This is a genomic window from Rhizobacter sp., assembly GCA_019635355.1.
Taxonomy (GTDB): domain Bacteria; phylum Pseudomonadota; class Gammaproteobacteria; order Burkholderiales; family Burkholderiaceae_C; genus Rhizobacter.
In genome coordinates, this window is record JAHBZQ010000001.1 from 3,025,435 (window position 1) to 3,082,608 (window position 57,174).

The window sequence follows — 57,174 nt, forward strand, 5'->3', positions numbered from 1 at the left end:
GCCTGCCCGAAGCGCGCGCCATCGACCAGGGCCGCGTGGCCGCGGTGATGTTGAAGCCCACCAGCACCTGGGGCCTGGTGCGCCTGATGTGGCGCAGCGCGAGGGGCGAGCTGGCCGAGGTGCAGGAGGTGGAGCACTTCCAGTTCCAGCACATGACGGTGCAGCCCTGGCTGCCCTACGGCTCGCGGCGCGTGAAGGTGGCGACCGACGGTGAGGTGAGCCTGATGCGTGCGCCCCTCGAATTCCGCGTGTCGCCACGGCCGCTGTACCTGCTCAAGCCGGCCGTGCGCCCGGGTGCGGTCGACACCGTCGAACATGCTGCTGCACATCTCTGACCCGCACTTCGGCACCGAGCAGCCGGAGGTGGTAGACGCGCTGCTGCGCCTCACCGACACGCACCGCCCGGAGCTGGTGCTGCTCTCGGGCGACATCACGCAGCGCGCGCGGCGCTCGCAGTTCCGCGCGGCGCGCGAGTTCGTCGACCGGCTCAACACACCACGCACGCTTGTGATCCCCGGCAACCACGACATCCCGCTCTTCAACCTGGCGGCCCGGCTCTTCTGGCCCTATGCCAACTACCTGCGCGAGTTCCCGGCGGTGGCTGGCCTGCACGACTCGAGCCGCCTGCGGGTGATCGCGCTCAACACCACACGCCCCAGCCGGCACAAGAACGGCGTGCTCTCGCCCGAGCAGATCGACCACGTGGTGGAGTGCCTGCGGCAGGCGAAGCCGGGGCAGCTGCGCATCGTGGCGATGCACCAGCCGATCGCGGTGGAGCGGGCGCAAGACGCGCACGACCGCCTGCGCGGCCCGCTGCGCGAGGCGCTGCAGCGCTGGGCCGAGGCCGGCGCCGACCTGGTGCTGGGCGGCCACATCCACCTGCCCTACGTGCTGCCGCTCTTCAGCCCGACCGAGCGGCTCAAGCGCCGCATGTGGGCGGTGCAGGCGGGCACGGCGGTGTCGCGCCGGGTGCGCGAGGGCATTCCGAATTCGGTGAACATCATCCGCTGGGGCGGCGTGCTGCCGCTCGGGCTGTGCCTGGTCGAACGCTGGGACTACCTGGCCGAGGCGAAGGCGTTTGCCCGCGCGCGCGTGTCGGCGCTCGACACTGGCTGGCTGCCGCCCGACCCGCCGCCCATCACCGTGCCGGCGGTCGACCCGGCACATCTCGGGCCGGTCGAGGCTAGACCTTGAGGCCGCGCAGAAAGCGCTGCAGCGACGCGTCGAGCTTCGGCGCCGCCACACCCGCGCCGCCCGCGGCCTGCTGCACGCGGCCATGCACCGAGAAGTGGGCCACGAGCTGCAGCAGGCTGTCGGCCGCGTAGGGCTTCTCGACGAAGGCGTCGTAGTCGGTGAAGGACTCGCGCACCACCTTCTCGTGGGTGCCGCTCATCACGACGATGGGGATGTCTTCCAGCAGCGGGTTGGCGCGCACGGCCTGGCCGAGCTCGCCGCCGGTCACGTGGGGCATCATGAAATCGGTGAGGATGACCGCGGGCTTCTCGCCCGCGAGCAACTCGAGCGCCGCCTTGCCGTTGGCCGCGCAGGCCACACGAAAGCCTTCGGCCTCGAGCAGCAGGCTCAGGATCTCCGCGCTTCCGTACTCGTCTTCGGCCAGCAGGACCAATTTCATGTTGCGCAACCTCGTGGACCTCACACGACCGTCAAGCCCGACACATCGAGCCTCAGGTCGAAGCTGCTGCGCTCGGCATGCGCCGCACGCAGCTTGCCGACGGTGAGCCGCCGGCGGTCCGGCGTGTCGTCGTGGCGGGTGAGGTGGAAAACATTGTCGAACCAGGCCGCGAGACCGTCGCCGTTGGGGTCTCTGCTGCCGGTCGCGGCGGCCATCGCGGCCGGGTCGAGCGTGAACACCGAGGTCACGCCACGCACCTTCAGCTCGCGCAGCAGGCGGCCGACGAAGCGGTAGCCACGCTCCGGGAAGGCCACCGTGTCGCCCAGCACGGCCAGCCCGTCGACCACCACGCGCTGCACGCCGCGCTCGTCGACGAGCCGCAGCAGCTTGTGGCCGATCTCGTCGAGCGCTTCGTCTTCGGAGCCCTGCACATGGATGCCGAGCGTGCCGCGCTTGACGGCCTCGGCCACCGGCAGGCCGCAGGGGGCGCCCGCCCGCACGAGCTCGGGCACGGTCTCGGTGCCGGCGAGCATCAGCGCGGGCTCGCCAGGCGCGGCGAGCAGGAACGACAGGCCGAGCACCGTCTTGCCCGAGCCGCTGCGCCCCACGAGCAGCGTGCTGCTGCCGCGCGCCAGCCCGCCGCCAAGCAGGGCGGCATCGACATCGGGCACGCCCAGGCACACGGTGGCCACACCACGCGTGTCGTCACGCTCGGTCGACGGCATGCCCTCCAGCCGCGGGAAGAAGCGCAGGCCGTGGTCGGTGATGCAGAAGGTGTGCTTGCCACGCTCGACCGCGCTGCCGCGGAACTTGCGCACCTGGATGCGCCGCTCGCTGCGCCACTGGAAGGTGTAGTCCTCGAACGAGATGATGCCGTCGACCATCGTCTGCTCGGCGTCGATCGAGCGGCCGTGGCCACTGGTGAGCAGCAGGCAGGTGCAGCCCATCGCCGAGGCGAGGCTCTGCAGCTCGTGCACGAACTGGCGCACGCCTTCGTCGGGCCGCTCGGGCGAGGTCTCGACGACGAGCCCATCGACGATCAGCAGCTCCGCCTGGTGGCGCGCCAGCTCGCCGCGCAGCAGCTGCACCACCGCCTTCAGGCCATGCTCTTCGAGTTCGCGGTAGCCGCTGAGGTAGAGCACCGAGGCGTTGACGAGCTCGGGCTTGCAGAAGCTCTGGCCCCGCATGTGCTGCAGCATGCGCGAGTGCGATTCGGCCAGCATGGTGACGTAGAGCGCCTTGCCGCCGCGCCCGGCATGGGCGAAGGCGATCTGGTTGGCGAGCGTCGTCTTGCCGGCCCCCGGCGGCCCTTCGAGGATGTAGACCCCACCTTCGAACAGGCCGCCGTGCAGGATCTCGTCGAAACCCGGCACCGCCGTGGGAAACCGCTTCATCGCTGGCATGGGGGCACCCTCTGTGCGCTTCTGTAGGAATGCGCGGATGGTAGCGGCGGGGGGCGCCGCGCCGTGTCAGACAAACACGCGTCTCACCCCCCGTGGCCCACCTCGAAGCGGCCCACCGTCACCATGTCGGCCGGGCCCGACAGGCGCAGCGTCACCCGCTCGTCTTTCTGGTCGGCGCGGCCGAAGCCGGTGCTGAGCACGAGCATCAGCGTGGTCGCGGGCGACACCACCTGCTGGCGGTGGCCGTAGAAGCGCGCCTGCACCAGGTACGGGCCGGGCTTGGCGACCTTGAGCGCAAACTCTTCCGGCCCGTAGCCACCGGTCACGTCGCGCGAGACCCGCGCCCCCTGGTAGCTGAGGCGTTTGCCGTAGTAGGTCTGTTCGCCATCGGGGTCGGTGACCCAGAGGTCGATGTCGGTGTTGTCGGCGTCCCAGCCGAGCACGATGCGCAGGTCGAGCGGCAGGTTGCGCAGCAGGCGTTTGTCGAAGGCCTGCGTCTTCACCGGCCGCCCCAGGCGCTCGGCGCGGGCGATCACCATGTTCATCTCGTTGAGCGCCGTGAGATCGATGTCGGGGAAGCGGCCATCCCACGGGCGCGAGACCACCTGCCAGAGCTGGTCGACCGCCTCCTGCCACTGCCCGGCTTCGGCCTGCGCGAGGCCCAGGTCGCGGAAGGACTGCGGCTCGTGCGGGCTCAGGCGCTGCACCTCGCGCAGCACCGGCACCGCGAGCGCCGGGGCCTGCGCCTGCAAGAGGCGGTAGCCGAGCACGCGCAGGATGTGGCGGTTCTCCAGGTCCATCTCGGCCAGGTTCGAGAGCACGCGCATGGCCAACGCCGGCAGCTTCTTGGCGAAGAGCACATCGGCTGCGTCGAGGAAGAAGGCGGTGCTGTTGGCGTGCTGCGCCCGTTCATCGAGGTAGACGCGGTAGACCGCCTCCGGCGTGGCCGCGCGCAGGCGGCGCGCATAGGGCACATCGGGCTGCCAGGGCTGCAGGCGGATCACCGCGGCGGGTGCGCCCTGCCCTGGCGCACCGGCCTTGGCCTTGCGCGCCGCGCCCTCGGCGGGGGCGGCCTCGCGGCTCTCGGCCAGGCTCGGCGCGGGAGCGGCGGGCGCCATGCGGGGGCGTTCATCGCGGCGCGCGAGGTCCATCTCCTGCACGGCCCCGGCGCGTTGGCGCTGTTCCTGCTCGCGCTTCTGCAGCGCACGCACGCCGGCGCCGTCTTTCGGGAAGTCACGCTCCCACCACGCCACCTGCTCGGCGAAACGGGCCGCCACCTGGTCGAGGTGCTGCGACTGCGCCAGCCGCTGGCGCTGCTGCACCTGCGCCATCGCACGCTCGTAAGCCTCGCGCAGCGACGGCGGCGGCTCGATCTCGAAGCGCACGTAGTCGTCGAGCGCTTCCAGCACGATGAGCGAGGTCTCGCGCGAGACGAGGCCATAGGCGCGGCCGAGGCGACGCACCTCGGCGCGGGTGTCGGCCACCGCGCCTTCGAGTTCGGCGATGCGCAGCGCGGCCCAGCGCTGGGCGACCTGCGTCGACGTGCCGTCGCCGGCCGACACGCTCATGCGGCGGCGCTCGACGCGGCCGTCGGCGCGCTCGAACTCGAGCGTCAGCTCGGCGTCGCGCTGCGTGAGCTGGCCGGCGAGGCGGACGTAGCCGTCGTGCGCAAACGGGTCGTCGACCACCACCTCGCGCGCCTGCAGGCTCGTGGCGCGCAGGAGCCGCGGCTTGCGCGTCTGCAGGGCCTGCAGCGCATCGGCGCGGCGCGTGAGGTCGAGGTATTCGCCGCCGCTCGGCTCGGCGAGCTGGCGCAGCCGTGCGGCGTGGTGGCCGGGCTCGGTGCGGAAGCACAGCGCATAGAGCGGCACCGCGCTGGCCGGCAGCGCCGTCTTCGGGCCCCAGTTGGAGAGGCCGTCGGAGAACAGCAGGGCGAGATCGCAGCCCTCGGTCTTGATCAGCGCGGGCAGGTTGCTCGCGCCGTCATACGGCAGCGCCTCCAGCACCTGCCGCAGCGCAGGCCAGTGGCCGCCGCGCACGCTGAAACGCTGCGCGGGCTCGACCACGTCGCGCCCGACGTGCAGCACCACCTCCACCTGGCCGAGCGCGCGGAAGTAGTCGTCGAGCAGGGCCAGCTCGGCCGCACGGCCGCGGCGCGCGGCCGAGCCCGACGCGTCCCACAGCAGCGCGATGCGGCGTGGCTTGGCGCGCGGAGCCGGCGCCAGCGCGGCGTCGTCCACCGGCAGCTCGGCGTAGAAGTGCTCGCGGCCGGCGTGGCGCTGCGTCATCACCACCGGCGCTTGGCGGCGCGGCAGGGTGACGATGAACGACGGCGCACGCTGCGGCTGCTCGGCCGAGAGCGACAGCTCGGCCCAGCCCTGCTTCATCGGCCGCCGCTCGATGGCCGGCTCGGGCAGGCCCTGCATCGACACGGCGAGCTGGTCCACGGCCACGCCCGCCACCCGCACCCGCAGGTCGAGCCGCGAGAGGCGGTCGCCGAAATGCAGCGGCAGGTCGAGCCGGCCCACGCTGTCGAGCGTCTGCGCGATGTGCAGCACCACGCGGCGCGTGCCCTGCGTGGGCAGCGGGTAGACGCGCAGCTTGTGGTGCGTGCCGTCGGTGGCCTCCAGCAGCGCGGGGTCGACCCGCGCGCGGATCACGTCTTCGAACACCTGCTGGCCCCGGGCCTTGTCGACCACCACCGCGGGGCGCAGCTCGCCGCCGATGTCGAGCTCGAAGCCACTCACCCACTGGCCGTCGCCGAGCGGGAACTGCAGCTCGCCTTCGAGCACGCGCCCGTTCGGGTTGAAGAAGACCAGCTCCACGCGCATCTGCGCCGCATGGCCCACCACCTCGGCGTGCACGCTGGCGCTCATCACCCGCACCGGCTCGGCGGCGTTGTCTTGCAGCCGCATGCGCAGCACCGAGGGCTCGAAGGGGCGCACGGGCGGCGCGAGGGCCAGTGCGCCGGGCGCGGCGCAGGCGCCCACGAGGGCAGAGAGGCAGGACCGGCGGGTGAGCGGCGTAGAGGTCAGTGCGGCAGTGGCCATGTCAGTGGAAGAAAAGGTGGGACACCTTTCCTTCCACGGCCGGGCCGCCCGAACGGGGTGACGCGGGGTGAAATATTTTTGTGTCGGGTCAGCCGCGGCGCGGGCGCGGCTGCGAGACCTTGAGCAGCAGCTCCAGCAGCAGCAGCCGCTCGGCCGGCGAGAGCACGGAGAGGGCTTCGTTTTCCATCGTCGCGGCGATCTTCTCGGCGCGCTGCACCAGCTGCTGGCCGGCCTTGGTGAGCACCACGATCTGCGAGCGGCGGTCTTCGGTGCTGCGCACCCGCTCGACCCAGCCGCGCTCCACCATGCGGTCGAGCGTGACGGCCAGGTTGGGCGGCGAGACGTCGAGCGCCTGGCCGAGCTGCTTCTGGTTCACGTTCTCGTTCGACGCCACCAGCACGAGGATGGAGAACTCCACCGCCTTCAGCTGCAAGGGCCCCAGGTGCTTGGCGAACACCTTCTTGAGCGCCACCGACGCGCGCGTGGCCGCGTAGCCCATCAGGTGCGTGAGGCGCGCCTGGTCGAGCGGGCCTGAGCGGGCGCGCGGTTCCAGGGTCTCGTCGGCGGCAAGCTCGGGGGCGTTCATGCGGAGGGGGCAGAGAGCTGAGGCAGCAGATTTTGCCCTGCGCGGATGCGCGCGAGGCAGAGCCCGGCTTCGGGCAGCAGGTAGTCGAGGTAGTAGTGCGCCGTCTCGCGCTTGGCGGCGTGGAAGGGCGTGGCGTGGGGAGCGGCCACCGCCTCGGCGCGCACCCAGCCCTGCGCCAGCAGCATGAGGCCGGCCAGGCGCAGGTAGTCGTCGGCCACGCGGTAGGGCAGCTCGGCGTCGACTTTCGCCTGCTGCAAGAGTTGCTGCGTGGCCTGCTGCCAGTCGGCGAACCAGGGTTGCACGCGCGTGGCCAGCTCGGTGGCTGGCAGCTCGCGCTGCAGGCGTGCGATGAGGCCGGCGAGCTTCACGCCGCCATCGGTGATCACCTTGCGCACCAGCAGGTCGATCGCCTGGATCTCGTTGGTGCCTTCGTAGATGCGCGAGATGCGGCTGTCGCGCACGCACTGCTCGATGCCGTAGTCGTGGATGTAGCCGTGGCCGCCGTAGACCTGCTGCGCGGCCTGCGCGGCGGCGAAGCCGTTGTCGGTGAGGAAGGCCTTGCAGATCGGCGTGAGCAGCGAGACCTCGTCGTGCGCCACGTGGCGCACGGCCTCGTCGGGGTGGCGCTCGGCGATGTCGAGCAGGTGGGCGGTTTCGTAGGCGAGCAGGCGGCCGCCTTCGAGCAGCGCGCGCTGGCGCAGCAGGTTGTGGCGCACGGCCGGGTGCAGCGCGATCGGGTCGGCTTCGGCGCTCTTTCGCGTGGCATCGCGCACCGGCGCGCGCATCTGCACCCGCTCCAGCGCATAGGCCAGCGCGTTCTGGTACGCACTCTCGGCGTGGCCCACGCCCTGCAGCCCGACGTGCAGGCGCGCCGCGTTCATCATCACGAACATCGCCGCGAGGCCGCGGTGCGCCTCGCCCACCAGCCAGCCGGTCGCGCCCTCGAAGCTCATCACGCAGGTGGCGCTGCCCTTGATGCCCATCTTCTTTTCGAGCCCGTCGCAGCGCAGGGTGTTGCGCGTGCCGTCGGGCATCACCTTGGGCACGAGGAAGAGCGACAGGCCCTTCGTTCCGGCCGGCGCCCCCGCGATGCGGGCCAGCACCATGTGCACGATGTTGTCGGTGAGGTCGTGCTCGCCGCCCGAGATGAAGATCTTGGTGCCGCTCACGCGGTAGCTGCCATCGGGCTGCGGCTCGGCGCGGGTCTTGAGCAGGCCGAGGTCGGAGCCGGCGTGCGCTTCGGTGAGGCACATGGTGGAGAGCCACTCGCCGCTCACGACCTTGGGCAGGTATTGCGCGCGCAACTCGGGCGTGGCGTGCGCGAGCAGGCTCTCGTAGGCGCCGTGCAGCAGGCCCGGGTACATGTTCCAGGCGTGGTTGGCCGAGTTGAGCATCTCGTGCAGCACCGCGTTGAGCGATTGCGGCAGGCCTTGGCCGCCGACCTCAGGTTCACACGCGAGCGCGGGCCAGCCGGCTTGCACGAAGGCCTGGTAGGCCTCGCGAAAACCTGTGGGCGTGGTGACGACGCCGTCTTTCAGCGTGCAGCCTTCGACATCGCCCACCGCGTTGAGCGGCGCGAGAACTTCGGACGCGAACTTGCCCGCTTCTTCAATCACCTGGCGCGCGGTGTCGGCATCGACCTCGGCGAAGGCCGGGATCTGCGCCCACTGCGCGGGCAGGTTCAGCAGCTCTTCGGTGACGAAGCGGATGTCACGCAGCGGGGGTTGGTACTGCCACATGGTGCGCGCCGCCTACGCCTCGGCCTTCTTGCGGGCGGCACCGAGGTACGTGTCGATCACGCGCGGGTCCTTCGCCAGCTCGGCGGCCGGGCCGCTGAGGGCGATCTCGCCCATCTCGAGCACGTAGCCGTGGTCGGCCACCTCGAGCGCGGCGCGGGCGTTCTGCTCGACCAGCAGGATGGTCACGCCGGTGGCGCGCAGGTCGGCGATGGTGCGGAAGACTTCCTTCACGATGAGCGGGGCGAGGCCGAGCGATGGCTCGTCGAGCATCAGCAGCTGCGGCTTGCTCATCAGCGCGCGGCCGACGGCGAGCATCTGCCGCTCGCCGCCCGAAAGCGTGCCGGCGAGTTGCTTGCGGCGCTCCTTCAGGCGCGGGAAGCGGGTGAAGACTTCTTCCATCGTGTCGCGCGCGGCCGATGGGCCCTGGCGCACGTGGCGGTAGGCGCCGAGCAGGAGGTTGTCTTCGACCGGCATGGTCGAGAAGAGCGCGCGCGTTTCGGGGACGAGGGCGATGCCTTGCATCACGCGCTCTTCGAGGCTGCGCTTTTCGATGGGCTTGCCGTCGTAGTGGATCTCGCCTTTCGACGGCATCACGCCCATCAGGGCGTTGAGCAGGGTGCTCTTGCCGGCGCCGTTGGGGCCGATCACGGTGACGACGGTGCCTTTGTGGGCTTCCAGGGTCAGGCCGTGGAGGACTTCGGCTTGGCCGTAGCTTGCTTGGAGGTTGCTGACTTTCAGCAGGGGGTTTGTCATGGGGTGTCCCTGTTTCACTGCGTGGGCCGCTTGCCGGGTCTCGGCCCGGCGGCCGACCTACTTTCTTTGCTTCGCCAAAGAAAGTAGGCAAAGAAAGGCGACCCGACGGTGGCGGTCCGGCCAGAGGCCGGACTGCTCTGCGGTGCTCGGTCTTGAGGGGCCGCGCCGAACTCACTTCGCGCCCGCAGGGCGCTACGTTCAGACAGGCGGCGCGAAGTCAGTGGTTGATGCGCGCTGACGCGCGCGCCCCTCAAGCCCTGCGCTCCTCGACGCCACCCACGGGAAGCGGTGCGACTCGGCTCGCTTCGCATCGCCTCCTTTTTTCCGTTCGCCCTGAGCTTGTCGAAGGGCTGGTGCCATGCGCTGGCTTCGACAGGCTCAGCCCGAACGGTGAAAGGGGTGATCCAGCACGAGGCGAAGCGAGCCGAGAGTACGAGGCCAGCGAAGCTGGCGAGGGTATCCCGGGGCCCTTGAGAGCCGTCGAGCAGCGCAGGGCTTGGGGTGGCGTGCGAAGCACGCTTCGTCATCTGACTTCGGGCGGCTGTTTGAGCGCAGCGGCCAACGGCCGCGTAGCGAGTTCTGCCCGACACCCCAAGTCCGAGCAGCGCAGAGCAGTCGGCCCTAGGCCGACCGAGCGAACGGGGGGCCCTTTCTTTTGCCTTCTTTTCTTTGGGCAAGCAAAGAAAAGAAGGTCGCCCGCCGGGGCGAAATCCCGGCAGCGCACCACGCAGTGCACAACAAGCCACGACCTCAGTGCTCCGTCCCAAGATAAGCCGCCCGCACCGCCGGCGACGCCTGCACCTCAGAAGGCGTGCCCTCCATGAGCTTCGTCCCAAACTCCATCACCACGATCCGATCGGTCACCTGCATCACCAGATCCATGTCGTGCTCGACGAGAAGAATCGACAACCCTTCAGACCGCAGCTGCCGCAGCACCTCCACCAGCGCCTGCTTCTCCTTGTGCCGCAACCCCGCCGCAGGCTCATCGAGCAACAGCAACGCCGGGTCGGCACACAGCGCCCGCGCAATCTCCATCAACCGCTGCGGCCCCATCGCCAGATTCCCCGCCTGCTCATGCAGGTACTGCTCCATCCCGATGCGCTTCAGCTGCCGCTCCGCCTCGCGCAGCAGCGAGCGCTCCTCGGCCCGATCGAGCCGCAACATCGCCGCCGCCACCCCGCGCGAGCCGCGCAGGTGCGCCCCGAGCGCCACGTTCTCGAGCACCGTCATCGTGGGGATCATCTTCACGTGCTGGAAGGTGCGCGACAAACCCCGCTTCGCGATGTCACGCGAGGCCATGCCGTCGATCCGCTGGCCGCGAAAACTAACCGCCCCGCTGGTCGCCGGCAGCACACCGGTCACGAGGTTGAAGGTGGTCGACTTGCCCGCCCCGTTCGGCCCGATCAAGCCCACGATCTCGCCCGCCTTCACCTGGAAGCTCACGTCGTTGACCGCCACCAGCCCGCCGAACTGCTTGCGCACCGCCTGCACGTCGAGCACCAGCTCGCCCTGCGGCGGCTTCGACTGCTCGGCCAGCGGCGCCGCGCCATGCCAGTCGACCTTGCGGCGCACCGGCGGCAACCAGCCTTCGATGAAGGCCCACACGCCGTCGCGGGCGTAGTGCAGCACCAGCACCAGCACGATGCCGAACACGATCACCTCGTAGTTGCCGCTGCTGCCCATCAGGCGCGGCAGCCAGGTCTGCAGCTGCTCTTCGAGGATCTTCACGATGCCGGCGCCGACGATGGCGCCCCACACATGGCCCACGCCGCCGAGCACCGCCATGAAGAGGTACTCGATGCCCTTGCCGAGGCCGAAGGGCGACGGGTTCACCGTGCGCTGGAAGTGCGCGAAGAGCCAGCCCGAGATGGCCGCGAAGATCGCGGCGATCACGAAGGCCATGACCTTGGTGCGGAAGGTGTTCACGCCCATCGCCTCGGCCATCGTCACGCCGCCCTTCACCGCGCGCAGCGCACGGCCCACGCGCGAGTCGAGCAGGTGCAGCGTGGCGAACGAAGCCAGCACCACGATCACCCACAGCAGGTAGTAGAAGCTGCGCCCCGAGCGCAACTCGGTGCCGAAGAAGTTGATCGCCGGCAGGCCGAGCAGGCCGTCGTACTTGCCGAGCGCATCGATGTTGCCGAGCGTGTAGTACAGGCTCAGGCCCCACGCGATGGTGGCCAGCGGCAGGTAGTGGCCCGACATGCGCAGCGTGATCCACGCGAGCACCAGCGCAGCCACGGCGGTGATGACCAGCGCGATCCACACCGTGACCCACGGCGACAGGCCGTGCGCGGTGGTGAGGTAGGCGGTGGTGTAGGCCCCCATGCCGACGAAGGCCGCCTGGCCGAACGAGGTGAGCCCGGCCACGCCGGTGAGCAGCACCAGGCCGAGCGCGACCAGCGCGTACATGCCGATGTAGTTGGCCTGCGTGATCCAGAAGTCGGGCAGCGGCAGCAGCGGGAACGCCACCAGCAGCACGAGGAAGACGATGAGAGAGATGCGACGGATGTTCATGTTGTTGTGCTCCGTCACTCTTCGTCGTCGTGGCCGTGGAGGAACGAGCGCCACAAGAGAACCGGAATGATCACGGTGAAGACAATCACCTCCTTGAAGGCACTGGCCCAGAAGGAACCAAAGCTCTCCAGCACGCCGACGAAGAGCGCGCCCAGCACCGCGGCCGGGTAGCTGGCCAGCCCACCGAAGATCGCCGCCACGAAGCCCTTGAGGCCAATGAGGAAGCCGGAGTCGTAGAAGACCGTGGTCGTCGGCCCGATGAGCAGGCCCGAGAGCGCGCCCATGAAGGCGGCGAGGCCGAAGGTCAGCTTGCCGGCACCCGAGGTCGAGATGCCCATCAGCCGCGCACCGAGTCGATTCACCGCCGTGGCGCGCAAGGCCTTGCCGCGCAGCGTCAGCTCGAAGAAGACGAAGAGCGCCGCCATCAGCGCGATCGAGGCAACGAAGATGATGATGGCCTGGCCCGACACGGTCATCGCGCCGATCTGGAAGCGCTCGTCCCAGAAGCTCGGGTTGCGGAAGCCCTCGGCACCAAAGAACACGAGACCCAGGCCGGTGAGTGCGAAGTGCACGCCGACCGAGACGATGAGCAGCACCAGCACGCTTGCATCGGCCACCGGCTCATAGGCCAGGCGGTACACCAGCGGGCCGAGCGGCGTGACGACGGCGAGCGTGAAGAGGCTTTGCGCCCACAGCGGCCAGCCGCGCGGGCCGGCGAACCAGGCCACGGCGAACACCAGCACCGGCAGTGCGAGCGTCTTGGCCGCGTCCTTCAGCAACTGGTCGGCCCCGAGGCCGCGGCGGCTGCCGCGCACCGAGTCGACCACCACCGCGATCAGCGCGACCACCAGCAGCAGCCACACCGTGCCCGGCAGGTCGCCATGCCGCTCCCAGAAGCTGCCGACGGGGTTGCCGTTCTGCAGCATCGCCAGCGTGATCGCGCCATAGGCGACGAACTCACCCTGCGCAATGAAGATGACGCGCGTGATGGCAAACACCAGCACGGTGGCCAGGGCCAGCAGCGCGTAGATGGCGCCGTTGGTGACGCCGTCTAGCGTGAGGATGCTGGCAATTGAGAAGTCCATGGAATCAGGGGATGAACACACACTCCGCCGCCGTCTCCGTTCGCCCTGAGCCTGTCGAAGGGCCAGGTGTGCACGGCGCTGGCTTCGACAAGCTCAGCCCGAACGGAGTGCGGCGGGGTGCGGGACAGGATGAAGCGGGCAGCGGTGCCGACGGCCGCCGCCCCGTGGTTCAGCGAGCGCTCAGTTCTCGACGTCCCACTCGCCCTTGACCACCTTCAAGATCACGCCGGTTTCCGTCGTGAACCCCCAGTGGTTGTCCTTCGAGTACGTCACCACCCCTTGCGACAGCACGGTGCGGCCCATGTTCTCGATCGCATCGCGCAGCGCGGTGCGGAAGGCTTGCGTGCCCGGCTTGCCGGCCTTGAGCGCGACCGGCACCACCTTCTCGAGCACCAGCGCAGCGTCATAGCCGTGCGCGCCGAACTGGTTGCGGCTGCCGGCGCCATAGGCCTTCTCGTACTTCTGCACGAAGTCGAGCGCGAGCTTCTTGGACGGGTGCGAGTCGGGCAGCTGCTCGGGCGCGACGGCCGGGCCCGAGACCACGAAGGAGCCTTCGACGTCCTTGCCGCCGATGCGCATCAGGTCGCGCGAGGCTGCGGCGTGGGTCTGGTAGATCGTGCCCTTGTAGCCACGTTCGATCAGGCCCTTGTGCGGCATGGCGGCACCCGAGCCCGAGGCCACCACGAGGATGGCGGGCGGGTTGGCCGACACGAGCTTCAGCGCCTGTGCGGTCACGCTGGTGTCGGGGCGCGCGAAGCGCTCCACCGCCACGATCTGCGGGCCGCCCAGCTTGGCCGACTCGGCCTTGAAGTCGTTGAGCCAGCCTTCGCCATACGCGTCGGTGTAGCCCAGGAAGCCGATCTGCTTGATGCCCTTCTTCTTCATGTGCTCGATGAGCGCATGGGCCATCACGGCGTTGCTCTGCGGCAGGCGGTACGACCAGTAGTCCTTGCCCGCGGGCAGGTTGGCCGGCGACATCATCAGCTGCACGGTCTGCGCTTCGGCGGCCACACCGGCCATCGCGATGGCCACCGGCGTCACCGCCGAACCGACCAGCACGTCGACCTTGTCTTCGGTGACGAGCTTCTTGGCGTTTTGCACGCCCTTGCTGGGGTCGCTGGCATCGTCGAGCACGATGACCTTGAGCTTCTCGCCGGCAATGCTGGTCGGCCACAGCTTGATGTAGTTGTTGACCGGGATGCCCAGGCCGTTGGCCGGGCCGGTGAGCGGGAGCACCACGCCGACGGTGATGTCGGCCTGGGCGGCACCTGCGGCAAACAAGGTTGCCAGGGCTAGCGCGAGGGGTCGGAAGGCTTTCATGTGTCTTGTCTCCAGTGATGAAAGAAGGGTCGTGGGCTCAACTGCGGGTGGTCAACTGCAAAGGGCTTGGATGTCTTCGGGAACGGGGATCGCACGCAGGCGCTCGCGGTCGTGCGCGTCTCGCGTCACGAAGGCCCGCACCTCGCGGCCTTCGCAGATCAGCTCGTCGCCACGCAACACGCGGTGCACCTGGGTGAAGGCCACGCGGCGCCATTCGTCCACGTGCGTGTGCACGGTGAGGCTGTCGCCGTAGGTCGCGGTCTTGTGGAACTTGGTGTGGAGTTCGAGCAGCGGCGTTCCCACGATGCCCCGCTCGTTTTCCAGCACACGCCAGGGTTTCACGCCGCACTGCGAGAAAAACGTGAGCGAGGCCGCGTCCATCCAGCGCCCGAAATTCGGGAAGAAGACGATGCCCCCGGGATCGCAATCGCCGAACTGCACGGTCACGCCGTAGGTGGTGGTGCGGGGCATGGGTCTTCGGTCAGGTCAGCGGGCCGCCATGCGCAGGGCGCCGTCGAGGCGGATCACTTCGCCGTTGAGCGAGAGGTTCTCGACGATGCTGGCCGCGAGGTGGCCAAACTCCTCGGGCTTGCCCAGGCGCTTGGGGAAGGGGATGCTCGCCGCGAGCGACTCCTGCACGGCTTGAGGCAGCTCGGCCAGCAGCGGCGTGAGGAACAAGCCCGGGGCGATGGTGCAAGCGCGCACGCCGAACTGCGCGAGGTCTCGGGCGAGCGGCAGCGTCATCGCGGCGAGGCCGCCCTTCGAGGCGGAGTACGCCTCTTGCCCCACTTGGCCATCGAAGGCCGCGGCCGAGGCGGTGTTGACGAACACGCCCCGCTCGCCGTCTTCCAGCGGGTCGAGCGCCACGATGCGCGCCGCGGCCAGGCGGATCACGTTGTAGGTGCCGATCAGGTTCACGCGGATCACGCGCTCGAAGTCTTCGAGCGGCGCAGGCGAGCCGTCTTTCTGCACCACACGCTTGGCGGTGCCGATGCCGGCGATGTTCATCACGATGCGCGCAGGGCCGTGGGCCTTCTCGGCGGCGTCGAGCGCGGCCGTCACCGAGTAGGTGTCGGTGATGTCGCACTTGAGCGCGATGCCGCCGATCTCGGCCGCAAGTTTCTCGCCCATGGCGACGTTGAGGTCGAGGATGGCGACCTTGGCGCCGCGGCGGGCGAGTTCACGCGCGGTGGCCGCGCCGAGGCCCGAGGCTCCGCCGGTGACGAGGGCTGCTTGTCCTTGGATCTTCATGATGGGTGTGTGAGTTGAACGTATGGGCCGATCAAGCGGCGTCAGGGTTTTCAAGCAAGAGCGCAATGCCCTGCCCGCCACCCACGCAGGCCGACGAGATGCCGTAGCGCTGGCCGCTCTTGCGCAGCGCGCGGGCCACGGTGATGGTCAGGCGCACGCCGGTCGCGGCGAGTGGGTGGCCGAGCGCGATGGCGCCGCCGTGGACGTTGAGCCGGTCCTGGTCGAGGCCGAGCTCCTTGGCCACCGCCAGGGTCTGCGCGCCTTGCGCTTCGTTGATCTCGAAGCGGCCAATGTCGTCGAGCTTCAAGCCGGTGCGCTCCAGCAGCAGGCGGATGGCCGGGGCCGGGCCGATGCCCATGATCTCGGGCGGCACGCCGACGGCGGCGGCGGCGAGCACGCGTGCGAGCGGCTTGTGCTGGTTGGCCTTCACGTATGAGCCGCTGGCGACGACGGCCGCCGCGCCCGCATCGACCAGCGCCGAGCTGTTGCCGCCGGTCTGCACGCCGTTCGGGTAGACGGTGCGCAGCTTGGCCAGCACTTCCACCGGCGAGGGGCGCACGTGGGTGTCGCGGTCGAGGCTCGTCACCCTGCGCGGCAGCTCGATGTGGCGGTCGGCGTAGCCGTCGAGCTTGAAGGTCTCGGGCGTGACCGGCACGATCTCACCGGCGAAGAAACCTTCTTCCTGCGCCGCCACGGCGCGCGCGAACGAGCGTGCCGCATAGGCATCGACTTCGGCGCGTGTGATGCCGTACTTCTTGGCCAGGTTCTCGGCCGTCTGGATCATGGTGATGTTCGGCGCGGGGTCGATCAGCGCTTCCCACATGAAGTCCTTGAACTCGACCGGCGCACCGAGCTTGAAGCCGGTGCGGTGGGTGAAGGCGGCGATCGGGTTGCGCGTCATCGACTCGGCGCCGACCACGAGCGCGGCATCGCAGTAGCCGTTGCTGATCTGCTCGCCGGCCTGGCGGAAGAGCTCGAAGCCGGTGCCGCAGATGCGCTGCACCATGATCGCGGGCACTTCCACCGGCACGCCGGCGTAGAGGCCCACGAGGCGCGGGTACATGAACTGGAAGAAGTCGCTCGGCGCCATGTTGCCGGCGATCACCGAGCCGATGTCGGCGGCGGGCACGCCAGTCTTTGCGAGCACTTCACGCGCGACCTTGATGCCGAGGTCGGTGGCGCTCACCGCGCCGAGATCGCCGCAGTAGTCGACCATCGGCGTGCGCACGCCGTCGATCATCCAGATGTCGTCGAAGCCGCCGAAGAAGCCTTTGCTTGCCATGTCTTTACTCCTGTTCTTGCGCTGGCTTCGACAGGCTCAGCCCGAACGGTGGCGTGCTCCGTTCGCCCTGAGCCTGTCGAAGGGCCTGTTTCATGTCCGCGGCAGGACGAGCCCCGCCACCGTTCCGTCGTACAGCGCATCGACCACCGCCGCGCGGTGCGTCAGCACGTTGCGCTGGTTGATCGAGCCCTTGTCGGTGATCTCGCCCTTGTCGATGGAGGGCGGCTCGCGCAGCACGTGCAGGCGTGCGATGCGGTTGGCGCTGCCGGTGCCTTGCACCCAGAGTTTGTTGGCGAGCGCCTGGAAGAAGCCGACCACTGTCGGGTGCGTGAGCACCTCTTCCACCGAAGCCGCCTCGGGCAAGTCGGCGAGGTGGCGGCACTCTTCCATGCGCGGGAAGACGAGCGCGCCCACCTCGTCGCGGTTGAGGCCGGTGATGACCACGTCTTGCACCAGCGGCGCGCCGTGCGACACGACCGCGGCCTTCAGCGGGCCCACGCTCACGAAGGTGGCGGTGGAGAGCTTGAAGTCCTCGGCGATCCGGCCGTCGAACATCAGGCCCTTGTTGTGGTCGCGTTCGTCGACCCAGCGCACCGCGTCGCCGGTGCAGTAGAAGCCTTCGTCGTCGAACGCCTTGGCGGTGTTCTCGTCGTCGCGCCAGTAGCCGGGCATGACGTTGGGGCCGCGAAAGCGCACTTCGGTCTTGTCGCCCAGCGGCACCAGTTTCACGTCCACGCCCGGACAGGGCAGGCCGATGAAGCCGGCGCGCGCGTCGGTGCCGAGCACGAAGGTGCACGAGGGCGCGGTCTCGGTCATGCCCAGGCCGCCGATGACGCGGATGCGCTCGCCCACCGTCGCTTCGGCGTGCGCATCGAGCAGGTTCCACGTCGCCTGCGAGATGCCGGCGCCGCCACACATGAAGGCGGCCACGCGCTTGAAGAGCGATTCGCGCAAGGCCGCGTCGGTGTTCATCGCCGACGCGATCTCGTCGAAGCCCTTGGGCACGTTGAAGTAGACCGTGGGCTGGATCTCGCGCAGGTTGCGCAGCGTCTCGGCGATGCCCTTGGGCGTGGGCTTGCCGTCGTCGATGTACATCGTGCCGCCGTTGTAGAGCGTGAGGCCGATGTTGTGGTTGCCGCCGAAGGTGTGGTTCCAGGGCAGCCAGTCGACGAGCACGGGCGGCTCTTCGGCCAGGAAGGCCATGCTCTGGCGCAGCATCTGCTGATTGCTGCACCACATGCGCTGGGTCACGACCACGCCCTTGGGGTGCTTGGTCGAGCCCGAGGTGAACATGAACTTGGCGATGGTGTCGGCGTCGACCTTCGCGTGCGCATCGGCGGCACCGGCGCCGGGCGCGGTGTCGAGCAGCACGTCGAAGCGCGTGGTCTTGCGCTCCGGGATCTCGCCGTCGCACAGCACCACCTCGCAACCGGCCGGCACGCAGGCCTGGATGGCACGCGCATACGCCGCGCCGTGGCTCGCGAACACGAGGCCGGGGTTGAGCTTGTCGAGGATGTACTGCAGCTTGCCGTAGTCCTGCGCCACCACCGAGTAGGCCGACGAGATGGTGGCGTGCGGCACGCCCACCCACAGCGCACCCATCACGAGCGTGAGGTGCTCGAGGTCGTTGTCGGAGAGGATGACCACCGGGCGGTCGACCGAGAGCTGGCGGTCGACGAGCGCCTGGCCGATGGCCTTCGCACGGGCCAGCATCTCGGCGTAGCTGATGCGGCGCCAGTCGCCACCCTTCACCCGCTTGGCGACGAAGGTGCGCTCGGGCACCTCGGCCGCGAATTGTTCCAGCCGGTCGGTGATGCGGACCGGGTACGGCTGCAGCGCTTCGGTCGAGCGCAGCACTTTCACGCCATCGGCGCGCGTCTCCAGCGTGGCGCTGATCGCCCCGCCAACGCATGCGTGCCGATACTTCGCGCTCACGACTTCACCACCTTCCCGGCACGTTTTTCCAGGAACGCGCGCAGGCGCTCCTTCGCATCGGGCGTCGACTCGGCCACCGCCGCCATCAGCGACTCGGTGAACAAACCTTCCGACTGCGACTGGTCGGCGATGCGCGGCAGCGCGTGCGTCACGGCGTAGTTCGACAGCGGCGCGTTCTGCGCGATGCGCTTGGCGAGTTCGTAGGCCTTCGCAAAGCCTTCACCCTGCGGCACCACGTACTGCACGAGGCCGGCCGCCAAGCCCTCCTGCGCGTCGTAGACACGGCCGGTCAACATCATGTCGGCCATGCGCGCCACGCCCATCAGGCGCGGGATGCGCGCCGAGCCACCGCCGCCGACGAAGAGGCCTCGCTGGCCTTCGGGCAGGCCGAAGTAGGCCGAGGCTTCGGCCACGCGGATGTGGGTGGACGAGGCCAGCTCCAGCCCACCGCCGACCACCGCGCCGTGCAACACCGCGACCACCGGCACCCGCCCGAACTGCACTTGGTCGAAGGCGGCGTGCCACATGCGCGAGTGCAGCACGCCCTCACCCACATCGCGTTCCACCAGCTCCGACAGGTCGAGGCCAGCGCAGAAGTGGTCGCCCTCGCCGCTGACGATGGCCACACGCACGTCGTCGGGCAGGTTGACGACGGCGGTGTGGAGTTGCTGAATCAGCGTGTCGGAAATGGCGTTGCGCTTGGCCGGGCGGTTGAGGCGGATGTGCAGCACCGGGCCGGCCTGGCTCACCTGCAGCAGGTCGAGCGAGGCCAAGAGGCCGGTGGCGGGGCGGAAATCTGTGCTCATGCGCGGGTCTCGGTGGTGATCGCCAAGAATTTAGTTAAAAGACAAAACTACTTTTCGATGTTGCCATCTTAGGAGCCGCACCCCGGCTCTGCAAGTTTCAGCTATGGCAGAACCCCTAGTGTTTACCCTAGGATTGTGCGTTATATAGTTCAATACCATAAACATTTGCGCAGCCCACCCCGGACTTTGAGGACCCCGCCATGAGCAAACTGATCGATGCAAAAGCCGCCGCCGGCCTGATCCCCGATGGCGCCACCGTGTGGCTGGGGGGCCTGGCGATGATGGGTTTCGCCGAAGAGATCGCGAAGGCGATCGAGGCGCGTTACCTGGCAAGCGGCCACCCGAAGAACCTGACCACCTGGGCCTCGGGCGCGATCGGCAACGCGAAGGACGGCGGCATGGTGCACTTCGCCCACCCCGGCCTGCTCAAACGCATGATCGCGGGCCACTACGGCCAGTGCGGCGCCAACCTGATGAAGATGGTGATGGCCGGCGAGATCGAGGCCTACAACTTCCCGCAGGGCTCGCTGTCGAACCTGCCCAAGCACATCGCGGCGCGCACGCCGGGCCTCTTGACCAAGGTGGGCCTGGGCACTTTCGTCGACCCGCGCATCGAGGGCGGCAAGATGAACTCAGCCACCACCGAGAGCCTCAACGAGGTGGTGCAGTTCGCCGGTGAAGAGTGGCTCTTCTATCCGTCACCCAAGGTCGACGTGGCGCTGATCCGCGCGACGCTCGCCGACGAGAAGGGCAACCTCTCGATGGACAAGGAAGGTGTGCTGCTCGAAACCCTCTCGGTCGCGCAAGCGGTCAAGGCCAACGGCGGCCTCGTGATCGCGCAGGTCGAGCGCATCGTGAAGGCCGGCTCGCTGCACCCGAAGTCGGTGAAGGTGCCGGGCCTCGTGGTCGACCGTGTGGTGATCTCGAAACCCGAGAACCACATGCAGACCATCAGCACGCAGTACAACCCGGCGCTCGCGGGCGACATCCGTGTGCCGGTGAGCGCGTTCAAGCCCATGCCGCTCGATGCCCGCAAGGTGATCGCCCGCCGCGCCGCGGCCGAGCTGATCGAGGGCGCGGTCGTGAACCTCGGCATCGGCGTGCCCGCGGGCGTGCCGGCGGTGGCGTTCGAAGAAGGCCTGGGTGATGCGTTCGAGCTGTCCGTCGAGTCGGGCGTGAACGGCGGCGTGCCGCAGATGGGCGGCGACTTCGCGCTCTCGCTCAACGCCGAGTCGATCATCGAGCAGCCGCTGCAGTTCAACTTCTACGACGGCGGCGGCATCGACGTGAGCTGCCTCGGCCTCGCGCAGGCCGATGCGAGCGGCAACGTCAACGTCAGCAAGTTCAGCGGCCGCCCGGTCGGCTGCGGCGGCTTCATCAACATCACGCAGAGCGCGAAGAAGCTCGTCTTCTGCGGCACCTTCACCGCCGACGGGCTGGAGCTTCAGATCGGCGGCGGCCTGCTCAAGGTGACGAAGGAAGGCGCGCACCGCAAGTTCATCCACCAGGTCGAGCAGATCACCTTCAGCGGCCCGGGCTCGGTGCAGCGCGACCAGACGGTGCTCTTCATCACCGAGCGCGCCGTCTTCCACCTCACGGCCGACGGCCTGGAGCTGACCGAGGTCGCGCCCGGCATCGACCTCGAACGCGACGTGCTCGCGCACATGGACTTCAAGCCGGTGATGAAGCACGTGCGCACCATGGACCCGGGCATCTTCCAGGAGACCTGGGGCGGCCTGGCCGACGCGATGCGTCATGCCAGGCCGCTGAGCAAGTAATCCGCGCTCAGTGGTGGTGCTTGCGCGGCCGCGCCTGGTCGGGCCGGCTGTAGTCGCACACCCCCTCGGGGAAGATCTGCTTGAGCTTCGCGACGGCCGCGGCGTTGGGCATCCACGGCGCATAGGTGCCGTCGCGCAGCGCCCGCTCGACCGGCTTGAGCGCGCACTGGTAGATACCGCCCTCGATCGGCGCACCGGCCACGGTGCGTGAGGTGCCGTAGATCGGGAAGCGCTGCGTGCACGGGCCCGGCGGCAGCGAGTCGAGGATGCCGTTCCACGCATCGTCACCGGCGTAGATCAGCTGGCCGTACACGTCGAAGCAGCTGTCGACCGCCCGCGCGGGTCGGTTGCGGGCGATGCCCTTCTTCGGGTTGGCGCGGATGTTGGCCATCCACTCGTCCATCACCGCAATCGCGTCCATCGACTGGCTGGCCTTGGGCTGGCCGGGCATCGTGTCGGTGAACCAGATCACCAGGTGGTCGGCACGGCCCATCTTCTCGAGCACCCGCTTTCGCACCGCGAACGACTGGTGCACGTTGTGCATGTCGAGCTCACGCTCCATGTACTGGCGGTGGTCGATGGTCGGCAGCGAGAGTTCGCCGTCGAACACATGGCCCGAGGTGTAGGCCGCACGCGTGGCGATCGGGTCGCCCTTCGTGCGCGGCGCGGGCTGGTCGGCTGCGGGACTCAGGCGCATGTTGCGGCGGCTCCACGGGTCGAAGTAGCCCGGCTCGGTGAGCGCCCGGTTGATCTCGGCTTGCGAGGTGCCGAAGAACGGGAAGCCCTCCTGCACCATCTCGCTCGGGTGCTTCCAGCCGCCGACCTTGAAGTTGAGGTCGAGGAACTCGTCGGGCGTGATCTTGCCTTCCTTCAGCGAGCGCAGGCCGTACTGCACGCCGACGTTGTCCCACGTGGGGCGGGCGGCGCCGGTCGCGTCGACACCGTAGACGTTGCGCAGGTCGTCGTAGTGCGTCCAGCGAATGGCGGCGATGTCGCTTTGCGGCTCGTAGAGCTGCTGGTTGGGCGCCTGGCCGTACCAGGGGTTCATCGCGAGCGGCGTGAGCCCACGCCAGGCCGGCACGCACTCGGTGGTGCCGGGTGCGGTGCTGTAGCCGAGCGCCGTCTTCAATGGCGCGAGCGCATCGTTGACACGCGCGAAGCCTTCCTCGGCGTTCATGCCGACGAGCCAGCTGCGGTTCTTCGTCACGCGCCACTTCGGGTTGTTGCGGTCGGTCGCGTCCATGTAGTGCTCGAGCAACTCGCAGTCGCCCACGTGGATGGTCTGCGTGACCATGTCGGGGTACGACTGCACCGGCAGCGCGGCATCGAGGATGCCCGGCTGGTTCTGCTGCAGCAGGTACTGCTGGATCGCGCCACCCGAGCCGCCCAGGCCGTAGGTGTAGAGCGGCACGCCGTAGCGCTCGACGAAGCGCTCCTTGGTCATCATCGCGGTCTCGGCGGCCAACGTCATGTTGTAGTGCGTGCCGGTGTTGTTGCCGCTCGAGTGCACGATGGCCGTGCCGGTGCGCAGGATGTCGGCGTTCATCGCGCCGCCATGCAGCGTGCCCTGCGAATGGCCCACCGCCACGCCGCCCTGGAACCAGTACTGCAGCCGCTTGTTCCACAGGCTCAGGTCGGGTGACGCCGGGTTCTCGCCGCGTGGCGCGAGCATGGCGAAGCTGTAGAGGAAGCGGTTGATGGTGCCGCGCTCCTGGCGCACGATGAAGTCGACCTCGCGGCCGTCGGCGAGCGTGGTCTTGGCCATGTCGGCGGGCGTGGAGCCGTCGGTGGGCAGCGGGCGCCACTGGTTGGCGGTGCTGCGGTACACGTAGCTGACGAAGGTCTCGATGGAGCAGGTCTTGCTGTAGCCGATGCGCGCGCCGTTGGTGTCGAACACCGGGAAGCCCGGGCCTGAAGCCGACTCGACCAGCGGCTGCCGGCCCACCGCGCCTTGCGTGGTGGTGCAGACGAAAGGCTCCTGCTGCGGGCCCGAGAAGATGGGGCCGGTGATCGGGTGGTTGGTGAGCACGAGGCGGTCGCGCAGCAACGTGCCCAGGATCTTGTGCCGCACTTCCAGCACATTGCGGCCATCGACCAGCCCGGTGACCACGCCTTCCAGGCCGTCGTCGGTGGGCGCGAGCACGCCGCGCACACGCTTGCCGTTGACCCACAGGTCGAGCTTGTCACGCAAGCCGCGCGGCGCGCGCACCGCGATGCGCGCATCGCCGCCCGAGACGTACTGCGGCGGGCTGGAGAGCACGGTCAGCTCGACCGGCCCGTGGCGGTCGCTGTCGTGGGCACCATCGCCGCGTGCGTTGGATCCTGCCGACTGCGCTACCTCGCGCGCGCTGTCATCGCTTGGGCCGGCCTCGCGGCCCGCATCACCGCCGCCACCACATGCGGCCAGCAGCAACGCGCTGGCGGCAGAGACGGCCTGAACCTTCCAGGTCTTCATGCTGGTGTCTCCTTTGGCCCGGTCGGGCCTTGTTGGTTGTTCGACCCGGAGCGCCGGGCGAGGCCACCTTAGCCCCACGGGCGAAGGTCGCATAGCGGTGTTACGCGGGGTGGCGAGCCGCGCGCGCAAGCGCTGTCGGGTCATAAGCAATGGGGCGCGCGCGGCGCCGACGGCCCCGATCCACACCTCGCACAGGCTCCTCGTGGATCGCCCATGCGGGCGCCGAGTGCGGGATTGCCCGCAAACTGCATGCGAGCCAATTGCTTAAATTTAATAAGCAATTTGGGCTCGGCTGGAACCGGGCCCGTTGCGCCCCTAGGGACACACGAGCCGACTCAGAGCGGCCAGCCAGGAGACATGCATGACTTCATTGCGACTACTCACGTCGGCCGCCCTCGCCGTGGCCACGCTCGCCGCCTGCGGCGGCAACGATGACGACAACACCGGCCTGCCCCGCCTCGCCGCCGCCACACCGGCCACGCTGTCGGGCAACTGCGCCGACCTCGCCTCGCGCCTGAACCTTGCCAACACCACCATCACCTCGACCACCGAGGTCGCGGCCGGCACGCTGCTCGTGGGCGGCCAGCCCATCGCGGCGCACTGCCGCGTGGTCGGCTCGATGTATCCGCGCACCGGCATCGACAACAACGCCTACGCCATCGGCTTCGAGATGCGCCTGCCGCTCAACTGGAACGGCCGCTTCTTCTACCAGGCCAACGGCGGCATCGACGGCAACGTGGGCACCGCCACCGGCGCGGTCAACGGCGGCGCCGGCCTCACCAATGCGCTGCACATGGGCTTCGCCGTCATCAGCTCCGACGCAGGCCACAGCGGCGCGCTCGGCCCCAACTTCGGCATCGACCCGCAGGCCCGCCTCGACTACGGCTACCAGGCGGTGCAGAAGCTCACGCCCATGGCCAAGAGCCTGATCCAGACGGCCTACGGCAAGGCGCCCGACCGCTCGTACTTCGGCGGCTGCTCCAACGGCGGGCGCCACACGATGGTGGCGATGAGCCGCTTCGCCGACCAGTACGACGGCTTCCTCGCCGGCGCCCCCGGCTACAACCTGCCCAAGGCCGCCATCGCCAACATCTTCGGCGCGCAACGTTATGCGCTGATCGACCCGGCCAACCTGGCCAACGCCTTCACGCCGGCCGAGCGCACGACGGTGGCCAACGCGGTGCTCGCCAAGTGCGACGCGCTCGACGGCGCGACCGACGGCCTGGTGCAAGACGTGGAAGCCTGCCGCGGCGCCTTCAACCTCGCGAACGACGTGCCCACCTGCCCCGGTGCACGCGACGGCACGTGCCTCACCACCTCGCAGAAGATCGCCATCGCGCCGATCTTCAGCGGCGCCACCACCAGCACCGGCCGCTCGTTCTACGCGAGCTTCCCCTACGACCCGGGCATCGCAAGCTCCGGCATCCCGTTCTGGGAGTTCATCGCGCCGGTCGCGCTCGACACCGGCGGCGTCGGCCAGATCTGGAAGGTGCCGCCCGAGCCGGTGGCCGGCTTCAACGGCGCGGCCTTCGCGCTCAACCTCAACATCGACCTCGCGCTGCAGTGGATCGAGACGACGGATGCGACCTACACCGAGTCGGCCATGAGCTTCATGACGCCGCCCAACCCGACGCAGCTCTCGACACTCAAGAACCGCGGCGCGAAGGTGATGGTCTACCACGGCGTGGCCGATCCGATCTTCTCGGTCGACGACACCAAGGCCTGGTACGACGGCCTGCGCACCCGCAACGGCGGTGACGCCAGCAACTTCGCGAAGTTCTACCGCGTGCCCGGCATGGGCCACTGCTCGGGTGGCCCCGCCACCGACCAGTTCGACATGCTGACGCCGCTGGTGGACTGGGTGGAGCAAGGCACCGAGCCGCAGGCCATCACCGCCACCGCGCGCGGCACCGGCAACGCGGCCGGCGCCAACGCCGAAGTGCCGGTGGGCTGGGGCGCGAGCCGCACCCGCCCGCTGTGCCCCTATCCGAAGGTGGCGCGCTACAACGGCACGGGTGACGTGAACCTGGCGGCGAGCTTCAGCTGCCAGTAGCGAGGGCGCGGGCCGGCGGTGCCGCTGCGGGAGCAGCGGCACCGTCGGTCCTGTTGACGCTGCACATCACCACCAGCTCGGGGCCCGCGGGCAGCACGTAGGCCATCTTCTCCACCGGCAGCTTGGTCTGCGGGTGCAGGCTCTTGAACTCGATCCAGCCGCCACCCGCATCGGCGCAGGCATAGGTCTTGGCGTTGAGCTCGTCGATGTTGACGCCGGGGGCGGCCACCGCGGGTTTGTCGGCCTTGTTCGGGTCCATGCCGAAGGCGCGGAAGTAGCCCTTGCGGTCCATCACGATGATGAAGAGGTCGCGGTCGACGAAGCCGCCGTCGCGCGCATGGAAGCGGCTCACGGCCGAGGGCAGCCCCGCGCTGTGGATCAACGCCACCGCCTTGTCGACCAGCGCGCGCGCCTCGTCGGCGCAGCCCTGGCGCAGCTTCATGCTGATCACCGCGGCCGAGAGCTGGCGCGCCTGCTCGCGCAAGCGCTCGGCCGACTTCACCGAGCTATCGACCATGCGGGCGTTGCTCTGGGTGATGCCGTCCAGGCTCTGCACCGACTGCTCCATGCCCTGCAGGCCGCTCTTCTGTGCGGCGCTCGACTCGGAGATCACACGCGCCTTGTCGGCCACCTGCGAGATGCCCTGCATCACCGACTGCAGCGACTGGCTCGCCTCGCGGATGCGGCTCATGCCGACCGTCACTTCAGCGGCCGAGCCTTCGATCAGCGTCTTCACCTCGGTGGCCGCCTGCGCGCAGCGCTGCGCGAGCGTGCGCACCTCGCTCGCCACCACCGCGAAGCCACGGCCGGCCTCGCCGGCACGCGCGGCTTCCACCGCGGCGTTCAGCGCGAGGATGTTGGTCTGGAAAGCGATGCCGTTGATGACGCCGATGATGTCGGTCATCTGGCCCGAGCGTTTCTCCAGGCCCTGCATCGAGTGCACCGCCGATTCGACGATGGCGGTGCCGCCTTCGGCCGCGTGGCGCACGCGGGCGGCCAGGCCGTCGGCCTCTTGCGCGTCGCTCGCGTTCACCTGCACGGTGGTCACGAGCGAGGCCATGCTCTCGGAGGTGTGGTGCAGGCTCTTCGCCTGCTCTTCGGTGCGGCCGTGCAACTCGTGGGCGCTGGCCGAGAGACGGTCGCCGGCCATCGCCACGAGTTGCGCCTCGCTGCGGATGGTGGACACGAGTTGCGAGAAGCGGCGCGTCATCGCTTCCAGGCTGCGCGCCATGTCGGCCAGCTCGTCGCGCCCGGGCAGCACCCGCGACTGCGTGAGGTCACCGGCGCAGAGCGCGTTCACCATCTCGTCGAGCGCGCGCATCGCGCGGCTCAGGCTCAGGTGGAAGCACAGCGCGACGTAGAGCCACAGCACCATGGCGGCGCCGGCCAGCGGCCACGCGGCGGCGTTGCCGAGCATCAGCGGCAGCGGGGCGGCCAGCAGCGGCACGGCCAGCAGCACGAGCTTGCCGGGCAGGCGCAGCCGCTGCATCGCAGCAAGGCCGGGGCGCAAGCACCAGGACAGGAAACGGGAGCGCATGTGGACCTCCGTCGGGTCGGGTTCGTTCGCCCGTTATCGGCGCCCCCCACCCAAACTGAACGCCGCGGTGCGGCTATCGGAACAAAGGCGACACGGGCCGGGGGTAGAGTCGGTTCACCCCCAAATACATCACACCCAGGAGAGGCCTCCATGACCACCGACACCGCGCGCATCACCTCCCGTTTCAACCGCAAGAGCACCGCCTTGGAGGTGATCGAAGGCCTCTCGCTGGCCGGCCGCCACATGCTCGTGACCGGCGGCGCCTCGGGCCTCGGCCTCGAGACCTCGCGGGCGCTCGCCAAGGCCGGCGCGACGCTCACCCTCGCCGTGCGTGACATGGCCCAGGGCGATGCCGCCGCCACCGCACTTTCCGGCGACACCGGCAACCCCAACATCCGCGTGGCCCGGCTCGACCTGGCCGACCTCGCGAGCGTGGCGCAGTTCGCCGACGACTGGCGTGCCCGTGGCGAGCCGCTGCACGTGCTCGTCAACAACGCCGGCATCATGGCCTGCCCGCTCAGCCGCAACGCCCATGGCTGGGAAGCGCAGTTCGCCACCAACCACCTCGGCCACTTCGCGCTCACGCGTGCGCTGCTGCCGGTGCTGCTCAAGAGCGAGGCCCCGCGCGTGGTGGCGCTCAGCTCCTCGGGCCACCGGCTGAGCCCGATCGTGTTCGACGACATCCAATTCGAGAAGCGTGAGTACAACAAGTGGAAGGCCTACGGCCAGGCCAAGACCGCCAACGCGCTGATGGCCCTGCACCTCGACACGCTGCACGCGAAAGACGGCCTCACCGCCAACGCGGTGCACCCGGGCGGCATCCGCACCGGGCTGTCGCGCCACATCACGCGCGAAGAGATGGAGGCGATGGGCTGGGTGAAGCCGGGTGCTGCGCCGGGGGAGATCCCGCCCGGCTTCAAGACCCCCGAACAGGGCGCCGCCACCACCGTGTGGGCCGCGACCGCACCCGAGCTGCAAGGCCACGGCGGGCGCTACCTCGAAGACTGCAACGAGGCCGTGCCCTCGCCCGACGGCGAGCGCCGCTACGGCTACGTGGCGCACGTGCGCGACCGCGACGCCGCGGCCCGCCTGTGGACGGTGAGCGAGGCCATGCTCGCGCAAGCGGGTTTCTGACCTCGGCGCCTGCCCGTCGGCCTTGGACATCGCCCAGCACCTGCACTGGACGCTCGCCTGGGTGCTGCTGCCGCTCGCCGCACTGATGGCGGCCGGCGGTGCGCTGCGCACCGACCTCGCGCGGCCCTGGCGCACGCTCCTCACCTGCGCCGCGGGCGGCGTGACGATGGTGCTGATGCTGCGTGCCGCGCGCCACGGCCTCGGGCAGTGGCCGGTGCCCGTGTTCGTGTGGCTGGGTGCGCCGGTGGTGCTGGCGCTGCTGGCCGTGGTGGCGCTGGCGGCGAGCCGCGCGCTCTTCGTGGTGTTCGCATTGCTGGCGCTCGTGGCGCTGCACGGCTGGATCGTGCTGATCGCCCTCTGGCTCGGCGGCCTCGCCGGCCTGCACCGGCTGCACGACGTGCTCTTCTTCATCACGCTGCCGATGCTGGTGGCCGGGCTGTGGAAGCAGTTGCGCACGCCGGTGCCGGTGCCGGACCCGCCGCCGCCGTCACCCCCCTCCGTCCCACGCGAAGAGCAGTTGCAGCAGCGGCTCGACAGCGCCGAGGCGCAGGAAGCGGCCGACAAATACACCCGTGACTGATCCCCACGCGACGGACCTGCGAGAACTCTTCTCACCGGCTCGGCTGCCCGGCCTGTCGGCGCAGGGGCGCGCCCTGTTGCGCCGCCTGCGCGAGCACCCGCAGGCGCCCCGCTTCCGCGACTTCAGCGGGCACCGGCTCGGCCTCGCCGAACGCTGGCAGGCGCGTGCGCGCCAAGCGTGGTGGCAGCGCCATGCGGCGCCCGACTGGCTGCCCGGCGAGCCGCTGCCCGCGTGGGTGAGCCCCTTCATCGCACGCTGCGCACGCGAGGTCGACGCGCATGCCGGCAAGGGCGCGAAGCCGTTCGAACACCTGCCGACGATGGACCGGCAGGCGCTCGCCACCCGCCTGGCCGCGCACGTGCCGCGCGGGCGGCCGTTGGACCAGCTCATCTGCTTTTCCACCAGCGGCACCACCGGCCACCCGCTGCGCGTGCCTTCGCACCCGCGCGTGGCCTGCGACTACTTCGCGCAGCACCGTCGCGCGCTGGCGCTGTTCGGCATCGTGCCGAAGGCCGGCACGGGCGAGGTCGGCATCGTGCTCGCGGGCTTCCAGCAGCGCTGCTTCACCTACGTGTCGGTCAACCCGCTGCAGGGTGAATGCGGGCTCGCCAAGATCAACCTGCACCCGGCCGAATGGCGGCACCCCGCCGACCGTGCGGCCTACCTCGAGGCGATGGCGCCCGAGCTCATCTCGGGCGACCCGGTCTCGCTGGCCGAGCTGCTGCGCCTCGGCTTGCGGCACCGGCCACGTGCGCTGCTGTCGACCTCGATGGCGCTCTCGGCCGGCCTGCGCGCCGAGCTGGAAGCCACCTTCGCCTGCCCGGTGCTCAATCTCTATTCCTTGAACGAGGTGGGGCCGGTGGCGGTGGAAGTGCCGGCGCGCGGCGGCTTCGTGCCGCTGCAGCCGCGCCTGCTGATCGAAGTGGTCGACGACGCGGGCCGCCCGCTGCCGCCCGGCGAGCGTGGCGAGATCACCGTCACCGGCGGCTTCAACCCCTGGCTGCCGCTGCTGCGCTACCGCACCGGCGACCACGGCTCGCTCGTGCGCACGGCACAGGGCCTGCTGCTGCAGGGGCTGGAAGGGCGGGCGCCGGTGCGCTTTCGCGGCGCCGATGGCCGCTGGCACAACAACATCGAGGTCACGCGCGCGATGGCGCCGTTTGCGCTCGTGCGCTACGCGCTGCACCAGCGTGCCGACGGCCAGCTCGTGTTGCGCGTGGACGCGGCCGAGCCGCTTGCGCCCCTCGCCCCGCGTCTTCGCGAATCGCTCACCGCGCTGTTCGGCCCCACGCCCGTCGAGATCACCGCGCTGCAGGCCGACGACAAGGTGCGCCAGTACACGAGCGCGCTGGCCGGCGCCGAGTCCGCGCGATGAGCCCGCTCGAAGTCGCGGCCAACGTCTTCGCCACGGCCTCGATCTGGCTGGCCGCGCGCAACAACGTGCACCTGTGGTGGACGGGCATCGTCGGCTGTGCGCTCTTCGGCGCCCTCTTCCTGCAGACGCAGCTCTACGCCGACGCCACGCTGCAGGTCTTCTTCATCGCCACCAGCCTCTGGGGCTGGCGCCTGTGGCGGCACGGTGCCGGGGGCGCGCCCACGCCGGTGCAGCGCACCTCGGCGCGCACGCTGGTGGCGCTGACGCTGGCCGCGCTGGCCGTGACCGCGCTTTACGGCAGCCTGCTCAAGCACTGGACCGATGCCTACGCGCCCTTCATCGACTCGGCCGTGCTCGCCTTCAGCGTGGTCGCGCAGCTGCTGCTGATGCAGCGGCGCATCGAGACCTGGCCGACCTGGCTGATCGTCAACACGCTCTCGGTGCCGCTCTTCGCGTCACGCGGCTTGTGGCTCACCGCCACGCTCTACGCCGTGTACTGGGTCAACGCCTGGCATGGGTGGTGGCACTGGCGGCGGGAGATGCGGCGGTGAGCCACCGTTTCAAGCTCGGCCTCGTCGTCGGCAAGTTCGCGCCGCTGCACCACGGCCACCTGCACCTGATCGACACCGCGGCGGCGCAATGCGAGCGGGTGCTGCTGCTGAGCTGGTGCGAGCCCGAGCCTGCGCGTTGCGACGCCGCCACCCGCCGGCGCTGGCTGCAGGCCTGCCGGCCGCAGCACGAGGCCTGGGTGTTCGACCAAAGCTCGTTCGCGCAGGGTTTGCCCCCCGATGCGAGCGACGATGCGACGCAGCAGCGTTTTCTCGCGTGGCTGCTGGCCGAGGTGCTGCAACAAAAGCCCGATGCGATGTTCGCGAGCGAGGACTACCTCGTGCCGTGTGCGGCGCGGCTGTCGCAAACGCTCGGCCACGCGGTGGCGCCAGTGATGGTGGACCGCAACCGCAGCACGGTGCCGGTGAGCGCCACGCGCATCCGCGAGCAGCCGGTCGCTCATCGACAGCACCTGCCCGCCGCCGTGTGGGCCGACTGGGTGCCGCGCGTGTGCCTGCTCGGCGGCGAGTCCAGCGGCAAGAGCACCCTGGCGCAGGCCCTCGCCGAACGACACGGCACCGTGTTCGTCGCGGAATACGGCCGCGAGCTGTGGGAGCGCCAGGGCGGGGTGTTGCAGGAGCCCGACCTGCTGCACATCGCCGAAGAGCAGCTGCGGCGCGAAGACGCCGCCGCGGCGCAGGCCGGCGCCTTCCTCGCCTGCGACACCTCGCCGCTCACCACGCTCTTCTACGCGCTCGACCAGTTCGGTCGCGCCGACCCCGCGCTGCAGGCGCTGGCCGCGCGTCGCTACGACCTCGTGGTGCTGTGCGAGCCCGACTTCCCCTTCGTGCAGGACGGCACGCGCCGCGACGCGGCGTTTCGGCAGCGGCAGACCGACTGGTACGTGGCGCAGCTTGCGCAGCGCGGCATCACGCCCTTGCGCGCGCGCGGTTCCGTCGACGACCGCGTGCGACGGATCGAAGAGGCGCTGGGCCTCTAGCCGCCCAGCACCCGCTGCACCCACCCCACCACGTCGGCGATCACCTCGTCGCGGTGGGTCTCGTGCAGCACCTCGTGGCGCGCACCGGGGTAGACCTTCACCGTGATGTCGGTCGCCCCCGCCGAGCGGAAGCGTTCCACCAGCGGCTCGAAGTAGGCGAGCTGGCGGTGCATCGCATCGTCGCCCCCGACGAAGAAGAAGAGCGGCATCGTCGGTGGCACCACGCGGAAGGCGCCCGGCGGCGTGGTGCGCGCGTAGGCCGCATACATCGACTGGCGCGACTTCACGTTCAGGCGGTGGCCGCACAGCGGGTCGGCGATGTAGGCGTCGACCTGCGCTTCGTCTCGGCTCAGCCAGTCGAAGGGCGTGCGGCGCACCACGGCCGGCGCGGCGGCCTTGTCGGCCAGCTTCCAGGCCGAGGCATTGCCGGCTTCGGCGAGGTCGAGCGCGACGGTGCCGGTGAAGGCGGCGGCGTCGACCTCGTGCGCGTGGTCGAGCAGGTAGACCTTCACCGCGAACGAGCCCATGCTGTGCCCGAGGAGGATGAGCGGCACGCCGGGGTGGCGCCCACGGGCGAACTCGCTCACGCGCCGCATGTCAGCCACCAGGCCCGGGAAGCCACGCGGCCCGAGCTCGCCTTTTTCGTGGCGGCGCAGCGCCTCCTCGCCGTGGCCGCGGTGTTCGTTGGCGTAGACGGCCACGCCGGTGGCCGCGAGTGCTTCGGCGAGCGCGCGGTAGCGGCGTGCGTGCTCGCCCATGCCGTGGGCGATCTGCACGATGCCGCGCACGGACGCCGCATCGTCGGTCCACGAGTGCAGGTCGATCGGGTGGCCGTCGTCGGCGGCGAGGCGGTGGTACGTCTGGAGCACCGTCATGGCGTCACGGTTTTGGTCAGAGGTGCGTCACGATCCACAACCACACCGGCGCGGTCAGGGCGAAAGCGAAGGTCGACACCGTGATGGTGGCCGTGGTCTCGCCTTCGAGCGAGTGGTAGCGCTGCGAGAAGATGAGCGCGTTGTTGCCGGTGGGGAGCGCCGCGGCCATCACCACCACCGACAGCGGAAGGCCCGACAGGCCGAAGCCCCAGTGCCCGACCACCAGCACCACCGCCGGCAGCAGCAGCAGCTTCCACAGCGACAGGCGCACGGCACCGGCCAGCGCGCCTTGCAGACCGTACTGCGCAAGCGAGAGGCCGATCAGCACCAGGCACAAGGGCACGACCGCGTGGCCGAACTGCACCAGCACCTCGTCGATGAGCGCGGGGGTGGGCGCTCCCAGCGCGTTCCACACCAGGCCGGCCAGGATGGGCAGCACCACCGGGTGGATGATGGTCTTGCGGGCGGTGTCGAAGAGCATGCGGCCGATGTGCGCCTCGGCATCGCCGCTGCGCGCGCGCTCGCGGGCGAGGTCGAGCTCCACCAGCGCGGTGAGCACGGTGAGCAGCGTGAGCGCATGCAGGCTCACGATGGCCACGTGGATGGGCAGGCCCTGCTCGCCGAACATCGCCGCCGCCATCGGGATGCCCAGCTGCACCGTGTTGCCGAAGCTCGCGGTGATGGCCCGCACGCTCGGGCCCGCGGTGGGCAGGCCCGGCGTGCGGCGCTGCCACGCGTAGAGCACCACCATCAGCACCACGATGGGCACGAAGAAGGCGGCCAGCGTGCCCCAGGGCAGCGTGGTGAAGTCGATGTGCGAGGTGGTGCGAAAGAGCAGCGCCGGCACGAAGATGTAGAAGGCCGCGTAGCCCAGCACCCGCGCCGGGTCGTTCTCGCCCAGCCAGCGCATGCGCCCTGCCCCGTAGCCGATGGCCACCATCAGCAAGATGGCGAGGAGCTTGAGCAGGATGAGCGAGTACATCTGGAAAGCGGCCGGGCGGGCCCGGCCGGAGTCGCGTCAGATCAGAAGTAGTAGCCGACGTAGACACCGCCGTGCGAGCCGTCGAGCGTCACGTCGTTGAAGCCGTTGTTGACCTTGAAGCGCTCATTCACGTAGCGCACCTTGATGCCCACCGATCGGTAGGGGAAGAACTCGCCCTCGACCACCCCGCCCAGGCTCGCCTTGAAGCTGGTGTTGGGGATGGTGTTGCTCGCCACGCCCGAGGCGTGCAGGCGGGCGTTGGCCGAGTAGCGCGCCCCGCCGCCCAGGCGGAACCAGTCGGTGAGGTAGACGTGCCCGAGGGCTTCGACCGGCGTGCGGCTCCAGCGCACGGTGGCGTTGGAGGCTCGCACCTGGTCGACGTGGTAGCCGAAGAGCAACTGCGTCGACACGCGGCTCGTGAATTGCAGTTCGATGCCGCCGTGCAGGGCGAGGAGCGCCCCGGCGTGCACTCGGCTCTCATCGACATTGCTGTTCTGGTAGTAGACGGTGGCAATGGTGTCGCCGCCCGCGGTGACGCCGAAGCCCACCATGGGCTTGACCAGCACCTGTGCCGGAACGCTGCTGGCCGCAGCCCATGCCATCGCGGCGATGGCGATGTTCTTGTTCATTCAAACCTCCCTGTTGCGCTGTTGTTGTGAAAACGAAGACATGGCGCAGCCCTCACTGCGCCGCAAACCGTCAACCACCTTCAGAAGAAATAGCCGACGAAGTAGATACCGCCGTGGTTGCCCTTGAGCGTTCTGCCACCCGCCGTTTCGGGCTCGAATTTCTCGGATACGTAACGCAGCTTGATGCCGAGGTTCCGGCCGATCGTGAATTCGCCTTCGACCACCGTGCCCCACGCGGGCTTGTAGCTTTCGCTTGGAACATCGATGCTTGCCGCTCCCGACGAGCGCGTGCGAGCCTTGTCGGTGTAGCGCGCACCGCCGCCCACGCGGAAGGTGTCGGTGAGGCGGAAGTGGCCGAGCAGCTCGGCGGGGTAGCGGTCGAACTTCACATCCCCATTCGAAGCGGCAACGCCGTCGACGTGGTAGCCGATCAGAGCCTGCGCCGACACCAGTGGGCTGAACGTCATCTCGACGCCAGTGGTGAAAGCAATCAGCCCCCCGGCACGCACCTTGTCGGAGTCACCATTGGTGTAGGCGATTGGCGCCACCGTGTCTCCGCCGAATGTGAAGCCCAGACCCACAAGCGGGCGCACCACGGGCTGCGCCGAGGCTGCCTGTACAGCGCCCAGCGCCAGCGCGGCGACCGCGAGTTTTGTCTTCATGCACCACCTCCAGGATTGCGTTGGACCAGCGTCGCGGCCATTTTGCAGCAGCCCTCAAGCCGCCTTCTTCGCTGCGGCTTTCTTGGCCGGGGTCTTCTTCGCAGCCACCTTCTTCGCCGGCGCGGCCTCGACCGGTGCAGCCTCCTTGGCGGCAGCCTTGGCCGGCGCGGCCTTCGCGGGCGGCGCCTTGCCGGCGCGCGGCTGGAACTCGAAGCTCACCTTGCCTTCCTTCTTGTCGAAGGCGAGGAAGGCCTTGAACTTGCGCCGCGTCTTGTTGGAGACGAAGTTCTCCAGCAGGTCGGTCTTGCCGGTGGCCAGCAGCTTCGTCATCTGCTCGCGCGCCACCGGCTGCTGCAGGATGATCTTGCCGCTCTTGAAGTCGCAGGTCACGTTGGCGCCCACGGCGTGCTCGCACACGTAGCTCGTGCCGTGTTCGTAGACGCGGCCCTGGTCCTTGGGGCAGACACCGAGCGGCTCCTGCCCCGAGAAATCGACCGGCTCGCCGGACTCGCCTTCCTTCTTCGCGTCTTCGCCGAAGTCGAACTCGAGCTTCCAGTTCTTGATCTCGTCGTCGAACACGAGCTTGAGCTCGGCGGTGAAGGGCCAGCCCGCCTTGGAGCGGAAGCCTTCGAGCGGGCCGATCTTCTTGTGCACGAGGAAGTCTTCGACCTCGTGCAGCTCGAAGCTGCGGCCACCCGGAATCTTGCCGATGGAGAAGCCACAACCTTCGCCGTCACCCGACTTGCCGGTGCAGGTGAAGCGGCGATAGTTCTCTTTCACCACGCCGCCGCAGTTGGGGCACGGTGCCTTGAGCGTCGCGTAGTCGCCTGGGATGGTGTCGCGGTCGTATTCCTTGGCCTTGGCGACGATGCGCTGCGTCATCGCGGCGATCTCGGCCATGAACTTGTCGCGGCTCAACCGGCCTTTCTCCATCTCGGCCAGCTGAAATTCCCAGTTGCCGGTGAGCTCGGGCTTGGTGAGGTCTTCCACGCCCAGGCCGCGCAACAGCGTGGCGAGCTGGAAGGCCTTGGCGGTGGGAATCAGCTCGCGCCCATCGCGGTGGATGTACTTCTCGAGGATCAGGCCTTCGATGATGGCCGCGCGCGTGGCCGGTGTGCCCAGGCCCTTCTCCTGCATGGCCTCGCGCAACTCGTCGTCGTCGATCAGCTTGCCCGCACCTTCCATCGCCGAGAGCAGCGTGGCTTCGGTGTAGCGCGCCGGCGGCTTGGTCTTGAGCGCGTTGACGTCCACCGCTTCGGTGCGCACGACCTCGCCCTTCTCCACCGCCACGAGGTTGGCGTCGTCTTCCTGGGCCTCGCGGCCGTAGATGGCGAGCCAGCCAGGCTTGACCATCACCTTGCCGTTGGTCTGGAAGCTGTGGCCCGCCGCCGTGCTGATGCGGGTGGTGACCATGAACTCCGCCGGCGGGAAGAACACCGCCAGGAAGCGCTTGACCACCATGTCGTACAGCTTGGCCTCGACCTCGGTCAGGCTCTTGGGCGCGATCAGCGTGGGGATGATGGCGAAGTGGTCCGACACCTTGGCGTTGTCGAAGATGCGCTTGTTGGGCTTGACGTAGCCGTTCTTGATCGCCGTCTTCGCGTGCGTCGACAGCGCCTTGAGCGGGCCCGGCATGTCTTCGTTGGCGATCATCTCCATGGTGTTCTTCACCACGGCCACGTAGTCTTCCGGCAGGTGCTTGCTGTCGGTCCGTGGGTAGGTGAGCGCCTTGTGCTTCTCATACAGCGCCTGCGCGATGCTGAGCGTGGTCTTGGCGGAAAAGCCGAAGCGCGAGTTGGCCTCGCGCTGCAGCGTGGTCAGGTCGTACAGACCGGGCGAGCTTTGCGTGCTGGGCTTGCTTTCCTCGGTGACGGTGGCGGGCTGGCCCCGTGCGGCATCGGCGATGGCCTGGGCGGTCTTGGCGTCCCACACACGGTCGGCGCGCTGCTCGGGGTCGTCGGCGTTCTTCTTCCACTTGGGGTCGAACCACTTGCCTTCGTATTCACCGGCCTGGGCGGCAAAGCTCGCCTTGATCTCCCAGTAGTCGCGCGCCACGTGCTTGCGGATCTTTTCTTCACGCTCGACCACGATGCTGAGCGTGGGCGTCTGCACGCGGCCCACGGTGGTGAGGAAGAAGCCGCCGTCGCGCGAGTTGAAGGCCGTCATCGCGCGGGTGCCGTTGATGCCCACCAGCCAGTCGGCCTCCGAGCGGCTGCGCGCGGCTTCGGCCAAGCCTTGCAGCTCGGCGTCGGAGCGCAGGTGCTCGAAGCCCTCGCGGATGGCCTGCGGCGTCATGCTCTGCAGCCACAGGCGCTTGACCGGGTGCTTGCTCTTCGCGTGCTGCTGGATGAGGCGGAAGATCAGCTCGCCCTCGCGGCCCGCGTCGCAGGCGTTGATCAGTTCGCCCACGTCCTTGCGCTTGACCAGCTTCACGATGGCGTTGAGCCGGCCCTTGCTCTTGTCGATCGGGTTCAGCTCGAAGTGCGGTGGGATCACCGGCAGGTTGGCAAAGCTCCACTTGCCGCGCTTGACGTCGAACTCCTCCGGCGCCTTGATCTCCAGCAGGTGGCCCACGGCCGACGTCACGATGTGATGCTCGCCCTCGAAGTACTCGTCGTGCTTGTCGAACTTGCCGGCGACCGGCGTCAGCGCACGCACGATGTCCTGCGCGACCGACGGCTTCTCCGCAATGATCAAAGACTTGCTCATGGCTCTTTCTGTGTTCCTTGTGCCGGTGTCGCCGGCGCTCTCTCTACAATCCAGCCTCTCGCGCGCATGCGCATGCGCACACACGTATGTGCACACACGCATGCGCGCACCCATGAATTCAATGTACCCAAACAGCACGATGACGCAAGCCCGCCGCGCCGCCCCCCCTGCCACGACCGCGAAGGCGGCACCCAAGGCCGCGTCTGCGGGCAAGCGCATCCAGGTCCGCCGCAGCGGCGTGCACGGCAAGGGCGTCTACGCCATCGCCCCCATCGCCAAGGGCGAGACCATCATCGAATACAAGGGCGAGACCATCTCCTGGGACGAAGCCCTGCGCCGCCACCCGCACGACCCGAGCGACCCCAACCACACTTTCTATTTCTCGCTCGACAGCGGCGACGCGATCGACGCCAACGTCGGCGGCAACTCGGCCCGCTGGATCAACCACGCGTGCAACCCCAACTGCGAGGCCGACGAGCAGAATGGCCGTGTCTTCATCAAGGCTTTGCGCAACCTGAAGCCGGGCGAGGAACTGTTCTACGACTATGGCTTGACGATCGACGAGCCCTATACGCCCAAGCTGAAGAAAGAATACGAATGCCGCTGCGGCGCAAAGAACTGCCGCGGCACCATGCTCTCGCCGAAACGCTGAACGCACGTGACATGAGACCCTCACTGTCAACCCGAGCTGGCGGGCCGAGCGCCGGGCCGCTCCCAAGCCGGCCCGCCATCCCCATGGGGGATCGGCTGACGTACCCGTCGGCCGAGGGGCAGACATGAACCACTCCTTGCAATGGGGAGCAGAAGCGCTGTGGCAGCGGCTGGAGCCGCTGTTGCCCGGCCTGAGCGTGGAGGTGGTGGCGCGCAGCGTCTCCACCAACAGCGCACTGCTCGAGCGGGCCCGGGTGCGCGCCGAGCCGCCCACCGATGAGCTGGTGCAGGTTCGCCGCAGCATCGAAAGCGGCGCCTTCGGCCGCCGCGCCGCCGACGTGCAGCCCTGCCTGCTCGTGGCCGAGCACCAGACGGGCGGCCGCGGCCGACTGGGTCGCACCTGGCAGGCGAGCATCGGCGCCTCGCTCACGTTTTCGCTCTCGTTGCCGATGAACCCGGCCGACTGGTCGGGCCTGTCGCTCGCGGTCGGCGTGGCGATCGCCGACGCGCTGGAGCCCGCCGGCGCGCGCGTCGGCCTCAAGTGGCCCAACGACCTCTGGCTGATGGACCCGGCGCCCACCCCGGGCGCGCCTCCCGGGCGCAAGCTGGGCGGCATCCTCATCGAGACGGTGACGGCCGGCCCGGTGCGCCTGGCCGTCATCGGCATCGGCCTCAACATCACGCCGCAGCCTCTCGAAGACCTGAGCAGCGGCTACGCCTGCCTGCAGGAGCTCGACCCCGACGCCACCGCCCCGAGCACGCTGGCCCTGGTGGCCGAGCCGCTCGTGCGGGCCCTGAAAGACTTCGAACGGCACGGCTTCGCGCCCTTTGCCGCGCGCTACGCCGCCCGCGACCTGCTGCGCGGCCGCAACGTGACCACCACGCAGGCCAACGTGCCCACCGGCGTCGCGGCCGGCATCTCGCCCACGGGCGCGCTGCTCGTGCGCGACGCGGCCGAGCTGCACGAGGTGAGCAGCGGCGAGGTGAGCGTGCGGCTCGTGCGCGACGGCGACGACGGCCGTGCCGGAGACAGCCGCTGATGCTGCGCCTGCTGGTGGTGGTGCTGCTGCTGGCCAACCTGGCGTTCTATGCGTGGACGCAGGGCCTGCTCGACAACGTGATCGGCGTGCGTGCGCAAGGCGACCGCGAGCCCGACCGGCTCACGCGCCAGGTGAGGCCCGAGACCATCCGCGTGCTGCCGGCCGCGTCGGCTGTGGCCATCGCGGCCACGGCCACCGAGCCCGCCCCCGTGTGCCTCGAGGCCGGCCCGTACACGCCGGCGCAGATCACGGCCGCCGAAGGTGTGCTGCAGACGGTGCTGCCGGCCGGCAGCTGGGCCAGCCTCAAGACCGAGACGCCCGGCGTATGGATCGTCTACATGGGCAAGTACCCCAACCGCGAGGCGCTGCAGAAGAAGGCCGACGAACTCAAGCGCCTGAAGATCGGCTTCGAGGAGCTGCGCAACGTGCCGCCCGAGCTGGCCGATGGCCTCGCCCTCGGCCGCTACGACAACCGCGCCGCGGCCGACAAGGCGCTGGCCGAGGTCACGCAGCGTGGCGTGCGCACCGCCCGGGTGATGCCGCTCTCGCCGCCCGCCGTCACGCACAGCCTGCGCGTGGAGCGCGCCGACGCCACGCTGCAGGCGCGGCTGGCCGGCCTGCGCGCCGAGCCGCTGCTCGGCAAGAGCTTCACCGCCTGCGCCCGCCCCTGATCGGCCGGCGCTGCGACTGCAGCGCGGCCACCGCCAGCGCGAGCCCCAACAGCCACAGCGCACCCAACGCTCCGCCCCCACCGTCGTCCGACGCACCCGCTGGCGGCGGTGGTGACGCCGCATAACGCAGCGCGCCCTCGGCATCGAGCACGCCCGCGCCGCAGGTGCTGGTGGTGCACACGCAGGTGTTCGGACTCGACGACGAACACGCCGGCACCCCACCCGCCGACTGCACATGCGGCCGTGCCGTGGCGCGCAGGCCGGCGATCACCTGTGCCACCGTGAGCCGCTCGTTCACGCTCAGCATCAGGCTGATGACGCCCGAGACCACGGGCGTGGCGAAGCTCGTGCCGAACACGTTGCCGTAGCTGTCGGCCCCCGGCGCCTGGCTGCCAGTGTTGAGCAGCGTGAGCAGGCCATCGTCGGCATCGGGGTCGCCGCCGACGGTGGCGACGGTGACCTGTGGCCCGAAGTTCGAATACGAGGCCTTCAAGCCATCGCGGGCGAGGGCCGCCACGCCGACCACCCCGCGGCAACTCGCGGGCCGCGTGACGGCGCCGGCCTCGTTGCCGGCCGCGGCCACCACCACCACGCCGACGCTCGCCAGCTCGTCGACCGTGCTCTGGTACAGCCCGCCGCACGCGGCACTGCCGCCGAAGCTGATGTTGACGATGCGCGCCGGGTGGGGGTTGAGGGGCGCCCCCGGCACCGCGAGGCCGGCCGCCCAGCGCATGCCGTCGGTGATGTCGAGCACGGTGGCGCCGCACTTGCCTGCCACCCGCACGGGCAGCACGCGCCCGTTCCAGCTCACGCCCGCCACGCCGAGGTTGTTGTTGGTGGCAGCGGCGACGACGCCGCTGATGATGGTGCCGTGCCAGGAGCTGGGTTGCTCGGGGCAGGTGTCGAAGAGCGCGGGGTTGCCGGTGATGTCGGCCGGCGAGACCCAGTCGCCGGGGTCCGACGGATCGGGGTCGCGGCCGTTTCCGTCGTTGGCGTATTCGAGTTCCGAGACGAAGTCGTAGCCCGGCAGCACACGCCCGGCCAGGTCGGCGTGGGCGGTGATGCCGGTGTCAAGCACTGCCACCACCGCGCTCGGCCGGCCGGTCTGCCAGGCCCACGCGTTCTGCACCCCCGGGGCCCCGTAGCTCGGCAGCTGGCCGCCGGTGGTCTCGCCGTCGGGGCGCAGCCACCACTGGCCGAGATCGGTCGGCGAGACGTAGCGGAAGTAGGGGTCGTCGGGCGTGGGCAGCGCCTGCAGCAGGCGCTCGCGGGTGTTGGGCTCCACCCATTCGACCTCGGGGCGGGCACGCAGCCGCGTGGCCAGGGCTTCAGCTTCCGCTTCGGAGAGGCGGCGGCCGAAATTCAGGTGCTGGGCGTCACGCCCGGCCGGGCGCAGACGCGCTTCGGTGATGCGCTCGGTTTGCAGCAGGCGCTGCAGGCGTTCGGTGTGGCGCGCCTGTTCGGCAGCGCCGAGGCGCGCCGCCCGCTCATGGGCCGGCGCATCCCGCAGCTTGACGATGAGACCGTCGGCCGGCGCGGCCCACACGGCGGCGCCGCAGGTCAGCCCTACCGCCACCAGCACCCCGAATTGCCGACCGAACCTGCTCCAGATCCCCATGGCGCCTCCTCAAGATGGAGCGCCGCGGGGAGGGTGAACTCACTGCCGGCGGCGCGACACCTTCCGGGGGCAAATGCGGTTCCGCTGCACTTGCAGGGCGACCACCGCCATCGCGAGGCCGGTCAGCCAGACGAGGCCGAGGGCACCGCCGCCGCCGCCACCCCCACCGCCACCCGTGATGAGCGCAGGTGCCCCCACGTTCACCGCCTGCGCCGTGGTCGATTGGGCACCCGAGCTGTCGGTCACCGTGACGCTGACGCTGAAACGCCCTTGGGCCGACGGGGTGACCGTGACCGTCGGCCCGGTGGTCGTGCCCAGGCTCGTCACGATGCCGCCGCCATCGACGAGCGTCCACTGGTAGCTGGCGAGGGTGCGCGGGCTCAGCACATAGCTGTTGGCCACGCTCAGCGTCAGTGCCTGGGCGGCACGCGGCGCGGTCGCGCTCTGCGTGATGCGGGCCTGCAGGCCGCGCTGTGCGCCGAGCACGGCGGCGTTGGTGTCGAGCATGCCGGCGCCGCAGGTGCTGGTGGTGCAGTAGCACTCGCCTTGGGAATTGCCGTCGGGTGCGCGGCATGCAACCGTGCCGGGGTCGCCGCCCCAGGCCGGGAAGGCCCGCGCACTGCCCTGGAGCGCGGCCCGCACCTCGTTCACCGTCATGGCCGGGCGCACCGAGAACATCAAACCCACGGTGCCGGCCACCAGCGGCGCCGAGAAACTCGTGCCGACCGCAGCGTTGTCACCATCGGTGTAGCCCGAGGCCACCGGCGAGGTCGTGCCGGTGTTGGTCGCCGTCATGATCGGGTACAGGCACTGCCCACTGGCGTTGACGCAATTGCCACCGGGCGCCGCGATCGCCACTTCGGGGCCGACATCGGCAAACCCGACCTTGCTGCCGACATGGCGCAAGCCCGTGACGGCGACAACGCCATTGCAGTTGGCCGGTGACGACACCGCATGGCCGTCGCTGTTGCCGGCCGACACCACGACCACCACCCCCAGGGCGACGACTTCGTTGATGGCCTGTTGGTAGGTGGTGGAACACCCGCCCTCGCCCCCCAGGCTCATGTTGATGACCTTCGCGGGCGTGGGGTTGGTCGGCACACCCGTGACCGGAATGCCGGCCGCCCAGCGAATGCCCGCCGCGATGTCGGAGGTGAAGCCACCGCACTTGCCCAGCACGCGCACCGGCAACACCTGCACCGTGCGCCCGACACTCGCCATGCCGACGCCGTTGTCGGTCAGCGCACCGACCAGGCTGGCGGTCTGCGTGCCGTGCCAACTGCTCCCTTCCACCAGGCAGCCGCTGAAGTTGGCGGTCTGCACGTCCGAGCTGCTGACCCAGTCGCCCGGATCGGAGGGGTCGCTGTCGCGGCCATTGCCATCGTTGGCGGTGGCCAGGGCGATGGCGGAGTCGCCCGAAATCATGTCGTAGCCCGCCAGCATGTTGCCGACGCCGGCACCGAGCAGGTCGGGGTGGTCGAAGCGCACCCCGGTGTCGAGCACAGCCACCACCACGGAACTGCTCCCGGTGGTGGTGTCCCACGCCGTCTCGGCGTTGATGGCCGAAACGAGCGTCGAATTCGATGGCTTCAGGTACCACTGGCCGGAGACCGGCCCGCCAGAGCCCACCAGCACGGAGCTGTAGCGCGGGTCGTTGGGCGGTGCCATGCGACGGTGGCGCACATCGGGCTCGGCGTATTCCACGTCGGGCTGCGCGGCCAGCCGCCGGGCGAGTTCGACCGAGCTGATGCCGTTGGCACTGACCACCTGGGCCCGCTCGCTCACCGCCGCGCCGGCATTCAGCGCCACCCCCACGCGTTGGCCGAGCACCAGTGCACGCTCGGCACCCACCGACGCTGCGCGCGCCCTGTCAACCAGGAGAGACGAGCCCGCCTTGAACTTCACGATGACCCGTGCGTTCTCGACCGTCACCACGCTTTGCGCCTGCAGTGCCGGTGAATGAAGACCCAGGGGTGCCAGCAAGGCAAGGGCAACCACGGCGGGCCAGGATGTGCGCATGAACAGAACTCCGAAGGATCAAGGTCGCTAACACGCGATTCCGTGGGTACGGCAACGGACGGCGTGACCGCGAAGTGTAGGCACGGGCCCACAGCCCCTCGTGTCACGACTCGTGGCAAATCACCCAACGGAAACGCCCGGTTGCAACAAAGTCCAGGCCGGCAAGCAAAAAGGCCTCTTGCGAGGCCTTTTGTTGCAGTGCGAGATGCCAGCTTATTTGGCGATGACGCGCACCATCTCCAGCACCTTGTTGGAGTAGCCCCACTCGTTGTCGTACCAGGACACGAGCTTGACGAAGGTGCCGTCGAGCGCAATGCCGGCTTCGGCGTCGAAGATCGAGGTGCGGGGGTCGCCACGGAAGTCGGTCGCGACGACCTTGTCTTCGGTGTAGCCGAGCACGCCCTTCATGGCACCTTCCGACTGCGCCTTCATCTCGGCGCAGATTTCCTTGTAGGTCGCTTCCTTGACCAACTCCACGGTCAGGTCGACCACCGACACGTCGGAGGTCGGCACGCGGAAGGACATGCCGGTCAGCTTCTTGTTGAGCTCGGGGATCACCACGCCCACGGCCTTGGCGGCGCCGGTCGACGACGGGATGATGTTTTCCAGGATGCCGCGGCCGCCGCGCCAGTCCTTGTTCGACGGGCCGTCGACGGTCTTCTGCGTGGCGGTGGCGGCGTGCACGGTGGTCATGAGGCCACGCTTGATGCCCCACTTGTCGTTCAGCACCTTGGCGAGCGGGGCCAGGCAGTTGGTGGTGCACGAGGCGTTGGAGATGATGGCCTCGCCCTTGTACGACTTGTCGTTCACGCCGTAGACGAACATCGGGGTGTCGTCCTTCGACGGGGCCGACATCACGACCTTCTTGGCGCCAGCGTCGATGTGCTTTTGCGCGGTTTCCTTGGTGAGGAAGAGACCGGTCGACTCGACGACGATGTCGGCACCGACCTCGGCCCATTTCAGGTTGGCGGGGTCGCGCTCTTGCGTCAGGCGGATCTTCTGGCCGTTGACGATGAGCGTGTTGCCGTCGACGGCGATGCTGCCGTCGAAGCGGCCGTGCACGCTGTCGTACTGCAGCATGTAGGCGAGGTAGTCGGGCTCCAGCAGGTCGTTGATGCCGACGATCTGGACGTCCTTGAAGTTGGCGACAGCTGCGCGCAACACCATGCGCCCGATGCGGCCGAAGCCGTTGATGCCGATCTTGATGGTCATGTCATTCGCTCCTGTGAATTGAAAGTCTTGCCAAGTCTCCGTCCGCCCTGAGCTTGTCGAAGGGCCTGCGCGCGGCGCAGGGCTTCGACAGGCTCAGCCCGAACGGCGGTGATTCATTTCTTCTGCAACACCGCGCGCACGGTGTCGGCGACGTTTTCAGCAGTGAAGCCGAAGTGCTTGAAGAGCACCCCGGCCGGGGCCGATTCGCCGTAGGTGTCGATGCCCACCACGGCCGCGCAGCCGTACTTCCACCAACCGTCGGTCACGCCCATTTCCACCGCGATGCGCGGCAGGCCGGCGGGCAGCACCGAGGCCTTGTAGTCGACGCTCTGGCGGTCGAAGACAGTGTTCGACGGCATGGAGACCACACGCACCGCGATGCCTTGCACCGCGAGCTGCAACTGCGCGTGCAGCGCAAGCTGCACTTCGGAGCCGGTGGCGATGATGACCGCCTGCGCCTTCTTCTTGAGGCCCACTTCGCTCGGCTCGGCGAGCACGTAGGCGCCCTTGGCAATGCCGTCGAGGCTGGCCTTGGGCGAGTAGGTGAGGTTCTGGCGCGAGAGCAGCAGCGCGCTCGGGCGGGTCTTGCTCTCGATGGCGCTGGCCCAGGCAACAACCGTCTCGGTGGTGTCGGCGGGGCGCCAGACGTCGAGGCCGGGGATCAGGCGCAGCGCGGCAGCGTGTTCGATCGACTGGTGCGTCGGGCCGTCTTCGCCGAGGCCGATGCTGTCGTGCGTGAACACGTGCACCACGCGCTGCTTCATCAGCGCGGCCATGCGGATGGCGTTGCGGCTGTAGTCGCTGAAGGTGAGGAAGGTGCCGCCGTAGGGCAGGTAGCCGCCGTGCAGCGCCACGCCGTTCATGATCGCGGCCATGCCGAACTCGCGCACGCCGTAGTTGATGTGACGGCCGCCGTTCGATTCGCCCTTCTCGTCGAAGCGCAGGGCCGGCGTGCTGCTGGTGTTGGTGAGGTTGGAGCCGGTCAGGTCGGCGCTGCCGCCGAGCAGCTCGGGCAGGGCCTTGGTGAAGGCTTCGAGCGCGAGCTGGCTGGCCTTGCGGCTGGCGACGGTCTCGGCCTTGGCGTGCGTGGCGGCCACGATGTCGGCAACCGTCTGCTTCCAGTTCTTGGGCAGCTCGCCATCGAGGCGGCGCACGAGGTCGACGGCCAGCTCGGGGTGGGCCTTGGCATAGGCCTCGAAGGCATCGACCCATTTCGTCTCGGCCTGCAGGCCGGCCTGGCGGGCGTCCCACTGTTCGTAGGCTTCTTCGGGCACGACGAAGGGCTCGTGCAGCCAGCCCAGCGCTTCACGCGTCAGCTTGATCTCGTCGGGTCCGAGCGCTTCGCCGTGGGCCTTGGCGGTGCCGGCGCGGTTGGGCGAGCCTTTGCCGATGGTGGTCTGGCAGCAGATGATCGTCGGCTTGTCGCTCTTCTTGGCTTGCGCGATGGCCTTGTCGACCGCGTCGACGTCGTGGCCGTCGACCTTCGCGATCACGTTCCAGCCATAAGCCTCGAAACGCTGCGGCGTGTTGTCGACGAACCAGGGCGCGACCTTGCCGTCGATCGAGATGCCGTTGTCGTCGTAGAGGGCGATCAGCTTGTTGAGCTTCCACGCACCGGCGAGACCCGCGGCTTCGTGGCTGATGCCTTCCATCAGGCAGCCGTCGCCGAGGAACACGTAGGTGTGGTGGTCGACGATCTCGTGGCCGTCGCGGTTGAATTCCTTCGCCAAGAGCTTCTCGGCGAGCGCCAGGCCCACGGCGTTGGTGAAGCCCTGTCCCAGCGGGCCGGTGGTGGTCTCCACGCCCGGGGTGATGCCCACCTCGGGGTGGCCCGGCGTCTTGCTGTGCAGCTGGCGGAAGTTGCGCAGCTCGCTCATCGGCAGGTCGTAGCCCGAGAGGTGCAGCAGCGAGTAGATGAGCATCGAGCCGTGGCCGTTGCTGAGCACGAAGCGGTCGCGGTCGGCCCAGTGCGGGTTGGCCGGGTTGTGCTTGAGGTGCCGGCCCCACAGCGCGACGGCGATCTCGGCCATGCCCATCGGCGCGCCGGGGTGCCCGGAGTTCGCTTGCTGGACCGCGTCCATCGAGAGGGCACGGATGGCGTTCGCCATCAAGGAAGTGTTGGAGGCGATCGCGGTCATGGGCTCGCTGGGGTGGGTTTGGGGGGAAACCCGGCATTTTACGGGCCTCGATAATCCGACCCGATGCACGGCCTGCACCTCACCGCCGATTTACGGGGATGCTCCTCGGAGAACCCCGCCTTCACCGACCCACACGCCCTGCGGCGCCTGTGCCTGGCGGCCGTGGCCGGCGCCGCCCTGCAGCCCGTCGGCGAACTCTTCCACACCTTCCCGGGCGCCGCGGGCGTGACCGGCGTGGTGCTGCTCGCCGAGTCTCACCTCGCCGTGCACACCTGGCCCGAGCTGCAGGCGGTGACGCTCGACGTCTACGTCTGCAATTTCGGCGCCGACAACTCCCACAAGGCGCGTGCGCTGCTCGATGCGCTGATCGCACACTTCGCGCCAGAGACCGTCGAGCGGCACGCCCTCGAGCGAGGCACCCCCACATGAAAGCCCTGATCCTGGCCGCCGGCCGCGGCGAGCGCATGCGTCCACTCACCGACCACACGCCCAAGCCTCTGCTCGAGGTGCAGGGCAAGCCGCTGATCGTGTGGCACCTCGAAGCGCTCGCGCGCGACGGCATCCGCGAGGTGGTGATCAACACCGCCTGGCTGGAAGAACGCATCGTCGACACGCTCGGCGACGGCTCGCGCCACGGCGTCTCGATCCGCTACTCGCTGGAAGGCCGCGACCACGGCGGCGCGCTGGAAACCGCCGGCGGCATCGCCAAGGCCCTGCCGCTGCTCATCGACGCCACGACCGACTGCTTCTGGGTCGTCTCCGGCGACGTGTTCCTGCCCGGCTTCCGCTTCGACGCGGCGTTGGCGCAGCGTTTCGCCGAGGGCACCCAATTCGCGCATCTCTGGCTCGTGCCCAACGCCCCGCACCACCCCGAAGGCGACTTCGGCATCGATGCGCAAGGCCTCGCCTCGCGCACCGTCACCCCGAAACGCACCTGGGCCAGCGTCGGCCTCTTCCGTGCCGCGATCGTGAAAGACGTGACCGTCGGCCAGAAGCTGCCGCTGACCCCGCTGCTGCGCGCCGGGGCCGACGCCGGGCGCATCGGCGCCACCGCCTACGACGGCCCGTGGACCGACGTGGGCACGGTCGAGCGGCTCCACGCACTCAACACCGGGGGCTGACCGCCATGGACTCGTTCGACGCGAAGGTCGCCGTCATCACCGGCGCGGCGAGCGGCATCGGGCTCGGCATGGCCCAGGCCTTCGCCGAAGCCGGCATCCGGGTGGTGCTGAGCGACGTCGAAACCGATGCACTCGACGCCGCCGCAAAAGCGCTGCGTGCGGGCGGCGCCCAGGTGCACACCGTGGTGGCCGACGTTTCCGACCCCGAGCAGGTGCAACGCCTGGCCCAGGCAGCGCTCAACCGCTGGGGCAGCATCGACATCCTCTGCAACAACGCCGGCGTGGGCGCCGGCACCATGCCCAGCTGGCACAGCACGCTCGACGACTCGCATTGGGTGCTGGGCGTCAACCTGATGGGCGTGGTGCACGGCATCCGCAGTTTCATGCCGATCCTGCTCAAGCAGGGCACGCCGGCGCACATCGTCAACACCGCCTCGATGGCCGGGCTGAGCGCGGGCGGCAACCCGGTGTACGGAGCCAGCAAGGCGGGGGTGGTGAGCCTGTCGGAAAGCCTCTATCTCGAATTGCAGCGCAGCCGCTCCAACGTCGACGTCTCGCTGCTGTGCCCGGGCTTCGTCGCCACGCGCATCCTCAGCGCAGAGCGCAACCGGCCGGCCACGCTCGGCGATGCGTCGGCGCCCGCCTCCTCGCCCCTGGCGCTGGCGATGAAGCAGTGGTTCAACGAGCAGGTCGAGCAGGGCCTGGACCCGCTCGCGGTGGGCCGGCAGGTGCTCGACGCCATCCGCGACCGGCGTTTCTACGTGTTCACGCACCCCGAGTGGCTGGGCCAGGTCGAGCACCGCATGCAGAACCTGCTGCAGGGGCGCAACCCGAGCGCGTCGCCCTTGCCGGGCATGGAAGAAGCGCTGCGCGGCAGCCGCTGACGCAGCTCAGGGCCCGGCGTGCGGGCAGCGGTTGACCTCCACCGACACATGCGCCAGCTCTTCGTGCACCGCCAGGCGCGCGCGGTAGGCCGAGGGCTCGAGCGGCGCGTCGGCCACCACGCACACGATGGCGGCGAATTTGTCGCGGCCCACGCGCCACACGTGCAGGTCGGCCACCTTGGCGTCGCCGTCGGACTCGATCGCCTCGCGCACCTCCTGCGTGAGCGGCAGGTGCATCTCGCGGTCGAGCAGCACCGCCGCCGACTGGCGCATCAGGCCCCAGGCCCAGACGCCGATCACCACCGCGCCGACGATGCCCACCACCGGGTCGAGCCAGGTCCAGCCGAGCCACAGCGCCGCCGACAGCGCGCCGATCGCAAACACCGAGGTCAGCGCATCGGCCAGCACGTGGGCGTAGGCAGCGCGCAGGTTCAGGTCGGCGTGCTCGTGCGGGTGATCGTGGCCGTGAGAGTCGTGCCCATGGTGGTCATGGTGGTCGTGCCCGCCCTGCGCCCCATGCAGCAGCCACGCCGACGCGAGGTTCACCACCAGGCCGATCACCGCCACCACCAGCGCCGAGTGGGCCTGAAGCGGCTCGGCACGCCACAGCCGGCCTGCCGATTCGACTACGATGCCCACGCCCACCAGCCCCAGGACCAGCGCACTGGCGAAGCTGCCCAGCACTTCGATCTTCCAGGTGCCGAAGGCGTAGCGCGTGTCGTGCGCATGGCGGCGCGCCAGCCAGTAGGCGCCGGCCGTCACCGCAAGCGCCAGGGCGTGGGTGCCCATGTGCCAGCCATCGGCCAGCAAGGCCATCGAGCCCGTCCACCAGCCGGCGGCGATCTCCACGCCCATCGTCAGCAGCGTGATCGCCAGCACCCAGTGCGTGCGGCGCTCGCCCAGGCGGTTGCCGGAGTCGAACACGTGCGCGTGCTGCCAGGGTTTGAGGTCGTGGGTGTGGGCCATGAACGGTGCGTCGTCGGCGTCTCGGTGAAGCATCTTAGCCACGGGGTGTGGCCGCTCGGGCGACCGAATCAACCGTGTGTCGGCCCGGTTTTGACCGCTTTGCGCGCAGGCCTTTCGCCGGCCGGAGGTTCGCGCTACCTTTCGGGCTGTGACGCATGTTCTCGCCCTGCCGTTCCTGCTGGCCATCGCGGTGGCCGGCCACATCCTGCTGAGCCGCGGCGCCAAGGCGCTGGCCTCGGCCGTCTACCTGCTGGCCACCGGCGAGCCGGAAGCGGTGGGCTACGAGCGGCGCGTCTACGGCACCGCCGACCGCGCGATGCTCGAAATCGTCGCCCTCGTGCTGGCCTCGGGCGTCGTCATGTGGATCGGCATGACCTGGAAGCTCGGCTGGGTCGGCGCCCTCGGGGTCTTGATGCTGCTGGGCGCGGTGGCGCTCGACATGGCGCGCTGGGAGCGGGTCACGGTCAGCGCGAGCTACGTGTGGTTCCAGCGCGGCTTGGGCCACAAGGTGCACCAGGTGGCGATCGAGAACATCCGCGACGTCTCGGTGGTCGAGGCCGAGGCCCCGGGCTACACCCTGCGCCACCTCAACCGCAACCGCACCTGCCGGCTGACCATGCGCATGAACGACAAGCGCGTGGTGGCCCTGCCGAAGACCGATGCGCACGGCGAGGTCGAGGCAGTCGAAGCCCTGGCCAATCACATCCGCTCGCGCCAGCAGCTGGCCGGCGACCGGCAAGCCGTCAAACGCTCAGCCGACCAGGGCAGCGAAGCCGCCGCCCGTGCCGCCCGCGAGCCCACCACGGCCGACCGCGAAATGCTGCGCGAGCTGCGTCGCCTGCGCAAACAAGCCCAGTCGCCCAACCTGCCACCGGCCGTCAAACACATCGAAGGCTCCGGCAAGGCGTGACGCGATGAGCGCGGCCACCCCGGCGCTACCCGCAGGCCTCACCCCGCAGCGTGAACGTCGTGCCGAGCTGGCCCGGCGGCTGCGTGCCGCCGGCGGTGGCATCGCCATCGTGACGACGGCCCCCGAGCTGACGCGCAGCCGCGACACCGAACATCCGTTCCGCGCCGACAGCTACTTCCACTACCTCACCGGCTTCGACGAACCCGACGCCACGCTGGTGCTGCAGGCCGACGGCCACAGCGAACTCTTCTGCCGCGAGAAGCATGCCGAGCAGGAGGTGTGGACCGGCGTGCGCCTCGGGCCCGAGGCGGCGCGCGAGGCGCTCGGTGTCGACGCCGCCTTCCCGAATTCGCAACTCGACCAGCGCCTGCCGGAGCTGCTCAACCAGGCCCCCGCGGTGTGGACGGTCTTCGGCCCGGGTAGCCCGCTCGCGCAGCGCCTCGACGGCTGGCTCGACAAGGTGCGGGCGCAGGCGCACTTCGGCCATGCCCCGCCTGCCGCACACCGCGACCTGGCCGCGCTGCTCGACGAGATGCGCCTCGTCAAGCGCGAGGACGAGCTGGCGCTGATGCGCCGTGCGGCCAGCATCTCGGCCGGCGCCCACCGGCGTGCGATGCGCTTCTGTGCCACGCGCTTCCGCGCCGAGCCGGCCGGCAGCGTGGCCGAATACGAGATCGAGGCCGAGCTGTTGCACGAGTTCCGCCGCCACGGCGCGGCTGGGCCGGCCTACCCGTCGATCGTGGCCGCCGGGCGCAATGCCTGCGTGCTGCACCACAGCGCCGGGCCGGCGCGCCTGCAGGCAGGCGAGCTGTGCCTGATCGACGCCGGCTGCGAGTTCGACGGCTACGCGAGCGACGTGACCCGCACCTTCCCCGCCAGCGGCCGCTTCAGCGCCCCGCAGCGCGAGCTCTACGACATCGTGGTCGTCGCACAGGAGGCCGCCATCGCCGCCACGCGGCCAGGGCTGCGCCACCGCGAGGCCCACCACGCCGCGGTGCGCGTGCTGGCCCAGGGCCTGCTCGACACCGGTCTCCTGAGCCACGACCGCCACGGCACGCTCGACGACGTGATCGAGCACGCGCACTACCGCCAGTTCTACATGCACGGCACCGGCCACTGGCTCGGGCGCGACGTGCACGACACCGGCGACTACCTCGCCCGCGACGAAGCCCCGTTCGAGCAGCCCGACTACCTGGGCGGGCGCGTCGTCAAGCACCCGTCGCGCAGGCTCGAACCCGGCATGGTGGTGACGCTGGAACCGGGCCTCTACGTGCGCCCCGCCGACGGCGTGCCCGAGCGCTACTGGCACCTCGGCATCCGCATCGAAGACGACGCGGTGGTCACGGCACAGGGCTGCGAGCTGATCAGCCGCGGCGTGCCGGTCCAGGCCGACGAGATCGAGGCGCTGATGCGCGACGGCGCCTAGACCGCCAGACGCCGCCCGACACGCATGCCGTGCGAGAAGGCTTCTTCGAACACCGAGTAGCCCGACAGATCGCTGTGCGCAAAGTGCACGCGGCCCGTCGTGCGCGCCAAGGCCTGCAGTGCTGCACTGCCGCGCAGGCCGGGCAGCGGGATGCTCATCGCGTGGCCGTAGCGCATGAGGTCGATGCGCTTCACCTTGGCGGGCAGGTCGAGGTGGGCTTTCGCCAGGTCGTCCAGCACGACGCGTGACCACGCCTGCCAGCCGTCGGCGAGCAGGCGCGCGCGGTTGGCACGCAGCTGCTCCGCGTTGTCGCCGCCCAGCGCCCAGTAGCTCGTGAGCACGGTCGGGCCGGGGTGGGGGCGGGTGCTCTGGTGCATGGCGTTCACGTAGCCGAGCGCGGGGCTGCCGTGCAGCACGTTGTCCCAGGCGGGCGGGGCGCCACCGGCGTCGTCGAGCGGGGTGTCGATGTGCAGGTTGGCGACGAGCCAGGGCGCGTGGCGCATCTGCGAGACGGCCGTCGGCAAGGCCGAAGGGGGAGCCACCAGCAAGCGTTGCGCGATGAAAAGCGGCGTGGCGAGCACCACCTGCTTCGCCGTCCAGCGCTCCACGCGCTCGGATTGCGCATGCCACAGGTCGACGCTCACCTGGTGGCGACCTTCTTCCACGCGCAGCGCGACCCGGCCGGCGTGCAGGCGCTCGTGGTGCGGCTGCGCAAGGCGCTCGGTGAGCCAGCCGTTGCCCTGCGGCCAGGTGAGCACGCCTTCGCGGCCGTCGCCCTCAGCGTCGCCGGGCGCGTGGAAACCGTGTCGGCTGGCGAAGTAGTGCAGCCCGGCCCAGGCCGACACCTGCGCGGCCCCGGCGCCGTAGTCGTCGCGGCAGCAGTAGTCGAGGTAGGTGCGCAATGCCGGTGCATCGAAGCCCTCCCGGTCGAGCCAGTGGGCGAAGGTCTGCGCATCGAGTGCCTGGTGTGCGGCCGTCCACGGGGCGCGCGCGGTCGGCAGGCTGAAGCCGAGCGCGGCCGTCGCCGTCACCGCCTGGGCGAAGCGGCGGTATTGCGCGAGCGTGGCCTCGGGTTGGTCGTGGACCGGCAGCAAACCATCCTGCCACTGGCCGCCGATGAAGAGCCGCTCCTGCGGGCTGTGGCAGAGGTGGCGCTCGTCGTACACGCGCTTGCCGTGCTCGACGCGGCTGAGGCCCAGCTCTTCCAGCAGCGCGACCACGTCGACGTCGGCCTCGTTCGGCACCGGCAGGTAGTGCGCGCCGAGCGGGCAGGCCATGCCGGCGATCTGGTGGCCACGGCTGTTGCCGCCGGCGCTGTCTTCCAGGTCGACGAGGTGGACGTCGTCGATGCGCCTCGCCGCCAACGCGCGGGCGCAGGCGAGGCCCGCGACACCGGCCCCGACGATGAGCACGTGGGGCTGTTTGGTGACGGCGGGCGGCGGCAGCGCACCCCCCTTCAGATTGCGCAGTCGATGGCCACGGGCGTGTTGCGCACCGACCCAGCCACCGTCGTACTGGACTTCCGGCGCACGCCGACAGGCGGACACGAGCGGCAGGCCCGCCACCGCCGTCAGCAATGCACGCCGGCGCAGGCTCACGGGTGCACCTTGCCCCACTCCTGCTCGAAGGTCTGCACCAGCACCTGGTTCGACAGGCGGTTGGGCTCGGCCGGCACCCGCGCCATGTCGGGCGGGAACTGCAGCAGGCCCGGCAGGCCGTCGACGGTGAGGAATCGCAGGCCGCTCGGCAGCGCGGTCGGCATGCGGAAGGGCCGCCGGCTGGCGAGGATGAAGCCCCACTCGCCGAAGCTCGGCACGTGGGCGTGGTAGGGCGTGGTGGTGAGGCCCGCGGCCTCGAGCGTGGCAGCCACCGTCCAGTAACTCTTGCGCGCAATGAGCGGCGAGGTGGTCTGCACCACCGCGTAGCCCGAAGCCGAGAGATGCGCGTCGAGCAGCGCGTAGAAGCTCGTGGTGTAGAGCTTGCCGAGCGAGAAGTTGGTGGGGTCGGGGAAGTCGACCACGATCACGTCGAAGCTGCCCGGGGTTTGCTCCAGCCACGCAAAGGCATCGGTGTTGACGATGGTGAGCTTGGGCGAGCGCAGCGCATCGCCGTTGAGTTCGCGCAGCATCGGCTGCTCGGCGAAGAGCTTCGTCATGTGCGGGTCGAGTTCGATGAGCGTCACCGATTCGACGCTCGGGTGCTTGAGCACCTCGCGCACCGCCATGCCGTCGCCCCCGCCGAGCACGAGCACGCGCTTGGGCGCCCCGTGCGCGGCCATCGCCGGGTGCACCAGGGCCTCGTGGTAGCGGTATTCGTCGCGCGAGTGGAATTGCAGGTTGCCGTTGAGGAAGAGCCGCACGCCCGCGCGCCCCGAGGTGACCACCACACGCTGGTAGCGGCTCGTCTCGCTGTAGACGATGCGGTCGGCGTAGAAGCGGTCTTCGGCCCAGGTGCTGATGCGGTCGGCATACGCCATCGCGCCGAGCAGCGCCGCCACCACGCCGAGGCAGGCGATCACGTGCGACCCCAGCTGCCGCAGCTCGCCGCGGAAGAGCCACAGCGCCCACACCGCCACCGCCGCGTTGAGCAGACCGAAGAAGGCGCCGGTGCGCACGAGGCCCAGGTGCGGCACCAGCAGCAGCGGGAAGGCCACGGCCACGGCGAGCGCCCCGAGATAGTCGAAGGTCAGCACCTGCGAGACCAGGTCCTTCAGCGCATAACGCTCGCTGAAGTGGCGCTTCAGGATGCGCATGACGAGCGGGATCTCCAGCCCCACCAGCGTGCCGACCAGCAGCACCAGGCCATAGAGCACGAAGCGGAAGCTGGTCGACGGCAGCGTCTGCAGCGCAAAGAGCGCCGCCGGCATCAACCCGCCGATCAAGCCGACCAGCAACTCGATGCGCAGGAAGTGCGCCACCAGCTGCCGCTCGAAATAGCGCGACAGCCACGAGCCGATGCCCATGGCGAAGAGGTAGCTGCCGATGATGGTGGAGAACTGCAGGACCGAATCGCCCAGCAGGTAACTCGCGAGCGCCCCCGCCGCGAGTTCATAGACCAGCCCGCAGGCCGCGACGACGAAGACCGACGCCAGCAGCGCCACTTCGGCCGGGCGGATGCGCGCGGCCGGCTCGGTGGTGTTCAACGGGCTAGTGAATCGCAGCGGCCACGATCAAACCAATGGCGATGCACATGGCGCCGACCACGATCGCGAGCGCCACGTTCTTCTTCTCGACGATCTCGCCCCACAGGTCATAAGGCGTGAGCTTGTCGACGATGACGAAGCTGATCCAGAACACCAACACGCCGATCAGCGCGTACAGGATGGACCCGAAGAAGACGCTGGGCTTCAGCCATTCGATTCCCATCATGTGACTCTCCTTGACATATTGATAAGCAGATGCGGGCCCATTACTTGTGGCCCCCGCCGCTGGAAAAACCGCCCCACGACCCACCGCTCGTGCGGTAGCCGCTGCTGCGGTTGCTGGCCAGGCAGCTCTGGTATTCCTGCGAGGCTTCGCCGTAGCTCGCGCGAAGCGGCTCGCAGTCACGGCGGTCGTCGTCGCTGCAGCGGAACATCATCAACAGCACCACGACGACGAACACCCAGAAGAAGATCTTCGCCAGCAGGCTGGCCGCGTTGCCCGAGGTGGGCGTGGCATCGCGCTTGAGCGCGGCACTCGTCTCGGGCGTCAGGCGGAAGGCCTTGGCCACGTCGGCGGCGTTCAGCGTTTCGCCTGCCGACCAGACCTGCTCGCCTTCGGTCTTTTCGAGATTGAGGCGCTTGCCGCCGGGGCCCTGGTAGTCGACGTTGCTCGTGCGCTCGCCGCGCTTGAGCTGCCAGTAGAACTCGCCCAGCACGTAGGTGATCCGGCCGGTGTAGCGGTACATCTCGCGGTACTGCACGCCCTGGTAACGCACGCCGTTGCCGGAGGGCGTTGGCACGCCGGTGATCGGGGCCGCCCAGCTCCAGCCGTCTTCGGCATCGACGAGAAAGGCGAAGCCTTCCTCGCGGTGGTAGAGCAGGTACTCGCGCCAGAAGCTCTGCTCGTCTTCCCCCTCTTCGCATCGCTCGACGTAGCCGACCACCTGCCAGGCGCGGGCGATCTTGCCGAGCTTGAGCGTGCCGACCCGGCCGAGCGGGATCTGCGGCTCGTCGCCGTTGTCCTGCGCGTAGTGGGCGAGGTCGCCGCCGATGCCTTTGCCGGCCCCGTCGGCCGAGGTGAGGTCGACCACTGCATGGCACTGATGGCAGACGATGCTCTGCGTGGTCGAGAGCTTGATCTCGAGCGAGGTGCCGCAGCTCGGGCATTCGATGCTGCGGGCCTTGAGCGTCTTCTCCGCGCCTTCGGCGAGGCCCGTCATTGCGAGTTCGCTGATGGCGACCGAGCGGCCAATCGACCATTTGGGCGCCGCCGGGTCGCTGTAGTCGAGCGTGCCGACCTCGTCGCGCGTGCTGCGCAGGTCGGCCACCACGAAGCCGCGTTCGGTGTTCGGCTTGAAGGGCAGCTCGCCTTGCGCGGCGATCAGCTTCGCAGCCGTGACCGAGGCCACCGTCCACGGCTGGCCCGACACGATCTGCTGCACGCCCGGGCGCAGCTGCTCGGCGGGTGGCGCGCTGCCACCCAGCTCCACGTCGAACGAGATGACGTAGCGGCCGTTGTCTTCGCTCAGCCACCCACTCCGGCCGTTGTCGAAGAGCGCGTGCCACTCGTTCCAGGTGCCATCCTTGTAGCGGTATTGAAGGCGGCCCACGAGCGTGAAGCCGCTGCCTTGGTACTTGCCACCGGCGCCTAACTGCAGCGGTGAGTGGTCGTCGAACAGCTCGGCGCTTTCGCCGATC

At 69.4% G+C, this 57,174-nt stretch carries 47 protein-coding genes (2 of these 47 cut by a window edge); 17 read left to right on the plus strand and 30 right to left on the minus strand.

Features of this window, described 5'->3' with window-relative positions; genetic code table 11:
* Together KF892_13750 and KF892_13755 are read left to right on the plus strand one after the other, a co-directional pair.
* A protein-coding gene (locus KF892_13750; protein ID MBX3626073.1) for an NAD(+)/NADH kinase crosses the window boundary here: on the plus strand, nucleotides 1–335 show its end. 646 nt of this gene lie to the left of the window's left edge; 335 of the gene's 981 nt are visible here — the last part of the coding sequence; its start codon lies beyond the left edge, outside the window; the stop codon is at nucleotides 333–335.
* Entirely contained in the window at nucleotides 316–1,194 is an 879-nt protein-coding gene (locus tag KF892_13755) for a metallophosphoesterase (GenBank protein MBX3626074.1), read from the plus strand. Before KF892_13750 ends, KF892_13755 begins: the two co-directional genes overlap by 20 nt.
* On the opposite strand, the gene KF892_13760 is transcribed toward KF892_13755, so the two are convergent.
* From KF892_13760 to KF892_13825, 14 genes are all read right to left on the minus strand, one after another.
* Complete coding sequence (locus KF892_13760; protein ID MBX3626075.1) at nucleotides 1,184–1,633, minus strand: response regulator; 450 nt, start codon at nucleotides 1,631–1,633, stop codon at nucleotides 1,184–1,186. The two genes, KF892_13755 and KF892_13760, sit on opposite strands and share 11 nt — an antisense overlap.
* 20 nt (nucleotides 1,634–1,653) lie before the next feature.
* The gene (locus tag KF892_13765) at nucleotides 1,654–3,036 is read right to left on the minus strand and encodes an AAA family ATPase (GenBank protein MBX3626076.1); all 1,383 of its coding nucleotides are present in this window, start codon (nucleotides 3,034–3,036) and stop codon (nucleotides 1,654–1,656) included.
* Between the two features lie 83 nt (nucleotides 3,037–3,119).
* Nucleotides 3,120–6,086: a DUF2135 domain-containing protein gene (locus tag KF892_13770; GenBank protein ID MBX3626077.1), complete on the minus strand. Its 2,967-nt coding sequence runs from the start codon at nucleotides 6,084–6,086 to the stop codon at nucleotides 3,120–3,122.
* 88 nt (nucleotides 6,087–6,174) lie between these two features.
* The gene (locus KF892_13775; GenBank protein ID MBX3626078.1) at nucleotides 6,175–6,672 is read right to left on the minus strand and encodes a MarR family transcriptional regulator; all 498 of its coding nucleotides are present in this window, start codon (nucleotides 6,670–6,672) and stop codon (nucleotides 6,175–6,177) included.
* Nucleotides 6,669–8,411, minus strand: a complete 1,743-nt coding sequence (locus tag KF892_13780; GenBank protein MBX3626079.1) for an acyl-CoA dehydrogenase family protein — start codon at nucleotides 8,409–8,411, stop codon at nucleotides 6,669–6,671. The genes KF892_13775 and KF892_13780 overlap by 4 nt, the downstream gene beginning before the upstream one ends.
* 12 nt (nucleotides 8,412–8,423) lie before the next feature.
* Nucleotides 8,424–9,164: an ABC transporter ATP-binding protein gene (locus KF892_13785; GenBank protein MBX3626080.1), complete on the minus strand. Its 741-nt coding sequence runs from the start codon at nucleotides 9,162–9,164 to the stop codon at nucleotides 8,424–8,426.
* Between the two features lie 750 nt (nucleotides 9,165–9,914).
* Nucleotides 9,915–11,681, minus strand: coding sequence for a branched-chain amino acid ABC transporter ATP-binding protein/permease (locus tag KF892_13790; GenBank protein ID MBX3626081.1), 1,767 nt, complete (start codon nucleotides 11,679–11,681; stop codon nucleotides 9,915–9,917).
* Nucleotides 11,682–11,695: 14 nt separating this feature from the next.
* Nucleotides 11,696–12,766 (minus strand): branched-chain amino acid ABC transporter permease, encoded by a 1,071-nt coding sequence (locus tag KF892_13795; GenBank protein MBX3626082.1) that lies wholly within the window; start codon nucleotides 12,764–12,766, stop codon nucleotides 11,696–11,698.
* Between the two features lie 180 nt (nucleotides 12,767–12,946).
* Nucleotides 12,947–14,086: an ABC transporter substrate-binding protein gene (locus KF892_13800; protein MBX3626083.1), complete on the minus strand. Its 1,140-nt coding sequence runs from the start codon at nucleotides 14,084–14,086 to the stop codon at nucleotides 12,947–12,949.
* Between the two features lie 51 nt (nucleotides 14,087–14,137).
* Nucleotides 14,138–14,557, minus strand: coding sequence for an acyl-CoA thioesterase (locus tag KF892_13805; protein MBX3626084.1), 420 nt, complete (start codon nucleotides 14,555–14,557; stop codon nucleotides 14,138–14,140).
* Nucleotides 14,558–14,572: 15 nt separating this feature from the next.
* Entirely contained in the window at nucleotides 14,573–15,337 is a 765-nt protein-coding gene (locus tag KF892_13810; GenBank protein ID MBX3626085.1) for an SDR family NAD(P)-dependent oxidoreductase, read from the minus strand.
* Nucleotides 15,338–15,368: 31 nt separating this feature from the next.
* Nucleotides 15,369–16,619 (minus strand): thiolase family protein, encoded by a 1,251-nt coding sequence (locus KF892_13815; protein ID MBX3626086.1) that lies wholly within the window; start codon nucleotides 16,617–16,619, stop codon nucleotides 15,369–15,371.
* 90 nt (nucleotides 16,620–16,709) lie between these two features.
* Complete coding sequence (locus KF892_13820) at nucleotides 16,710–18,554, minus strand: feruloyl-CoA synthase (protein ID MBX3626087.1); 1,845 nt, start codon at nucleotides 18,552–18,554, stop codon at nucleotides 16,710–16,712.
* Entirely contained in the window at nucleotides 18,551–19,360 is an 810-nt protein-coding gene (locus KF892_13825) for a crotonase/enoyl-CoA hydratase family protein (GenBank protein MBX3626088.1), read from the minus strand. Before KF892_13825 ends, KF892_13820 begins: the two co-directional genes overlap by 4 nt.
* Before the next feature lie 200 nt (nucleotides 19,361–19,560).
* Here KF892_13825 and KF892_13830 point away from each other — a divergent pair, with 200 nt between their 5' ends.
* Nucleotides 19,561–21,138: a malonate decarboxylase subunit alpha gene (locus KF892_13830; protein MBX3626089.1), complete on the plus strand. Its 1,578-nt coding sequence runs from the start codon at nucleotides 19,561–19,563 to the stop codon at nucleotides 21,136–21,138.
* A gap of 7 nt (nucleotides 21,139–21,145) precedes the next feature.
* Here the strand turns inward: KF892_13830 and KF892_13835 are convergent, their stop codons facing one another.
* Entirely contained in the window at nucleotides 21,146–23,593 is a 2,448-nt protein-coding gene (locus KF892_13835) for a hypothetical protein (GenBank protein ID MBX3626090.1), read from the minus strand.
* Nucleotides 23,594–23,954: 361 nt separating this feature from the next.
* Between KF892_13835 and KF892_13840 the strand changes: the two genes are divergently transcribed.
* Nucleotides 23,955–25,646, plus strand: a complete 1,692-nt coding sequence (locus KF892_13840; protein ID MBX3626091.1) for a tannase/feruloyl esterase family alpha/beta hydrolase — start codon at nucleotides 23,955–23,957, stop codon at nucleotides 25,644–25,646.
* Here the strand turns inward: KF892_13840 and KF892_13845 are convergent.
* Nucleotides 25,633–27,183 (minus strand): chemotaxis protein, encoded by a 1,551-nt coding sequence (locus tag KF892_13845; GenBank protein ID MBX3626092.1) that lies wholly within the window; start codon nucleotides 27,181–27,183, stop codon nucleotides 25,633–25,635. The genes KF892_13840 and KF892_13845 overlap by 14 nt on opposite strands.
* 150 nt (nucleotides 27,184–27,333) lie before the next feature.
* Between KF892_13845 and KF892_13850 the strand changes: the two genes are divergently transcribed.
* From KF892_13850 to KF892_13870, 5 genes are read left to right on the plus strand one after another with little or no spacing between them, the layout of a single operon-like run.
* Nucleotides 27,334–28,317: an SDR family NAD(P)-dependent oxidoreductase gene (locus KF892_13850; GenBank protein ID MBX3626093.1), complete on the plus strand. Its 984-nt coding sequence runs from the start codon at nucleotides 27,334–27,336 to the stop codon at nucleotides 28,315–28,317.
* A gap of 22 nt (nucleotides 28,318–28,339) precedes the next feature.
* Entirely contained in the window at nucleotides 28,340–28,897 is a 558-nt protein-coding gene (locus KF892_13855; GenBank protein ID MBX3626094.1) for a hypothetical protein, read from the plus strand.
* 16 nt (nucleotides 28,898–28,913) lie between these two features.
* Nucleotides 28,914–30,272: an AMP-binding protein gene (locus KF892_13860; GenBank protein ID MBX3626095.1), complete on the plus strand. Its 1,359-nt coding sequence runs from the start codon at nucleotides 28,914–28,916 to the stop codon at nucleotides 30,270–30,272.
* Entirely contained in the window at nucleotides 30,269–30,823 is a 555-nt protein-coding gene (gene pnuC / locus KF892_13865) for a nicotinamide riboside transporter PnuC (GenBank protein ID MBX3626096.1), read from the plus strand. Before KF892_13860 ends, pnuC begins: the two co-directional genes overlap by 4 nt.
* Nucleotides 30,820–31,821 (plus strand): AAA family ATPase, encoded by a 1,002-nt coding sequence (locus KF892_13870; protein MBX3626097.1) that lies wholly within the window; start codon nucleotides 30,820–30,822, stop codon nucleotides 31,819–31,821. The genes pnuC and KF892_13870 overlap by 4 nt, the downstream gene beginning before the upstream one ends.
* Here the strand turns inward: KF892_13870 and KF892_13875 are convergent.
* From KF892_13875 to KF892_13895, 5 genes are all read right to left on the minus strand, one after another.
* The gene (locus KF892_13875; protein ID MBX3626098.1) at nucleotides 31,818–32,696 is read right to left on the minus strand and encodes an alpha/beta fold hydrolase; all 879 of its coding nucleotides are present in this window, start codon (nucleotides 32,694–32,696) and stop codon (nucleotides 31,818–31,820) included. The genes KF892_13870 and KF892_13875 overlap by 4 nt on opposite strands.
* Nucleotides 32,697–32,712: 16 nt before the next feature.
* A complete protein-coding gene (locus KF892_13880; protein MBX3626099.1) occupies nucleotides 32,713–33,678 on the minus strand; it encodes an AEC family transporter in 966 nt (321 codons plus the stop codon).
* A 41-nt stretch (nucleotides 33,679–33,719) separates the two neighbouring features.
* Nucleotides 33,720–34,307: a hypothetical protein gene (locus tag KF892_13885; protein ID MBX3626100.1), complete on the minus strand. Its 588-nt coding sequence runs from the start codon at nucleotides 34,305–34,307 to the stop codon at nucleotides 33,720–33,722.
* Nucleotides 34,308–34,387: 80 nt separating this feature from the next.
* Entirely contained in the window at nucleotides 34,388–34,969 is a 582-nt protein-coding gene (locus KF892_13890) for an outer membrane beta-barrel protein (protein MBX3626101.1), read from the minus strand.
* 54 nt (nucleotides 34,970–35,023) lie between these two features.
* Entirely contained in the window at nucleotides 35,024–37,678 is a 2,655-nt protein-coding gene (locus KF892_13895) for a DNA topoisomerase III (protein ID MBX3626102.1), read from the minus strand.
* Nucleotides 37,679–37,817: 139 nt separating this feature from the next.
* On the opposite strand from KF892_13895, the gene KF892_13900 reads away from it, so the two are divergent.
* The 3 genes from KF892_13900 (at nucleotide 37,818) to KF892_13910 (ending at nucleotide 40,040) form a co-directional block, all read left to right on the plus strand.
* On the plus strand, nucleotides 37,818–38,330 hold the full coding sequence (locus tag KF892_13900; protein MBX3626103.1) for an SET domain-containing protein-lysine N-methyltransferase: 513 nt from the start codon (nucleotides 37,818–37,820) through the stop codon (nucleotides 38,328–38,330).
* Between the two features lie 124 nt (nucleotides 38,331–38,454).
* Entirely contained in the window at nucleotides 38,455–39,369 is a 915-nt protein-coding gene (locus KF892_13905) for a biotin--[acetyl-CoA-carboxylase] ligase (protein ID MBX3626104.1), read from the plus strand.
* Nucleotides 39,369–40,040, plus strand: coding sequence for a hypothetical protein (locus KF892_13910; GenBank protein MBX3626105.1), 672 nt, complete (start codon nucleotides 39,369–39,371; stop codon nucleotides 40,038–40,040). The genes KF892_13905 and KF892_13910 overlap by 1 nt, the downstream gene beginning before the upstream one ends.
* Here KF892_13910 and KF892_13915 read toward each other — a convergent pair.
* The 4 genes from KF892_13915 to tkt all read right to left on the minus strand — a co-directional run bounded on the left by KF892_13915 (nucleotide 40,018) and on the right by tkt (nucleotide 46,997).
* On the minus strand, nucleotides 40,018–41,658 hold the full coding sequence (locus KF892_13915) for a S8 family serine peptidase (GenBank protein ID MBX3626106.1): 1,641 nt from the start codon (nucleotides 41,656–41,658) through the stop codon (nucleotides 40,018–40,020). The two genes, KF892_13910 and KF892_13915, sit on opposite strands and share 23 nt — an antisense overlap.
* 39 nt (nucleotides 41,659–41,697) lie before the next feature.
* Nucleotides 41,698–43,677 carry a S8 family peptidase gene (locus KF892_13920; protein ID MBX3626107.1) on the minus strand — a complete coding sequence of 660 codons (1,980 nt, stop codon included), beginning with the start codon at nucleotides 43,675–43,677 and terminating at the stop codon, nucleotides 41,698–41,700.
* 213 nt (nucleotides 43,678–43,890) lie between these two features.
* A complete protein-coding gene (gene gap, locus KF892_13925; protein MBX3626108.1) occupies nucleotides 43,891–44,889 on the minus strand; it encodes a type I glyceraldehyde-3-phosphate dehydrogenase in 999 nt (332 codons plus the stop codon).
* 113 nt (nucleotides 44,890–45,002) lie between these two features.
* Complete coding sequence (tkt, locus tag KF892_13930; GenBank protein MBX3626109.1) at nucleotides 45,003–46,997, minus strand: transketolase; 1,995 nt, start codon at nucleotides 46,995–46,997, stop codon at nucleotides 45,003–45,005.
* A 93-nt stretch (nucleotides 46,998–47,090) separates the two neighbouring features.
* On the opposite strand from tkt, the gene speD reads away from it, so the two are divergent.
* From speD to KF892_13945, 3 genes are read left to right on the plus strand one after another with little or no spacing between them, the layout of a single operon-like run.
* Nucleotides 47,091–47,456, plus strand: coding sequence for an adenosylmethionine decarboxylase (speD, locus tag KF892_13935; GenBank protein MBX3626110.1), 366 nt, complete (start codon nucleotides 47,091–47,093; stop codon nucleotides 47,454–47,456).
* The gene (locus KF892_13940; GenBank protein MBX3626111.1) at nucleotides 47,453–48,148 is read left to right on the plus strand and encodes a nucleotidyltransferase family protein; all 696 of its coding nucleotides are present in this window, start codon (nucleotides 47,453–47,455) and stop codon (nucleotides 48,146–48,148) included. The genes speD and KF892_13940 overlap by 4 nt, the downstream gene beginning before the upstream one ends.
* Nucleotides 48,149–48,153: 5 nt before the next feature.
* Nucleotides 48,154–49,032 carry an SDR family NAD(P)-dependent oxidoreductase gene (locus KF892_13945; GenBank protein ID MBX3626112.1) on the plus strand — a complete coding sequence of 293 codons (879 nt, stop codon included), beginning with the start codon at nucleotides 48,154–48,156 and terminating at the stop codon, nucleotides 49,030–49,032.
* 6 nt (nucleotides 49,033–49,038) lie between these two features.
* Here KF892_13945 and dmeF read toward each other — a convergent pair whose 3' ends face one another.
* Nucleotides 49,039–49,998: a CDF family Co(II)/Ni(II) efflux transporter DmeF gene (dmeF, locus tag KF892_13950; protein ID MBX3626113.1), complete on the minus strand. Its 960-nt coding sequence runs from the start codon at nucleotides 49,996–49,998 to the stop codon at nucleotides 49,039–49,041.
* Nucleotides 49,999–50,146: 148 nt separating this feature from the next.
* Between dmeF and KF892_13955 the strand changes: the two genes are divergently transcribed.
* On the plus strand, nucleotides 50,147–50,908 hold the full coding sequence (locus KF892_13955) for a hypothetical protein (protein ID MBX3626114.1): 762 nt from the start codon (nucleotides 50,147–50,149) through the stop codon (nucleotides 50,906–50,908).
* Between the two features lie 4 nt (nucleotides 50,909–50,912).
* Nucleotides 50,913–52,334, plus strand: coding sequence for an aminopeptidase P N-terminal domain-containing protein (locus KF892_13960; protein MBX3626115.1), 1,422 nt, complete (start codon nucleotides 50,913–50,915; stop codon nucleotides 52,332–52,334).
* Here KF892_13960 and KF892_13965 read toward each other — a convergent pair.
* The 4 genes in view from KF892_13965 to KF892_13980 are tightly spaced (at most 43 nt apart) and all read right to left on the minus strand, a layout consistent with a single transcriptional unit that may run on beyond the window.
* Nucleotides 52,331–53,950, minus strand: a complete 1,620-nt coding sequence (locus tag KF892_13965; protein MBX3626116.1) for an NAD(P)-binding protein — start codon at nucleotides 53,948–53,950, stop codon at nucleotides 52,331–52,333. The two genes, KF892_13960 and KF892_13965, sit on opposite strands and share 4 nt — an antisense overlap.
* Nucleotides 53,929–55,476 carry a polyamine aminopropyltransferase gene (locus KF892_13970; GenBank protein ID MBX3626117.1) on the minus strand — a complete coding sequence of 516 codons (1,548 nt, stop codon included), beginning with the start codon at nucleotides 55,474–55,476 and terminating at the stop codon, nucleotides 53,929–53,931. Before KF892_13970 ends, KF892_13965 begins: the two co-directional genes overlap by 22 nt.
* 4 nt (nucleotides 55,477–55,480) lie before the next feature.
* Nucleotides 55,481–55,699 (minus strand): DUF350 domain-containing protein, encoded by a 219-nt coding sequence (locus KF892_13975; protein ID MBX3626118.1) that lies wholly within the window; start codon nucleotides 55,697–55,699, stop codon nucleotides 55,481–55,483.
* 43 nt (nucleotides 55,700–55,742) lie between these two features.
* Nucleotides 55,743–57,174: the 3' portion of a DUF4178 domain-containing protein gene (locus tag KF892_13980; protein MBX3626119.1), read on the minus strand. Its footprint extends 149 nt past the window's final position; the window shows 1,432 of its 1,581 coding nt (coding positions 150–1,581); its start codon lies beyond the right edge, outside the window; the stop codon is at nucleotides 55,743–55,745.

Excerpts from the sequence above, each read along its gene's own strand:
- KF892_13755 (MBX3626074.1), top strand. The coding sequence starts at position 316 with ATGCTGCTGCACATCTCTGACCCGCACTTCGGCACCGAGCAGCCGGAG.
- KF892_13760 (MBX3626075.1), bottom strand. The coding sequence starts at position 1,633 with ATGAAATTGGTCCTGCTGGCCGAAGACGAGTACGGAAGCGCGGAGATC.
- KF892_13765 (MBX3626076.1), bottom strand. The coding sequence starts at position 3,036 with ATGCCAGCGATGAAGCGGTTTCCCACGGCGGTGCCGGGTTTCGACGAG.
- KF892_13770 (MBX3626077.1), bottom strand. The coding sequence starts at position 6,086 with ATGGCCACTGCCGCACTGACCTCTACGCCGCTCACCCGCCGGTCCTGC.
- KF892_13775 (MBX3626078.1), bottom strand. The coding sequence starts at position 6,672 with ATGAACGCCCCCGAGCTTGCCGCCGACGAGACCCTGGAACCGCGCGCC.
- KF892_13780 (MBX3626079.1), bottom strand. The coding sequence starts at position 8,411 with ATGTGGCAGTACCAACCCCCGCTGCGTGACATCCGCTTCGTCACCGAA.
- KF892_13785 (MBX3626080.1), bottom strand. The coding sequence starts at position 9,164 with ATGACAAACCCCCTGCTGAAAGTCAGCAACCTCCAAGCAAGCTACGGC.
- KF892_13790 (MBX3626081.1), bottom strand. The coding sequence starts at position 11,681 with ATGAACATCCGTCGCATCTCTCTCATCGTCTTCCTCGTGCTGCTGGTG.
- KF892_13795 (MBX3626082.1), bottom strand. The coding sequence starts at position 12,766 with ATGGACTTCTCAATTGCCAGCATCCTCACGCTAGACGGCGTCACCAAC.
- KF892_13800 (MBX3626083.1), bottom strand. The coding sequence starts at position 14,086 with ATGAAAGCCTTCCGACCCCTCGCGCTAGCCCTGGCAACCTTGTTTGCC.
- KF892_13805 (MBX3626084.1), bottom strand. The coding sequence starts at position 14,557 with ATGCCCCGCACCACCACCTACGGCGTGACCGTGCAGTTCGGCGATTGC.
- KF892_13810 (MBX3626085.1), bottom strand. The coding sequence starts at position 15,337 with ATGAAGATCCAAGGACAAGCAGCCCTCGTCACCGGCGGAGCCTCGGGC.
- KF892_13815 (MBX3626086.1), bottom strand. The coding sequence starts at position 16,619 with ATGGCAAGCAAAGGCTTCTTCGGCGGCTTCGACGACATCTGGATGATC.
- KF892_13825 (MBX3626088.1), bottom strand. The coding sequence starts at position 19,360 with ATGAGCACAGATTTCCGCCCCGCCACCGGCCTCTTGGCCTCGCTCGAC.
- KF892_13830 (MBX3626089.1), top strand. The coding sequence starts at position 19,561 with ATGAGCAAACTGATCGATGCAAAAGCCGCCGCCGGCCTGATCCCCGAT.
- KF892_13835 (MBX3626090.1), bottom strand. The coding sequence starts at position 23,593 with ATGAAGACCTGGAAGGTTCAGGCCGTCTCTGCCGCCAGCGCGTTGCTG.
- KF892_13840 (MBX3626091.1), top strand. The coding sequence starts at position 23,955 with ATGACTTCATTGCGACTACTCACGTCGGCCGCCCTCGCCGTGGCCACG.
- KF892_13845 (MBX3626092.1), bottom strand. The coding sequence starts at position 27,183 with ATGCGCTCCCGTTTCCTGTCCTGGTGCTTGCGCCCCGGCCTTGCTGCG.
- KF892_13850 (MBX3626093.1), top strand. The coding sequence starts at position 27,334 with ATGACCACCGACACCGCGCGCATCACCTCCCGTTTCAACCGCAAGAGC.
- pnuC (MBX3626096.1), top strand. The coding sequence starts at position 30,269 with ATGAGCCCGCTCGAAGTCGCGGCCAACGTCTTCGCCACGGCCTCGATC.
- KF892_13875 (MBX3626098.1), bottom strand. The coding sequence starts at position 32,696 with ATGACGGTGCTCCAGACGTACCACCGCCTCGCCGCCGACGACGGCCAC.
- KF892_13880 (MBX3626099.1), bottom strand. The coding sequence starts at position 33,678 with ATGTACTCGCTCATCCTGCTCAAGCTCCTCGCCATCTTGCTGATGGTG.
- KF892_13885 (MBX3626100.1), bottom strand. The coding sequence starts at position 34,307 with ATGAACAAGAACATCGCCATCGCCGCGATGGCATGGGCTGCGGCCAGC.
- KF892_13890 (MBX3626101.1), bottom strand. The coding sequence starts at position 34,969 with ATGAAGACAAAACTCGCGGTCGCCGCGCTGGCGCTGGGCGCTGTACAG.
- KF892_13895 (MBX3626102.1), bottom strand. The coding sequence starts at position 37,678 with ATGAGCAAGTCTTTGATCATTGCGGAGAAGCCGTCGGTCGCGCAGGAC.
- KF892_13900 (MBX3626103.1), top strand. The coding sequence starts at position 37,818 with ATGACGCAAGCCCGCCGCGCCGCCCCCCCTGCCACGACCGCGAAGGCG.
- KF892_13905 (MBX3626104.1), top strand. The coding sequence starts at position 38,455 with ATGAACCACTCCTTGCAATGGGGAGCAGAAGCGCTGTGGCAGCGGCTG.
- KF892_13910 (MBX3626105.1), top strand. The coding sequence starts at position 39,369 with ATGCTGCGCCTGCTGGTGGTGGTGCTGCTGCTGGCCAACCTGGCGTTC.
- KF892_13915 (MBX3626106.1), bottom strand. The coding sequence starts at position 41,658 with ATGGGGATCTGGAGCAGGTTCGGTCGGCAATTCGGGGTGCTGGTGGCG.
- KF892_13920 (MBX3626107.1), bottom strand. The coding sequence starts at position 43,677 with ATGCGCACATCCTGGCCCGCCGTGGTTGCCCTTGCCTTGCTGGCACCC.
- gap (MBX3626108.1), bottom strand. The coding sequence starts at position 44,889 with ATGACCATCAAGATCGGCATCAACGGCTTCGGCCGCATCGGGCGCATG.
- tkt (MBX3626109.1), bottom strand. The coding sequence starts at position 46,997 with ATGGCGAACGCCATCCGTGCCCTCTCGATGGACGCGGTCCAGCAAGCG.
- speD (MBX3626110.1), top strand. The coding sequence starts at position 47,091 with ATGCACGGCCTGCACCTCACCGCCGATTTACGGGGATGCTCCTCGGAG.
- KF892_13940 (MBX3626111.1), top strand. The coding sequence starts at position 47,453 with ATGAAAGCCCTGATCCTGGCCGCCGGCCGCGGCGAGCGCATGCGTCCA.
- KF892_13945 (MBX3626112.1), top strand. The coding sequence starts at position 48,154 with ATGGACTCGTTCGACGCGAAGGTCGCCGTCATCACCGGCGCGGCGAGC.
- dmeF (MBX3626113.1), bottom strand. The coding sequence starts at position 49,998 with ATGGCCCACACCCACGACCTCAAACCCTGGCAGCACGCGCACGTGTTC.
- KF892_13960 (MBX3626115.1), top strand. The coding sequence starts at position 50,913 with ATGAGCGCGGCCACCCCGGCGCTACCCGCAGGCCTCACCCCGCAGCGT.
- KF892_13975 (MBX3626118.1), bottom strand. The coding sequence starts at position 55,699 with ATGGGAATCGAATGGCTGAAGCCCAGCGTCTTCTTCGGGTCCATCCTG.